The organism is Cupriavidus sp. NPDC089707 (assembly GCF_044748965.1).
GTDB lineage: Bacteria > Pseudomonadota > Gammaproteobacteria > Burkholderiales > Burkholderiaceae > Cupriavidus.
Window position 1 is genome coordinate 147,628 of the sequence record NZ_JBIVHB010000011.1, and the last position, 56,204, is coordinate 203,831.

General features: G+C 65.6%; 51 protein-coding genes and 2 pseudogenes (2 of these 53 only partly in view). 26 read left to right on the forward strand and 27 right to left on the reverse strand.

Translation table 11 applies throughout. From position 1 onward, the window contains the following. Positions 1-519: the start of an adenosine deaminase gene (gene add, locus ACIP1U_RS19175; protein WP_400317889.1), read on the reverse strand. The gene continues 546 nt to the left of window position 1, outside the view; only the first 519 of its 1,065 coding nucleotides appear in the window; its start codon is at positions 517-519; its stop codon lies beyond the left edge, outside the window. Between the two features lie 113 nt (positions 520-632). On the opposite strand from add, the gene ACIP1U_RS19180 reads away from it, so the two are divergent. After that, complete coding sequence (locus tag ACIP1U_RS19180) at positions 633-1,556, forward strand: LysR family transcriptional regulator (protein ID WP_400317892.1); 924 nt, start codon at positions 633-635, stop codon at positions 1,554-1,556. Between the two features lie 129 nt (positions 1,557-1,685). After that, positions 1,686-2,462 carry an enoyl-CoA hydratase gene (locus ACIP1U_RS19185; RefSeq protein ID WP_400317895.1) on the forward strand — a complete coding sequence of 259 codons (777 nt, stop codon included), beginning with the start codon at positions 1,686-1,688 and terminating at the stop codon, positions 2,460-2,462. A 33-nt stretch (positions 2,463-2,495) separates the two neighbouring features. Here ACIP1U_RS19185 and ACIP1U_RS19190 read toward each other — a convergent pair whose 3' ends face one another. The 4 genes and pseudogenes from ACIP1U_RS19190 to ACIP1U_RS19205 all read right to left on the reverse strand — a co-directional run. Further along, positions 2,496-2,930, reverse strand: coding sequence for a MarR family winged helix-turn-helix transcriptional regulator (locus ACIP1U_RS19190; RefSeq protein ID WP_400317897.1), 435 nt, complete (start codon positions 2,928-2,930; stop codon positions 2,496-2,498). An 83-nt stretch (positions 2,931-3,013) separates the two neighbouring features. Beyond that, positions 3,014-4,384, reverse strand: a complete 1,371-nt coding sequence (locus tag ACIP1U_RS19195; protein WP_400317900.1) for an FAD-containing oxidoreductase — start codon at positions 4,382-4,384, stop codon at positions 3,014-3,016. A 162-nt stretch (positions 4,385-4,546) separates the two neighbouring features. Beyond that, complete coding sequence (locus ACIP1U_RS19200; protein WP_400317903.1) at positions 4,547-4,741, reverse strand: DUF1097 family protein; 195 nt, start codon at positions 4,739-4,741, stop codon at positions 4,547-4,549. A gap of 118 nt (positions 4,742-4,859) precedes the next feature. Then, positions 4,860-5,165, reverse strand: a pseudogene (locus ACIP1U_RS19205) (Ohr family peroxiredoxin); the annotation flags it as partial. Between the two features lie 134 nt (positions 5,166-5,299). On the opposite strand from ACIP1U_RS19205, the gene ACIP1U_RS19210 reads away from it, so the two are divergent. The 3 genes from ACIP1U_RS19210 (at position 5,300) to ACIP1U_RS19220 (ending at position 7,638) form a co-directional block, all read left to right on the forward strand. After that, positions 5,300-5,593, forward strand: a complete 294-nt coding sequence (locus ACIP1U_RS19210; protein ID WP_400317906.1) for a hypothetical protein — start codon at positions 5,300-5,302, stop codon at positions 5,591-5,593. A 176-nt stretch (positions 5,594-5,769) separates the two neighbouring features. Further along, positions 5,770-6,678, forward strand: a complete 909-nt coding sequence (locus tag ACIP1U_RS19215) for a 2-hydroxy-3-oxopropionate reductase (protein WP_400317909.1) — start codon at positions 5,770-5,772, stop codon at positions 6,676-6,678. Between the two features lie 75 nt (positions 6,679-6,753). Then, a complete protein-coding gene (locus ACIP1U_RS19220; protein WP_400317911.1) occupies positions 6,754-7,638 on the forward strand; it encodes a DMT family transporter in 885 nt (294 codons plus the stop codon). Here the strand turns inward: ACIP1U_RS19220 and ACIP1U_RS19225 are convergent. Both ACIP1U_RS19225 and ACIP1U_RS19230 read right to left on the reverse strand, forming a co-directional pair. Continuing rightward, the gene (locus ACIP1U_RS19225; RefSeq protein ID WP_400317913.1) at positions 7,635-7,889 is read right to left on the reverse strand and encodes a flavin reductase; all 255 of its coding nucleotides are present in this window, start codon (positions 7,887-7,889) and stop codon (positions 7,635-7,637) included. The genes ACIP1U_RS19220 and ACIP1U_RS19225 overlap by 4 nt on opposite strands. A gap of 131 nt (positions 7,890-8,020) precedes the next feature. After that, positions 8,021-8,164: an entericidin A/B family lipoprotein gene (locus tag ACIP1U_RS19230; protein ID WP_010809655.1), complete on the reverse strand. Its 144-nt coding sequence runs from the start codon at positions 8,162-8,164 to the stop codon at positions 8,021-8,023. Positions 8,165-8,426: 262 nt separating this feature from the next. Here ACIP1U_RS19230 and ACIP1U_RS19235 point away from each other — a divergent pair, with 262 nt between their 5' ends. The 4 genes from ACIP1U_RS19235 to ACIP1U_RS19250 all read left to right on the forward strand — a co-directional run bounded on the left by ACIP1U_RS19235 (position 8,427) and on the right by ACIP1U_RS19250 (position 12,132). Further along, positions 8,427-8,708 carry a DUF2188 domain-containing protein gene (locus tag ACIP1U_RS19235; RefSeq protein WP_400317915.1) on the forward strand — a complete coding sequence of 94 codons (282 nt, stop codon included), beginning with the start codon at positions 8,427-8,429 and terminating at the stop codon, positions 8,706-8,708. 166 nt (positions 8,709-8,874) lie between these two features. Next, entirely contained in the window at positions 8,875-9,072 is a 198-nt protein-coding gene (locus ACIP1U_RS19240; RefSeq protein WP_400317918.1) for a hypothetical protein, read from the forward strand. A 144-nt stretch (positions 9,073-9,216) separates the two neighbouring features. Next, the gene (locus tag ACIP1U_RS19245) at positions 9,217-9,540 is read left to right on the forward strand and encodes a hypothetical protein (RefSeq protein WP_400317919.1); all 324 of its coding nucleotides are present in this window, start codon (positions 9,217-9,219) and stop codon (positions 9,538-9,540) included. Positions 9,541-9,789: 249 nt separating this feature from the next. After that, positions 9,790-12,132: a VTT domain-containing protein gene (locus ACIP1U_RS19250; RefSeq protein ID WP_400317922.1), complete on the forward strand. Its 2,343-nt coding sequence runs from the start codon at positions 9,790-9,792 to the stop codon at positions 12,130-12,132. Between the two features lie 21 nt (positions 12,133-12,153). On the opposite strand, the gene ACIP1U_RS19255 is transcribed toward ACIP1U_RS19250, so the two are convergent. Together ACIP1U_RS19255 and ACIP1U_RS19260 are read right to left on the reverse strand one after the other, a co-directional pair. Continuing rightward, positions 12,154-12,636: a DUF1579 domain-containing protein gene (locus ACIP1U_RS19255; RefSeq protein ID WP_400317925.1), complete on the reverse strand. Its 483-nt coding sequence runs from the start codon at positions 12,634-12,636 to the stop codon at positions 12,154-12,156. Positions 12,637-12,782: 146 nt separating this feature from the next. Further along, positions 12,783-13,148 carry a DUF2880 domain-containing protein gene (locus ACIP1U_RS19260; protein WP_400317928.1) on the reverse strand — a complete coding sequence of 122 codons (366 nt, stop codon included), beginning with the start codon at positions 13,146-13,148 and terminating at the stop codon, positions 12,783-12,785. 160 nt (positions 13,149-13,308) lie between these two features. On the opposite strand from ACIP1U_RS19260, the gene ACIP1U_RS19265 reads away from it, so the two are divergent. From ACIP1U_RS19265 to ACIP1U_RS19275, 3 genes are all read left to right on the forward strand, one after another. Then, entirely contained in the window at positions 13,309-13,800 is a 492-nt protein-coding gene (locus ACIP1U_RS19265; RefSeq protein WP_400317931.1) for a flavodoxin family protein, read from the forward strand. 82 nt (positions 13,801-13,882) lie between these two features. After that, the gene (locus ACIP1U_RS19270) at positions 13,883-14,155 is read left to right on the forward strand and encodes a hypothetical protein (RefSeq protein WP_400317934.1); all 273 of its coding nucleotides are present in this window, start codon (positions 13,883-13,885) and stop codon (positions 14,153-14,155) included. Between the two features lie 97 nt (positions 14,156-14,252). Further along, positions 14,253-15,122 carry an SDR family NAD(P)-dependent oxidoreductase gene (locus ACIP1U_RS19275; protein WP_400318032.1) on the forward strand — a complete coding sequence of 290 codons (870 nt, stop codon included), beginning with the start codon at positions 14,253-14,255 and terminating at the stop codon, positions 15,120-15,122. A 75-nt stretch (positions 15,123-15,197) separates the two neighbouring features. On the opposite strand, the gene ACIP1U_RS19280 is transcribed toward ACIP1U_RS19275, so the two are convergent. After that, complete coding sequence (locus ACIP1U_RS19280) at positions 15,198-16,235, reverse strand: BON domain-containing protein (RefSeq protein ID WP_400317937.1); 1,038 nt, start codon at positions 16,233-16,235, stop codon at positions 15,198-15,200. Between the two features lie 286 nt (positions 16,236-16,521). Continuing rightward, positions 16,522-16,734, reverse strand: coding sequence for a hypothetical protein (locus ACIP1U_RS19285; RefSeq protein ID WP_400317940.1), 213 nt, complete (start codon positions 16,732-16,734; stop codon positions 16,522-16,524). Positions 16,735-16,938: 204 nt separating this feature from the next. On the opposite strand from ACIP1U_RS19285, the gene flhC reads away from it, so the two are divergent. The 3 genes from flhC (at position 16,939) to ACIP1U_RS19300 (ending at position 19,290) form a co-directional block, all read left to right on the forward strand. Then, positions 16,939-17,496: a flagellar transcriptional regulator FlhC gene (gene flhC, locus ACIP1U_RS19290; protein ID WP_400317943.1), complete on the forward strand. Its 558-nt coding sequence runs from the start codon at positions 16,939-16,941 to the stop codon at positions 17,494-17,496. A 134-nt stretch (positions 17,497-17,630) separates the two neighbouring features. Then, positions 17,631-18,023 carry a hypothetical protein gene (locus ACIP1U_RS19295; RefSeq protein WP_400317946.1) on the forward strand — a complete coding sequence of 131 codons (393 nt, stop codon included), beginning with the start codon at positions 17,631-17,633 and terminating at the stop codon, positions 18,021-18,023. Between the two features lie 388 nt (positions 18,024-18,411). Further along, the gene (locus ACIP1U_RS19300) at positions 18,412-19,290 is read left to right on the forward strand and encodes a lipid A biosynthesis lauroyl acyltransferase (protein WP_400317949.1); all 879 of its coding nucleotides are present in this window, start codon (positions 18,412-18,414) and stop codon (positions 19,288-19,290) included. Positions 19,291-19,297: 7 nt separating this feature from the next. On the opposite strand, the gene ACIP1U_RS19305 is transcribed toward ACIP1U_RS19300, so the two are convergent. Continuing rightward, complete coding sequence (locus tag ACIP1U_RS19305) at positions 19,298-20,146, reverse strand: IclR family transcriptional regulator (protein ID WP_400317951.1); 849 nt, start codon at positions 20,144-20,146, stop codon at positions 19,298-19,300. Between the two features lie 113 nt (positions 20,147-20,259). Between ACIP1U_RS19305 and ACIP1U_RS19310 the strand changes: the two genes are divergently transcribed. The 4 genes from ACIP1U_RS19310 to ACIP1U_RS19325 all read left to right on the forward strand — a co-directional run bounded on the left by ACIP1U_RS19310 (position 20,260) and on the right by ACIP1U_RS19325 (position 24,503). Further along, entirely contained in the window at positions 20,260-21,030 is a 771-nt protein-coding gene (locus tag ACIP1U_RS19310) for an enoyl-CoA hydratase/isomerase family protein (protein ID WP_400317954.1), read from the forward strand. Between the two features lie 10 nt (positions 21,031-21,040). Continuing rightward, entirely contained in the window at positions 21,041-22,255 is a 1,215-nt protein-coding gene (locus tag ACIP1U_RS19315; RefSeq protein WP_400317957.1) for a CaiB/BaiF CoA transferase family protein, read from the forward strand. 16 nt (positions 22,256-22,271) lie between these two features. Further along, positions 22,272-23,447 carry an acyl-CoA dehydrogenase family protein gene (locus ACIP1U_RS19320; protein ID WP_400317960.1) on the forward strand — a complete coding sequence of 392 codons (1,176 nt, stop codon included), beginning with the start codon at positions 22,272-22,274 and terminating at the stop codon, positions 23,445-23,447. 63 nt (positions 23,448-23,510) lie between these two features. Next, on the forward strand, positions 23,511-24,503 hold the full coding sequence (locus tag ACIP1U_RS19325) for a Bug family tripartite tricarboxylate transporter substrate binding protein (RefSeq protein WP_400317962.1): 993 nt from the start codon (positions 23,511-23,513) through the stop codon (positions 24,501-24,503). Between the two features lie 11 nt (positions 24,504-24,514). Here the strand turns inward: ACIP1U_RS19325 and ACIP1U_RS19330 are convergent, their stop codons facing one another. Then, positions 24,515-25,399, reverse strand: a complete 885-nt coding sequence (locus ACIP1U_RS19330) for a LysR family transcriptional regulator (protein ID WP_400317965.1) — start codon at positions 25,397-25,399, stop codon at positions 24,515-24,517. A gap of 119 nt (positions 25,400-25,518) precedes the next feature. Here ACIP1U_RS19330 and ACIP1U_RS19335 point away from each other — a divergent pair, with 119 nt between their 5' ends. The 5 genes from ACIP1U_RS19335 to ACIP1U_RS19355 all read left to right on the forward strand — a co-directional run bounded on the left by ACIP1U_RS19335 (position 25,519) and on the right by ACIP1U_RS19355 (position 31,746). Beyond that, the gene (locus ACIP1U_RS19335) at positions 25,519-27,072 is read left to right on the forward strand and encodes an AMP-binding protein (protein ID WP_400317967.1); all 1,554 of its coding nucleotides are present in this window, start codon (positions 25,519-25,521) and stop codon (positions 27,070-27,072) included. Positions 27,073-27,090: 18 nt separating this feature from the next. Then, positions 27,091-28,272: an acyl-CoA dehydrogenase family protein gene (locus ACIP1U_RS19340; protein ID WP_400317969.1), complete on the forward strand. Its 1,182-nt coding sequence runs from the start codon at positions 27,091-27,093 to the stop codon at positions 28,270-28,272. Between the two features lie 63 nt (positions 28,273-28,335). After that, a complete protein-coding gene (locus ACIP1U_RS19345) occupies positions 28,336-29,325 on the forward strand; it encodes a tripartite tricarboxylate transporter substrate binding protein (protein ID WP_400317972.1) in 990 nt (329 codons plus the stop codon). 28 nt (positions 29,326-29,353) lie between these two features. Next, a complete protein-coding gene (locus ACIP1U_RS19350) occupies positions 29,354-30,475 on the forward strand; it encodes a CaiB/BaiF CoA transferase family protein (RefSeq protein ID WP_400317974.1) in 1,122 nt (373 codons plus the stop codon). Between the two features lie 107 nt (positions 30,476-30,582). Beyond that, on the forward strand, positions 30,583-31,746 hold the full coding sequence (locus ACIP1U_RS19355; RefSeq protein WP_400317977.1) for an AAA family ATPase: 1,164 nt from the start codon (positions 30,583-30,585) through the stop codon (positions 31,744-31,746). 8 nt (positions 31,747-31,754) lie between these two features. Here ACIP1U_RS19355 and ACIP1U_RS19360 read toward each other — a convergent pair. The 3 genes and pseudogenes from ACIP1U_RS19360 to ACIP1U_RS19370 all read right to left on the reverse strand — a co-directional run. Beyond that, a pseudogene (locus ACIP1U_RS19360) lies at positions 31,755-31,939 on the reverse strand (IS3 family transposase); the annotation flags it as partial. Positions 31,940-32,040: 101 nt separating this feature from the next. Further along, the gene (locus ACIP1U_RS19365; protein ID WP_400317980.1) at positions 32,041-32,331 is read right to left on the reverse strand and encodes a hypothetical protein; all 291 of its coding nucleotides are present in this window, start codon (positions 32,329-32,331) and stop codon (positions 32,041-32,043) included. Then, on the reverse strand, positions 32,328-34,457 hold the full coding sequence (locus tag ACIP1U_RS19370) for a DUF637 domain-containing protein (protein ID WP_400317982.1): 2,130 nt from the start codon (positions 34,455-34,457) through the stop codon (positions 32,328-32,330). Before ACIP1U_RS19370 ends, ACIP1U_RS19365 begins: the two co-directional genes overlap by 4 nt. 395 nt (positions 34,458-34,852) lie before the next feature. Here ACIP1U_RS19370 and ACIP1U_RS19375 point away from each other — a divergent pair, with 395 nt between their 5' ends. Then, positions 34,853-35,401, forward strand: coding sequence for an RNA 2'-phosphotransferase (locus ACIP1U_RS19375; RefSeq protein ID WP_400317985.1), 549 nt, complete (start codon positions 34,853-34,855; stop codon positions 35,399-35,401). Here the strand turns inward: ACIP1U_RS19375 and ACIP1U_RS19380 are convergent. Next, positions 35,388-35,804: a hypothetical protein gene (locus ACIP1U_RS19380; protein ID WP_400317988.1), complete on the reverse strand. Its 417-nt coding sequence runs from the start codon at positions 35,802-35,804 to the stop codon at positions 35,388-35,390. The genes ACIP1U_RS19375 and ACIP1U_RS19380 overlap by 14 nt on opposite strands. Then, the gene (locus tag ACIP1U_RS19385; protein WP_400317991.1) at positions 35,801-39,565 is read right to left on the reverse strand and encodes a DUF637 domain-containing protein; all 3,765 of its coding nucleotides are present in this window, start codon (positions 39,563-39,565) and stop codon (positions 35,801-35,803) included. Before ACIP1U_RS19385 ends, ACIP1U_RS19380 begins: the two co-directional genes overlap by 4 nt. Before the next feature lie 472 nt (positions 39,566-40,037). Here ACIP1U_RS19385 and ACIP1U_RS19390 point away from each other — a divergent pair, with 472 nt between their 5' ends. Continuing rightward, on the forward strand, positions 40,038-40,223 hold the full coding sequence (locus ACIP1U_RS19390; RefSeq protein WP_400317993.1) for a hypothetical protein: 186 nt from the start codon (positions 40,038-40,040) through the stop codon (positions 40,221-40,223). A 164-nt stretch (positions 40,224-40,387) separates the two neighbouring features. Here the strand turns inward: ACIP1U_RS19390 and ACIP1U_RS19395 are convergent, their stop codons facing one another. The 9 genes from ACIP1U_RS19395 to ACIP1U_RS19435 all read right to left on the reverse strand — a co-directional run. Further along, the gene (locus ACIP1U_RS19395; protein ID WP_400317996.1) at positions 40,388-40,669 is read right to left on the reverse strand and encodes a hypothetical protein; all 282 of its coding nucleotides are present in this window, start codon (positions 40,667-40,669) and stop codon (positions 40,388-40,390) included. Positions 40,670-40,790: 121 nt separating this feature from the next. Then, the gene (locus ACIP1U_RS19400; protein WP_400317998.1) at positions 40,791-41,327 is read right to left on the reverse strand and encodes a hypothetical protein; all 537 of its coding nucleotides are present in this window, start codon (positions 41,325-41,327) and stop codon (positions 40,791-40,793) included. Positions 41,328-41,598: 271 nt separating this feature from the next. Next, positions 41,599-41,841, reverse strand: a complete 243-nt coding sequence (locus tag ACIP1U_RS19405; protein WP_400318001.1) for a hypothetical protein — start codon at positions 41,839-41,841, stop codon at positions 41,599-41,601. Next, positions 41,831-43,924 carry a DUF637 domain-containing protein gene (locus tag ACIP1U_RS19410; protein WP_400318004.1) on the reverse strand — a complete coding sequence of 698 codons (2,094 nt, stop codon included), beginning with the start codon at positions 43,922-43,924 and terminating at the stop codon, positions 41,831-41,833. The genes ACIP1U_RS19405 and ACIP1U_RS19410 overlap by 11 nt, the downstream gene beginning before the upstream one ends. A 368-nt stretch (positions 43,925-44,292) precedes the next feature. After that, positions 44,293-44,658 (reverse strand): type II toxin-antitoxin system RelE/ParE family toxin, encoded by a 366-nt coding sequence (locus tag ACIP1U_RS19415; RefSeq protein WP_400318007.1) that lies wholly within the window; start codon positions 44,656-44,658, stop codon positions 44,293-44,295. Between the two features lie 511 nt (positions 44,659-45,169). Next, positions 45,170-52,819 carry a filamentous hemagglutinin N-terminal domain-containing protein gene (locus tag ACIP1U_RS19420; protein ID WP_400318010.1) on the reverse strand — a complete coding sequence of 2,550 codons (7,650 nt, stop codon included), beginning with the start codon at positions 52,817-52,819 and terminating at the stop codon, positions 45,170-45,172. A gap of 82 nt (positions 52,820-52,901) precedes the next feature. Then, positions 52,902-53,717 carry a peptidylprolyl isomerase gene (locus ACIP1U_RS19425; protein WP_400318013.1) on the reverse strand — a complete coding sequence of 272 codons (816 nt, stop codon included), beginning with the start codon at positions 53,715-53,717 and terminating at the stop codon, positions 52,902-52,904. Between the two features lie 10 nt (positions 53,718-53,727). Next, entirely contained in the window at positions 53,728-55,503 is a 1,776-nt protein-coding gene (locus tag ACIP1U_RS19430; protein ID WP_400318015.1) for a ShlB/FhaC/HecB family hemolysin secretion/activation protein, read from the reverse strand. After that, positions 55,500-56,204 carry the 3' end of a filamentous hemagglutinin N-terminal domain-containing protein gene (locus ACIP1U_RS19435; protein ID WP_400318018.1) on the reverse strand. It continues 1,854 nt past the right edge of the window, so 705 of the gene's 2,559 nt are visible here — the last part of the coding sequence; its start codon lies beyond the right edge, outside the window — the gene reads right to left on this strand; its stop codon occupies positions 55,500-55,502. The genes ACIP1U_RS19430 and ACIP1U_RS19435 overlap by 4 nt, the downstream gene beginning before the upstream one ends.

Consider the following 56,204-nt stretch of genomic DNA (forward strand, 5'->3'; position numbering starts at 1 on the left):
GTAGTCGATGCCGATACCGATCACCGCGTCGTTGCGGTCGGCGATGACCCAGTCCACCATCTCGACTGCCTCGGCGGGTTCGGCTTCGCGGTCAATTGACGGCACCAGGCGGCCCACGATGCCGCAGTCGGTCTCGGCATCGTGGATCGCGCGCACGATGGCTTGCATGGCGGCGCGGTAGGGAATGCCGGACTGCCGCATGGTGCCGGTGGGGTTCCAGAAGAACTCGCTGTAGCGGATGCCTTCGGCTGCCGCGTCCTGCAGGTACTCAAAGGCCAGCCGGTACAGATCGTCCGGCTGCCGGATAAGGTGGCTGTTCAGCGCACGCAGCACCCGAAGCACGCCGACCGGCTTCTCGCCCCGGGTGTAGAACACATCGATCTCCGCCGCCGAGAACGGCATGCCTTGCCGGCGCACCAGCTCGGAAAATGTCTCGCGGCGCACACAACCGAACAGGTGGCAATGCAACTCCACTTTGGGCAGCGCTTTGAGGAAGGAATCCAGTGCGGTATCGGTCATGGCGGGCTCGGGCAGCCGCGTTGTGCGCGGCCGGATAGGCGAATGCCCGCATTCTAGGCAAGGGCAGAAAACAAATAAAATTGGTTAATTTTAGAGTTTTATAAATTGCCCTTATGACCGATCCGAGCCGGAAAGCTGAACTCCTGGCCCGCCAGCTGAGCGTGCGCCAGCTTCGGGTATTCCATGTCGTGGCGCGCCTGAACAGCTTCAGCCGCGCGGCAGAGGAACTGTCGCTGACCCAGCCGGCGCTCTCGGCCAGCATCCGCGACCTGGAGCAAATGCTGGCCGTTCGCCTTTTTGACCGGACCACGCACCGGGTCACGCTGACCGAGGCCGGCGCCGCCGTATTGCCGGTGGTCACCTGGCTGCTAAACAGCTACAGCCACGGCATGGAAGACCTGCATCGCATCCTGACGCAGCAGTCTCAGCCGTTGCGGCTTGGCGCCGTGCCGTCCGCAATGCACCTCCTGGCGCCGGCACTGGCGCGCTGGCGCAAGGAGCATGGTGAAGTCAGGGTAATCATGTCCGACATGTTGGGCGAGGCGCTTTTCCAGGCCGTCTACGATGGCGAGATCGACATCGGCCTGGGCTGGGTCACGCGGCCCGCGCCCGAGATCACCGCCATTGAAGTCGGCACGGACCAACTGGTCGCCCTGCTCCCGCGGGACCACCCCCTGGCAAGCAAGCCCGCGCTGCGCTGGCAGCAACTGAAGAACGAACGGCTGGCAGTCTTCAGCCACGGCACCACGCATGAGTCGGCGCTGGCGCTGCTGCAGCAGCAAGGCTTCCACGCCAATGCGGTGGATCGCCTGCAGTACAGCGAATCCCTCTACAGCCTCGTTCGCGCGGGGCTCGCCGTCGGCCTGCTGTCGCGCCTGTACGCTCAGGGCATCAACGATACGGCGCTGCGCGCCATACCTTTGGGCAGTCCCGGCTTTAAGCGCCGCGTGGCGCTGATGATGCGAAAGGAACCGGCGCCCCGGATGCCGTCGGCCGCCGATTGCTTCCGTTTCCTGTCCGACACGGTGCGCTGCTGAGCATTACCCCTGCATCGGGGGACGATGATCCACCGGCGGTTTACTTCGCATGCGAATTATATATACTTCGCATGCGAACCTGTCGCGATGCCTGCACGGCATCATGCAAACCACCTAGGAGACCGACCCATGACCCCCGAAATCCGCATTGACCTCAGCGGCGGCGTACTGACCATGACGCTTGCCCGGCCGGACAAAAAGAATGCTTTGACGAACGAAATGTATGGCGCACTCGCCGACACGATCGAGCAGGCGCAGCAGGACCCGGATATCCGGGTCCTGCTAATTCAGGGAGATGGGGACATGTTTACGGCCGGCAACGACATCGGCGAGTTCGCCGAGATCGCGGCAGGAAAGCGCCCCGGCGAACGTCACGTGCATCGCTTTCTGCATGCTTTGGCAAATTCGACCGTACCGACGGTCGCCGCCGTCAACGGCAAGGCCGTCGGCGTCGGGACCACCATGCTGCTGCATTGCGACTACGTCGTGCTCGGCCAGGATGCGCAACTGATCACGCCTTTCGTCAACCTGGCCCTGGTTCCGGAAGCCGCTTCAAGCTATCTGCTCCCGCTGCGGATCGGCCACGTCAGAGCTTTCGAGATGTTCGCGCTGGGCGAGCCGCTGGATGCGCAAACCGCGGTGGCGTGGGGCATAGCGAACAAGGTTTGCAGCAATGACCAGTTGCGGGCGGAGGCCCGCCGCATGGCCGAGAAGCTTGCCACCAGGCCGGCGGGCTCGCTCAGTGCAATGAAAAAACTGATGCGTGATGCGGAAAAACTGCTATCGCAAATGGACAGCGAAAGCACCCGGTTCGAGGAACGGCTGGCCAGTGCTGAAGCCAGGGAAGCCTTCCTGGCCTTCGCCGAGAAGCGAAAACCGGACTTCACCAGGGTCAACGGACAGTAAGCCGACTGCCTGGCTTCCACGCCGCTGCCTGGGTTACACCTCACCCTCGTCGGCGGCCGGAAACTTCGTCTGCAGGCTGCCCAGCCAGCGCGCGACCACGTCGATCTCTTCCGGGGTGAAGCCCTCGGTCAGTTTGGCATTCAGTACCTTCATGCCCGCCCTGGAACGCTGGCGCGCGGATCGCCCTGCGTCTGTCAGCCAGAGACGCGATGCGCGCCGGTCGGACTCGTCCGGCCGGCGCTCGATCAGGCCGGCCCGTTCGGTCCGGTCGGCGAGGCCACTCATCCCGGGCGCGCCCAGATCCAGCGCCGTGGCGGCCTCGTTCATCAGCGCGCCATCGTTCCTGCCCAGGAAGAACAGCAGCCCAGCCTGGGCGGATGTCACGCCACCCGTGGCAGCGCGCGCTTGTGACCACCGTTGCAGGCGCCGCTGGCCCACATTCAACAGATAGACGAGGCGATGTTCCATGTGTACGAGGGCATTGGAGATACGATTTCGTTCGCATGCGAATATATCATGCCCCCTCCCCTGCACCGCTGGCCGGCCACGAGTCAGGCCAGTTCCTGAAGCAGCGTCGGCACCAGTTCCGACACCGTCGGATGAATGTGCATGGCGCGGCTGACCGTGGTGTAGGGCGCCCTCGCATACATCACGTCGAGCAGGGAGTGAATCACCTCGTCGCCACTCAGGCCGAGAATTGCGGCGCCCAGGATCAGCCGGGTGTCCGCGTCGACCACCACCTTCATGAAGCCCTGGCTCTCGCCCTTCTCCACCGCTCGCCCGACGCGGCTCATGGGGCGCTTGCCAACCAGCACCTTGCGCCCGGACTGCCGGGCTTCCGTCTCCGTCATGCCGGCTCGGCCGAGCGGGGGATCGGTGAACAAGGCATAGGCTGTAATGCGATCCGAAAGCTTGCGCGGATCGTTGTCGAGCAGGTTGGCCGCAACGATCTCATGGTCGTGATACGACGTATGCGTGAAAGCCCCGCGGCCATTGCAGTCGCCCAGTGCCCAGACGCCGGGGACGTTGGTCTGCAACCGTTCATCCACCTTGATATAGCCGCGGTCGTCGGTCTCGATGCCGGCCTTGTCGAGTTGCAGGTCATCCGTGTTGGGCACGCGCCCGACCGCCAGCAGCAGGTGCGACCCCTGAACGTTGCGCGCTCCATCCGCGCAATCCAGCCCGACGGCGATGCGGTCGCCTTCCCGGCGCGCGCTCAGGCAGTTGGCATTGAGCCGGATTTCGACGCCCTCGCCGGCCAAGATTTCGTGCACCGCCTGTGACACGTCCTCGTCTTCGCGCTGGATCAAGCGCGGACCCTTTTCGACAACGGTCACCGTCGCGCCAAAACGCCGGTACATCTGGGCAAACTCCAGACCGATGTAGCTGCCGCCAACAATGACCAGGTGCTCTGGGAGGTAATCGACATCCATCATCCCCGAATTGGTCAGGTACGCAACCTGGTCAAGCCCGGGCATGGGCGGAACCAGGGCCCGGCCGCCGACGTTGATGAAGATCCGGTCGGCTTCCAGCAATTCACCGTTGACCCGCACACCGTGCGCGTTCTCGAACACCGCGTGACCGTGGTAGACCGAGCCGTTCGCCAGGCCGCGCATCCACGCTTCCACGCCGTTGGCGGACCGGCCGGAAATTTCATCCTTGCGTTGCTTTACCTGCTTCATGTCGACGGCCACCGGACCGCCGATGGTCACGCCATACTCGGCCGCGCGCCGCGCCAAGTGGGCCGCATACGCGCTTGCGATCAAAGTCTTGGTCGGGATGCAGCCAGTGTTGACGCAGGTGCCGCCAAAACGCGAGCGCTCGATGACCGCCACGTTCATGCCGGCGCCTGAGAGCCTTGCTGCGAGCGCGGGACCGGCTTGTCCGGTGCCGATGATGATCGCGTCGAATCTTCGGGCCATCGCGACTCTCCTTGGCTTGTGCCGCGCCAACGGCAGTGGACAGCAGGCACCGCGGTGGCCCGCAGCATCCCGTGCCAGGACCACGCTCGCCTGGCCACAAACAACTTTAGGTGAAATCAGTCAAAGATGGGCCGCGAGGGGCCCGGGATGCAGCGGCGTGGGCTAGCGCGCCAGGCGGCCTTGCAGCACGTTGCTGATGCCGCCGCCAATCGCGCCAAGCACCCCCGCCGCGACCAGCGCCCCCAGCAACGATGGCGACGGTGGCTGGCTCGCGGCAAAGAAGCTGATCAGCCCAAGAAAGTAGGCAAGCGGGTTGTTGATGCCAGGCACGGCCCGCAAGCTGAGCACGAGCACCACATCGGCCCATGGAACGTGCCCGGCGAAATGGCCATGGCAGTTGGAATACTGGTGTTCGACATGGACTTCTCCTTCAATTGTGGGACCGCCTGGCGAACTCAGGCAGGTCCCCGGGTCTTCAGATCAGTTTGGTTTCGACATGGATGTTGCCGCGCAAGGCTTTCGAGTATGGGCACGTCTGGTGCGCGGTATCGACCAGTGCCTGGGCCACTTCGCGCTCGATGCCGGGGATCCGGACATTGAGGCGGGCCTGCAGCAGATAGGCTTCGCCGGCCGTGCCCAGATCGACTTCCGCGTCGACGGACAGGTCGGACGGCAGCTTGATTTTCATCTTGCCGGCGGCCAGTCCGATCGCGCCGATAAGGCATGCCGACCATCCCGTCGCCAGCAATTGCTCCGGATTCGTGCCAGATCCTTTGGAACCCGCCCGGGGCGCGGCGGAGCACTACCCGTCGCAAACATCGCAAAACCACTTGAGCACAAAAGACTCTTCTTGCATCCGCCAGAATACTGTATATATTTACAGTACCTGTATGGATGAACAGTAGAAACCCAGCCATGGAACACCTGATCCGCGTGCAAAACGACTACGACCGCCAGGTGCTGGGCTGGCTGCGCGGACGCATCGGCGATGCCGCGCTGCAGACCGTGGCGCTGCGCCTGGGCCGCGAGCGCAAGCCGTACCTGTCGACGATCTGCCGCAGCCTCGGCATCCGCCCGCCTGGCCGGCGCCAGTTCGCCGCCGAGGCAGCGCGCATGCATCGGACCGTGGGCGATCAGTACCTGGCCCGCATCCGCGAGATCCTGGGCCAGCGTCCGGGCGATTCGGCCAGGGATGCCGCGTGCCGCTGACCCCGTCAGCGCGGCGCACCAACGTGCGATAAGCCCCGTTGCCATTATTGGCGCGGGGCTTTTTCTTCGGTCCGGCCAGCGCACCTATCCGCAACCTTGCCGGCGTGCGACTGACTATGATCAGAGTTATGCGTCCGCCCATGCGCGGCGCTTCCACGCAACCACCGGACACTGTCATGAGCAAGATCGGCTTTATCGGGCTCGGCGTGATGGGCAAGCCCATGGCGCAGCACATCGTCGACGGCGGGCATACCGTGTTCGCCCATACCCGCAGCGGCGTGCCGCAGGCCCTGCTGGACGCGGGCGTGCAGGCCTGCAGCAGCGCCGAGGAATTGGCGCGGCAGTCGGAAACCATCATCCTGATGCTGCCCGACACGCCCGACGTGGAGCAGGTCCTGTTCGGCAAGGAAGGCGTCGCCGACGGTCTTGCCGAGACGGCGGGCGGAGTCACGGTGATCGACATGAGCTCGATCTCGCCGATCGCCACGCGCGAGTTCGCCCGCTGCATCGAGGCGCTGGGCGTGGACTATGTCGATGCGCCGGTGTCCGGCGGCGAGGTTGGCGCCAAGGCCGGCACACTGTCGATCATGGCCGGCGGCAAGCAGGAAGTGTTCGATCGCGTGCTGCCGCTGCTGCAACTGATGGGCAAGAGCATCGTGCGCGTAGGCGAAGTTGGCGCGGGCCAGGTGGCCAAGGTGGCCAACCAGGTGATCGTGGCCCTGACCATCGAGGCCGTCGGCGAGGCGCTGGTGCTGGCCGCGCGCGCCGGCGCCGATCCCGCGCGCGTGCGCGAGGCACTGATGGGCGGCTTTGCCAGCTCGCGCATCCTTGAGGTCCATGGCGAACGCATGATCAAGCGTACTTTCGAGCCGGGCTTCCGCATCGCCTTGCACCAGAAGGACCTGGAACTGGCGCTGTCCACCGCACGCCAGCTGGGCGTGGGCCTGCCGAACACTGCGTCGTGCCAGCAGCTGTTCAATGTCTGCGACGGCCTGGGCGGAAGCGGCTGGGACCATTCGGCGCTGGTGCGGGCGATCGAGCACCTGTCGTCGTTCGCCATCGGCGACACGCCGCCGGCGGCTTGAGCCGGCCCACTTGCCAGCCCACTTGCCAGCTCACTTGCCAGCTCACTTCGCCGAGACTGCACAGGCCCGGGCCGCATGCCGAACGCGAACACCGTCCTGCTGACCGCACTGGCCATGCTGGCCTTCGCCGGCAATTCCTTGCTATGCCGGCTGGCGCTGGAAAGCACCACCATAGACGCGGCCAGCTTCACGCTGGCGCGCGTCGCCGCGGCGGCCGCGGTGCTGTGGATCATCGTGGTGCTGCAGCACCGTCTGCTGCGGACGGACACGGCGGCATGGTTCCCGCCGCCGGGCGGCAACTGGATCTCCGCGCTGGCGCTGTTCTGTTATGCCGCGGCGTTTTCGTTCGCCTACCTGCGCCTGGGCGCAGGCACCGGCGCACTGCTGCTGTTCGCTGCCGTGCAGGCCACCATGACGGGCTACGGGCTGGCAGCCGGCGAGCCGCTGCGCATGCAGCAATGGATCGGCCTGGCGCTCGCGCTTGCCGGGCTGGTGTGGCTGCTGCTGCCGGGACTGGCGACGCCGCCGCTGTTGTCGTCGCTGCTGATGATCCTGGCTGGCGTCGCCTGGGGCATCTATTCGCTGCATGGCCGGCGCAATGCCAATCCGGTAACGACCACGGCTGGCAATTTCCTGCGCGCGGTGCCACTGGCGGCGGCGCTGGCCGCGGTGATGCAGACGCAGCGTTCGCTGGACCATGCGGGCCTGGTGTACGCGCTGCTGTCCGGCGCGGTTACGTCAGGGCTTGGCTACGTGGTCTGGTATGCGGTGGTGCCGCGCCTGCGCGCGGCCACCGCCGCGACCGTACAGTTGAGCGTGCCGATCCTCGCCGCGGCGGGCGGCATCGTGTTGCTGGATGAAACGCTGACGCTGCGGCTCGCCGTCAGCGCGGTGGCAGTGCTCGGCGGCATTGCGCTGGTGATTGCCGGCAAGGCCCGCGGAGCACGCGTGCTGCGCTAGCCCACCGGGTCGATGCTCGCCATCCCTTCGCCAAAACCGCCGGCATGGAACACCAACGGCGCCCCCGGCGCTGTGCCATACGCCACTACCTCGACCACGAACACCACGTGGTCGCCGAGTGAGCGCACTGAGCGGTGCCGGCAGATAAACGTCGCCAGCGCGCCGGCGAGCAGCAACGTGCCGCACGGCCCGGGGCGGCAGTCGACGCCGGCAAAGCGGTCGATATCACGGTCCGCAAAGCGCCGGCACAAGCCAACTGCCCGCTGCCGAGCACGTTACTAAACCCTGCACTAAGCCCGCTCTCCAGAGATTCCGTGCGAACGAAAACGGCCCGTGCCTGGGGCACGGGCCGTCAGCCTCTGCGCCTGCGATCGGCAGGCGCTTACATTTTCTGCTTGGTGCTTTCCGCCGCGCCTTGCACCTTCTCGCCGCCGCGTTCGATATCCTTGCCTGCACCGGCCATGGTGTTGCAACCCGTGACCAGCATCACGCCAGCGAGGGCAAACAGTGCGAATAGCTTTCTCATGACGATCTCCTTGCTTCGTGTGGAAGCGGCATGCGCCGCCAGGATGGAATAGCTCGGGATGGCTTGACCGGGCAGCTTCATGCCCAACCGGCAATTGGATCGTAGCAACCGCCAACCGAGCGAAAAGTCGGCTTTCGTCCTACCCCGATGTCAGCCGACGGCGCGACATGTCCACGCGGTGTAGGACAGCGACCGATACCCGCGCGCCGCGGCTTCGCTTAGAAATGTAGGTCCACACCTGTCCACTTCCCCGGAGACCGCCATGACGTCACGCAGCATCCACGTGCTTCCTGCCGCCACCGACAACGACAATGCCGCCCGCGACGGCGAATGGGCCCTGACCATCGAGGGCATGGATGGCACGGGCGATGGCGACGAAGCCACGGCGCTGCACTTTCCCTCCCAGGAAGCGGCCATCGCCGCGGGCTGGGTGCGGGCACGCCAGGACGGCGTGCCGCTGTGCATCCATGGGCGCGACGGCCTGGTGCGCGAGCGCAAGATCTATTGCCGCGACGCCAGGACCACGTCCCGCCTGGGGCATTAACGTCCGGCGAGCTGGGAACGCCGGTCTGCGCCCGGCGTTCCCGCTATAGCAGGCAATAGTTCATTGCGCAGTCAACATTGAGCCAGATCAACGGCGTAGAAATCGCTGCATGCAATCGACGGGTTCAGTGCCGATACTAAGACCAGGCACTTACAGAGACCCCGTCATGTCCCGCATCCTGAAGTTCCGTCCGCTCGACATTTACCCCGATCCGCTCGAGGCCAGGATCGCCGAACTGCACGAAATGGCCACCGACGTCCACGCCAGGCTGGCTCGCAGATGGCGCCGCCAGAGCGTCGCAGAGGGGGTGACCGGCGGCCCGGAACACCGGTTTCCGTGCGGCAATCCGCAAACCCGGCACTGAAGGCCTTCCCCACGACGCGCCGCAAAATGTGAACAAGTGTCATATCCGGTTGGCAAAGATATGACCCCTGCGAAAGAATGGATTCCCGCATCCGGCATGACCCGAAAGGGCCAGGCCGATGCCCCAATCCTCTGACGCAGCGACATGGATCGAACCACCCGGGAATGCGTGCTGGCTCTGATGAACTGCCTGCGGGCCAAGGGGCCCATGCCCCGGCACCGGCTTGCCGCCGCCAGCCGCCTGAGTGCCGCGGAACTGACCCGCGCCCTGAAATCTGCCCGCCAGATGGGCGTCGTCGCCTATGACGGCGAACCAGACGTAACCGCGCAGGCCGACACCTTGCTGGTATTGACCGGCAGGCCGCTGCCGCCGCCGCGCAAGGTCGCTCCGGCCGCACGCGAGAACACGCCGCACTTCCAGCCGCTGCTTGACGCCTGGGGCATCGCGCGCCGCCGTCAGGCATCGTAAGAACTGCCAGCGCCACTTGCGCCGGCGGTGCGGTTCTTACAAAGGGCAGGTAAAGCGAACAATCGGCAAACAAGCAAGGAACAGGCAGCGCACCACAGTCGGCCCACGCAAGTCGCACAGGCAGCGCTTGCCTCACCGTCGTTCCGGTAGCTGCGGGCGCCGCTTCCCATGGCGGCAACGCTCCCCCCGGCACGCCCTCCGGTATGGAACTTGCGCGACGCTTAAGGCTTATCCCCCGGAGCGTGCGACATGAGTCCACCGAATCCGCCCGGCACCCCCACGCAGTCAACGCCGGACACTCCGCATGCATTGCAGGAACCGCCCCCCTTCACGCTGAAGCCGGGGCGCAACTGCTGGCGTGTAGAACCTTGCCACCGTTTTGCCATGCTCGTCGACGGCGACGCCTATTTCCGCGCGCTGCGAGAAGCGCTGCCACGCGCCGAGCACACCATCTTTATCCTCGGCTGGGACATCGACAGCCGCATGGAACTCGTGCCCGACGGCGCGCAGGACGGCCTGCCCGACGGGCTGCGCGACTTCCTCTGCGCACTAGCCGACCGCCGTCCAGACCTGCGCATCTACATCCTGAGCTGGGACTACGCCATGGTGATGGCGATGGAGCGCGAATGGCTGCCTTCGGCCAGCGCGCACTGGCAGGCGCATCGGCACCTGTCGTTTCGCCTCGACGGCAACCATCCCCCTGGCGCCTCGCACCACCAGAAGGTAGTGGTGATCGACAGCAAGGTCGCTTTCGTCGGCGGGCTGGACCTGACGCTGCGCCGCTGGGACGACAACCGCCACGCACCAGGCGCGCCGCTGCGCGTTGCCGAAGGCAAGTCCTACCCGCCCTTCCATGACGTCCAGTGCGCGCTCGATGGCCAGGCCGCCGTCGCGCTCGCCAGCCTGTGCGATGCGCGCTGGCTGCGCGCGACCGGGCGCAGGCCACGTCCGCCAGCGGCAACATCCTCGGATCCCTGGCCGCCCAGCCTGGCGCCGGAGCTGACCGACGTGCGCATCGGCATCGCCCGCACCATGCCCGTGTGCGACGACGAGCCAGGCGTGAGCGAGATCCGCATGCTGATGCGCGATGCCATAGCGTCGGCCCGGCACAGCATCTACATGGAGAACCAGTACTTCAGCTCGGGCGAGATCGCCAAGGCGCTGGCCGGACGGCTGGGTCGGGAAAACGCACCAGACGTCGTGCTGGTGTCCCGGCGCAATGAAAGCGGCTGGCTGGAGGCGCACAGCATGGGCGTGCTGCGCGCGCGGCTGTACCGGCGCCTGCACGCGGCGGACAGCGGCGACCGCTTCCACCTGTATTGCCCGACGATCCCCGGGCTGCTGCCGGAATGCGTCAACATCCACAGCAAGGTCACTGTGATCGATGACGATGTCCTGACCATCGGCTCGTCCAATCTCAGCAACCGTTCGCTGGGGCTGGACACCGAGTGCAATGTAGTGGTGACCTCGGGCGGCGACCCGCGCGTGCGCGAAGCCATCGCGGCCATGCGGGCCCGGCTCCTGGGGGAGCACCTGGACGTCACGCCCGACGCATTCCAGGCCAAGGTGGCCGAAACGCGCAGCCTGCTGGCGGCCATCCGCGCGCTGCAGCAAGCCGATGGCCGCACGCTGGAAGACTACGCGCCGCCGCTGCCGGACGACCTCGATGCCGCCTCGCCGGCTGACCACCTGCTCGACCCGATCGAGCCCATCGATACCGACCAGGTGCTGGCCGAGTTCGTCAGCCACGAAGCGCGCCCGCGAGTGATGGGCCGGGTCGGCGTGATGGTGGCGCTGGCGCTGGCGCTGGCGGGGCTGGCCTTCGCCTGGCGCTACACGCCGCTGCGCGAATGGGCGGATTTCCGCGCGCTGCTGGGCGTGGTCGAGCGCCTGGACGACATGCCCATGGCGCCGCTGGCGATGATGGGGGTGTACCTGGCCGGGGCCGTGACCATGCTGCCGGTGACGCTGCTGATCCTCGTGACCGTGGTGGTGTTCGGGCCGCTCTATGGCGCCGCGCTGGCACTGGGCGGCACCATGCTGAGCACCGGCGCGGGCTACCTGGCGGGCCGGCTGCTCGGCCGCAATACCGTTCGGCGCTTCGGCGGCCGGCGGCTGAACCGGGTCAGCCACCAGTTGGGCAGGCACGGCGTTTTGGCGATGGTGGTGCTGCGGCTGGTGCCGATCGCACCGTTCTCGCTGGTCAACCTGGTGGTCGGCGCCTCGCGCATCAGCCTGCGCGACTGCCTGGTGGGCACGGCGCTGGGGATGCTGCCGGGCATCGCCATCTCGGCCTTCCTGGTCGACCGCGTTGCCGCCGCGGCGCGCAACCCGGGGCTGGCGACTTTTGCCTTGCTGGCACTGGTGCTGTTGCTGCCGGCATCGCTGCTGCTGTTGCTGCGGCGCCGGCGGCGGCGCAATGCCGAACGCCGCAAGGCGGAACGGCACCGGCCAGTGAATCAGCAGGACAACCAACCGGATGGCCAGCAGGACGGCAAACAGGACAGCCAGCATGACGATCAGCATCGCGGCCCGGGCGGTTCCGGGCGCCGGATGGCGCGCGTCGCCCACGCCGCGGGCGAGCGCACCTGAGCGTCAGGAACGGGCGCCGCGCTAGCGCTTGCGGCGGTAAGTGGCCTTCATGATCTCGGTCCACTCGCCGTTCTCGCCCTGCATGAACGACGTCAGCGTCCGTTCGTTGTCATCCTTGAAGGCAATCACATCGCGATACTGAACCGTGCGGCCATTGCCCGAACAGTCCGGTCCCTCGGCGCGCAGTGTCAGCTGCTGGCCGCCGGCATCGAGGTCGCCCTCGTAGACCCACAAGTGGGTCATCATCGAGCCGATGAAGGTACCGACGAAATGCTTGCGGACCGGGTCGTAGCCCAGCGTCATCACGGTGGTGGCGGGGCCGCATCCCGGCATGTCGCCCTGCGCCGTGCCCTGTACCCAAAGGTCGCCAATACCGGTCACGCGCTCGGGGATCTGCCACTTCTGCGCGGGCTGGTCCGGCCCCATCACGGCCTCGCCTTCGGCCATCCATTCGCCCACCAGCCGTTGCAGCCAGCGGTGCTCCTTCTGTGCTTCGGTCTTCATGCAGGGTCTCCTTGCGTTTGCGGGCACCACGCCTGGAAGGCATTTGTGGATGCCGTACACATAGAGTAGCAAAGGAAATGTACAGCGTCCACATTTCTTTGCAGCCCGCCGCGCATGGCGGCAGTGCCGGGGCTATCCGGCTGGATTTACTGCGGCAACCGTACCTTGGGTACCACGAACTGGTTGCCAGGTGCGCGCATGACATCGCACTGGACTTTGGCCTTGCGCACCGCGCCGTCCTGAGCGAGGTACTCGACATCGCCTACCACGCTGTAAGCGTCTTCCGCGACCTTGCGGGTCTTGGCACTGACCCACTTAAAGCTGCCGGGGTTGGGCAGCGCGGCCTTGACCGCCTTCATGCAGGCGATCGGGGCTTCGGGGGCTTCGTCGCGTCCACGCGGCTTTGGCGCTTCGTCCGCGGCCTGCACGGCCGCTGCGCAGCCAAGCGACAGCACCAGCACCAGCGTGGTGGACAGGGAACGCTGAGACAGCGAGGGGCGCGGCGAAAACATCTGGAAAACTCCTGAAACCGGGGGCGTAAACTTGCACTGGCGCCACATTTTAACGCTGGTGCCATGCCGATCAGTCCGCCGACGCGTTGTAAAAGTTCCAAGGTCGCCACTGGCGCCCCGCATGCTACAGTGACCCGCGCATCCTGACCTGCCTGCAAGCATGAAAACGCTGTTGATCGTCTACCACACCATGACCGGCGGCACCCGCCAGATGGCCGAGGCCGCCGCGGCAGCCGCGCGCACGCAGGAAGGCGTCGCCGTCGTGCTCAAGCGTGCGGCTGAAGCCGGCCCGGACGATGTGCTGGCTGCCGACGGTTACCTGTTTGCCACGCCGGAAAACCTCGCGGCCATCGCGGGGATGATGAAGGACTTCTTCGACCGCTGTTATTACCCCGCGCTGGACCGGATCAACGGCCGCCCCTACGCCACCATGATCTGCGCCGGCAGCGATGGCCAGAACGCATTGCGCCAGGTTGAGCGCATCGCCACCGGCTGGCGCCTCAACGCCGTTGCGCCCGGGCTGATCGTCTGCACGCACGCGCAGACGCCGGAGCGCATCCTCGCACCCAAGCAGATCGAAGCGGACGACCTGGCGCGCTGCGCGGCGCTGGGCGAAGGCCTGGCGGCAGGGCTGGCGCTGGGCGTCTTCTGAGCCGCCTGGAGCCGTGCCAGCGTGTTTCGGCCCGGGAACGGGATTTGCACAGCGATAGCATCCGCCTCCTGAGCGCAGCGCCATGGAAGACCCCGAAGTCACTGCCGCGGAAGCCCGCCGCGATCCCCTGGACAGTACCGCCCGCGGCTCCATGCGCGTGGTCGAGGCGCTGACGCAGACCGCGCTGGTACTGATGGCGGCCACGCTTGCCTGGGTACTGTGGCGGCGCACCGACGCCTTTGGCTGGATCGGCTCGCTCGCCCCCGCGGCATGCGCGGCGCTGGCGCTGCTGGCGACGATCGTTGCACTGCTGGGCGTCTGGTTCGGCATACATGCCTGGCGGCGCGTGGGCTGAGGCAACTCCTGCCCGGCGGTGGGTGTCGCTAAACCTTACAACGCAGCGGTAAGAATGCCCTCCGCTACCCCCGTCCCCGGAGGCCATCGTGGCTGACATTCCCTCTTCTTCTCCGTCCCCGGCCCGCACCGGCCTGCTTGCGGTGGTCACCGGTGCCTCGTCAGGCATCGGCTACGAACTGGCGCGCTGCTGTGTGCAGCGCGGCTACGACCTCGTCATCGCTGCCGATGAGCCGCAGATCAATGTTGCCGCCGCGCAACTGCGCGACGAGGGTGCCCAGGTGGAGGCGCTGGTGGCGGACCTCTCCACGCCGGCCGGCGTCGAGCAGTTGTGTGCGGCCTTCGACAACCGCCGGGTCGACGTGCTCTGCGCCAATGCCGGCCGCGGCCTCGGCCACGCATTCCTGGACCAGGACTTTACCGACATCCAGCGCGTGCTGGAAACCAACGTGACGGGCACCGTCCACCTGTTGCATCGGGTGGGCCAGCGCATGCGCGAGCAGCGCAGCGGACGCATCCTGATCACAGGTTCGATCGCTGGCTTCATGCCCGGCACCTACCAGGCGGTGTACAACGCCACCAAGGCGTTCCTGGATTCGTTTTCATACGCACTGCGGCACGAATTGCAGGGCAGCGGCGTAACCGTGACCTGCCTGATGCCCGGCGCGACGGAGACCGAGTTCTTCGAGCGGGCAGACTTGCTCGACACCAGGATCGGCCAGCAGAGGAAAGCCGACCCGGCCGAGGTCGCACGGACCGGCTTCGATGCGATGATGCGCGGCGAAGGCGAAGTCATCACCGGGTGGCAGAACAAGCTGCGAGCGGCGATTGCCATGGTCACACCAGCCGACGTGCTGGCCGAGCAGCATCGCCGCATGGCGCAGCCGCGCAGCGAGGCCGACGACTGGCTGCCGCCGGAGGAGCCGCCTGACGCACCATCGCCCGGCAATCCGCGCCGCGACGTTTGAACGGAACGGCGAGCGGGGCCGCACCAGTGGCGCAGCCCCGTGCCATAGCGCGGGAAGCGCTGAAAATCAATGCGCTCAGATGCGCGTGGTGCCCCCGGTGCTGTCGCGGCCGGCACCCGGGCCGCCGCTGCCCGCTTCCATGCCGGCGCCATAGCTGCTGGCGGTCGACCCGGTCGCGCTGCCGGCACTGCTGAGGCCGCTGACATGGCCTTGCCCGCCTGCGGCGGACCCGGTGCGGCGCGTATCCCCGCCCCCCTCGGAAATGCCAGAGACGCCAAACGGCCCGGCGGCACCCAACCGGATCCCGTTGTGGACCTCACGCACGCCGAACACGTCGTCGGCAATGTCTTCGATGCAGTATTTCTGGCGGCGATCGCGCACGTTGCCGCTCAGCCGCACCACCCCGCTCTCCACATCGACCTCAACGTCCTGCACGTCGACATGGGGCGCATGGGCCAGGCGCTCGCAGATTTCTTCCCGGATGCGTTCGTCGCTGCGCTGGTAGCCCTTCGGGCCGACGCGGTCGCGCCCGCGCAACTGCTGGCCCAGCCTCCCTTCGCCCGGGCCCTGCCGGCCGAAATCGCCAGCGCCGCGCCCGGCCGAACCCGGCCGCTCCGACATGCCGGTACGGCCGGCGTCGTCCTCATCCCAGCCGCTCTCCCATCCATAGGAAGAGGTGGACGACGACCCGCTGCGCGCACGGCGCGTCTGCGCGCCAGGCGAGGAGTAATCGGAAATGCCGTAGCCCTGGTCATATTCGCTTCGGCGCGAACTCATGCCGCCGCGGCGGCTTTCGCCCCACTCGTCGCGCACGTTGCCGCCCTGGTCCGAGCCGCTGCCGCGCCACGCTTCATCGTCGTCCCACGGCGCGCGCTGGCCGGAATGCTGCCAGTCTTCACCGCCTTGACGGCTGCCGTAATAGCCCTGCCCCCGGACATCGTCGCCGTGGCGCTGGCGGCCTTCGTAGCGCCCTTCGCCATAGTCGCGGGCGGGCCCGCCCGACTGCCCGTAGCGTCCTTCGCCATCACCGCGCGGGTCATCCGCGCGGTCGCGGCGCGGTGCCTCTTCATCGCGCCACCATGAGCTGCTGCCTTGATTCCGGAATGGATGCATGGTTGATCTCCTGCCGATCGGAACTGCGGGATCGGAACTGCGGCGCCAGGCATGCAGCCGCGCCGCACCGCTTGCCAGAGGGCGCAAGTTCCATACCACTGCGGCAGCCATCCCGCACCGCCGCGCGCCGCTTGCAGTTCACGCCAACGCAAGCCAATGCAGCCAAACGCAACGGCGGGCGCCCGGTAAAAAGCGCCCGCCGTTGTAAGGCATCCTTGCGATGCCTGGGAAACCCCGGATGTTCGTCAAAGGGATTCCTGGCGTGGATCCCCGATGATGCGTCGCCTCAGGCGGCCAGTGACTCCGTAAAACCCAGCGCGGATTCGCTGCCGTCCTGGTCTTCCTGCAAGATCAGCCCGACCCCACGCCGCTTTGCCGCGGCCTTGCCGATATTGACGGCAACGTCCCGGTCCTCGCAATGAACCAGGCCCTTGCGTGCACTTTCGACCGTCAGTTCCCAGCCTTGGGGCGTCTGCCTGATAAGGAAGTTCGCAGCCATGGGTAGCTCCCCGAGTCGGTTTATGTGTTCTTGAAGCGTAGCGCATGGGTGTCAAGGCAAAATCGGCGTCCGTCCGATACCGGGTGGGCGCTCCTCCTACAGCCCCGGCCGAAAAGCGACTCTTGATGCATATCAGAGTTATAACAAAACGGCGATTCATAAAATCCATCGCAATTTAGCGAAACAACTTGGGAAACAATGGATTTGCGCACCCCACCCCCGCCATCCGCCGGCAAGAGCGTGCTGCATGAAATGGAGCAAACCCAGCTGGCAATCGAACTGATCGGGCTGGGTGCACGTCTGCAGGTGCTGGAATCGGCGCTGTCGTTGCCGCGCGTGCGGCTGGTCCGGCTGTACAAGGAACTGCGCGGGGCATCGCCGCCCAAGGGCATGCTGCCCTTTTCGACCGACTGGTTCGTGACGTGGCGGCCCAATGCGCATGCGTCGATGCTGCTCAATGCCTATCGCTTCATGCGCGACGCCGGCGGGCTGGCGGGTATCCGCGCGGTCCTGTCGGGCTACCGCGTCTACCGGGAGCAGTTGTCCGTGACCGGGGAAGCCGCGGAACTCAGCTTCACCCGCGCCTGGACACTGGTGCGCTTCCACGAGAACGGCATGCTGCAACTGGCGCGCTGCCGGCGCTGCGCAGGGGACTACGTGGTCCACGCCTATGGCCCGCGCCGGCACTACGTTTGCGGCCTGTGCAGGCCGCCAGCGCGCGCCGGCAAGGGCCGCAAGCCGGCCGCGCGCACGGTGGCCTGAGCGCGCAGGTGGCAGGCATTGTCTCCTGCCGCACTGTCAGCGCTGCCGCGCCCGTCCAAGATGGGGCAGTCAGCCAGACCGCCCAGCCGCGCGCATGCACGCGGTCTTCACGATCATCTTCGGGGAGCGCTGCGATGTTCAGGATCAACCTGCTGTCCCGCATACTCGGCGCCGGGGCGCCCGCCCAGGCCGCCAACGACGCAGGCCACCTGGCGCCAGCGCATGCCGTGCCCCCCGCGCCTGCCGTCACCCCCGTGGCGCCGGCCAGCCCGGACCCGCTGGCCGCCAACCTCAAGACTCAGGGCGATGCCATGGTCCAGTACGGCGCGCGCCTGCTGGTGATACGGGAGCTGCTTGGCGCCCTGGCCGCCGGGCTGCCGCCGGCGGCCCAGGCCGGGGTGGAGCGGCGTTTCCGCGTGCGCGTCGACCAGTTGCTGGCGCTGACCGACGACCGCGGCCTGCCGGCAGAATTCCACGACACTCTGCTGGCGGAAATCAACTACTACCTGGGCGAACTGAAGCACTGAGGGTAGCGCGCTTCAGCCAGGCACCGGCGCAGCCGTTATCAGCCTTATCAGCCATTAGGCCTATGCGTCACCCGTTCGCGCGTTGCGTGGCGGGCACTTGTCGTCGTTGTAACACCTCGGTACAAGCCAGCCTGCCGCAACGTGCTACAGTGCGCGCTCCGCACCAGGTCAGCGCGGTTGCGCGCGATCGCCCCATTGCCGACATTTCTGACGCGCACACCGTGCGCGCCAGGCGTTGCCCATCGACGTGCCGGGCCGCCAGCCATCGCTCTTGCCGACAGCGCGCGCCCCGCACGCTCACGCCCGCCACCAGTCGTGGCGCCGAATCATCGCTGTGCAGCCGCGCGCCGGGACGCCGCGCTGCCGCCACCGCCCTAACAGGATTCCCATGACCCATCGGCTCCGGGCCGCGCTCACCGTCGCTGTCTTCAAGCTGTTTGCCGCCCTGCCTTATGGCGTGACGGCACGCCTGGGAGAGGCGATCGGCAAGCTGCTGTACCAGATCCCCAGCCGCCGGCGCCGCATTGTGCTGACCAACCTGGCGCTGTGCTTCCCCGACATGGACGAAGCCAGCCGCCAGCAGCTGGCACGACGCCATTTCGGCCATGTCTTGCGCAGCTACCTCGAGCGCGGCGTGCAATGGTTCGGCGATGCCGGGCGGCTGGACCAACTGATCGAGCTGGACAGCCGCATCGACCTGTCCACCTGCACCGAGCAGCCCACCATCTTCCTGGGTTTTCACTTCGTCGGAATTGAAGCCGGGTGCATGTTCTATTCGATCCGCCACCCGGTCGCATCGCTGTACACCAAGATGTCGAGCCCGCTGCTGGAAGAGATCGCGCGGACGCAGCGCGGGCGCTTTGGCGCCGAGATGATTCCGCGCAGCGGCAGCGGCAAGCAGGTGGTGCGCACGCTGCGTGCCGGCTGCCCGGTCATGCTGGCGACGGACATGGACTTCGGCCTGCCCGATTCGGTGTTCGTGCCGTTTTTCGGCGTGCCGGCGTGCACGCTGACGTCGGCCTCGCGGCTGGCCAGCATGACTGGCGCGCGCGTGGTGCCGTTCACCACCGAAGTGTTGCCCGACTACCGGGGCTATCGCCTGCGTATTTTCGACCCGCTTGAAGGCTTTCCGTCCGGCTCTTTGGAGGAGGATTCGCGCCGCATGAATGCCTTCCTGGAAACGCAGATCGCGACCATGCCGGAGCAGTATTACTGGGTCCACCGCCGCTTCAAGAACCGGCCCGCCGGCATGGCGCCGGTGTACTGAACGGGTGCTAGCCGCCGCCGGCGCGCTGCCACGCCGACTGGATATCGTCCATCAGCCGCACCAGCTTCGCTGCATAGCGGGCGTTGTCGCGCCTGCGCTCGCTGGCTGAATACGGAAAGCTGATGTTCAGGCCATAGAGCTGCTGGTCGGGGCCACGGAATGCCGCGCCCACCGCCAGCAAATGCCCGAGCTGATAAGCGGCGGTGCAGAAGCCGCGCTGTTGCGACTGCTCGATCGCCCGCAGCACGCTTGCGCACATCTCCGGCCAGGCCTCTGCCTGCCGCGCCGCGATGCCTGCCAGCAGGTCTTCCCGCACACCGTCCGGCTGTGCCCCCAGCCATGCCAGCCCGATCGATGTCAGTTCCATCGGCACGCGCGTGCCCGGCACCACGCGCCGCGTGCGCGAAACGCTGTCGCGGCTGTGCCGGATCGAGGCCAGGTACACCATGTCGAGCTTGTCGCCCACCGCCAATCCCACGTTGACTTTGTCGGCCTCGGCTACCTTGCGCATCAGCGGCAGCGCGATATCCGCGGCGCGGTTGGCGTGGCGGAAGGCATCGGCCAGGCTCAGCACCACCGGCGCAAGCCGGTAGGCGCGTTCGTTGACGTCGTAGCGCAGGAAGCTGGCGTCCACCAGCGAGCGCGTCAGCCGGCTGACGGTCGGCCGCGGCAGGCCGGTGCGCGCGGCCAGTTCGGCATTGGTCAGGCTGGTGGTGCCGACGCGGAAAGCGCGCAGCAGCACCAGCCCCCGTTCCAGCGACTGGCTGCCGGCGGTGTCGCGGGTAAAGCGGCCGGTCTGGTGAGTCACGCGGCGCGTCGAAACCGGTTCGGGTGCTTCGGGTGCTGGATGGGCCATCTCCGAATAATTTCAGTAAGTGAAATCTGAGTATAGCGGCGAGGCGCCGCTGCGCGAATACTGTGTGCTCCGCCGGCCCTTGCGCCAGCCCACATCACAGAGGAGCGCCCCGCATGTCATCCGACGCCGATATCCAGCTCAGCCGTGACGGCCACGTCGCCCGCATCGTGTTATCCCGTCCGCCGCACAACTTTGTTGATGCCGACGTGATGCGCCGGCTCGCGGACACCTTGCTGGCGCTGGACGACGACCCTGGCTGCCGTGCCGTCGTGCTGGCCTCCGGGGTCAGCGCCTTCTGCGCGGGCGCCGACTTCAGCGGCGCCGGCCAGGGCGAGGTCGCCAACGACCCGGCCGCTTTCTACGTGCATGCGATGAAGCTCTACCGCAACCGCAAGCCCATCGTCGCCGCAGTGGAAGGCGCCGCCGTCGGCGCCGGGCTGGGCCTGGCACTGGTAGCCGACTTCCGCGTAACCTGCGCCGAGGCGCGCTACAGCGCCAACTTCAACCGGCTCGGCTTCCACCCCGGCTTCGGGCTCAGCGTGACGCTGCCGCGGCTGGTGGGCGAACAGCATGCCGCGCGGCTGTTCTACACCGGCCACCGCGTCTCCGGCACCGACGCCGTCGCCATCGGCCTGGCCGATGAACTGGTGGCCAAGGCTGAAGTCAACGGCCGTGCCATGGCATTGGCGCAGGAGATCGCCAACTCCGCGCCGCTGGCGGTGGAAACCACGCGCGCCACGCTGCGCGAGGGGCTGGCCGACCGCATTGCCGAGGTCAACCAGCGCGAGCTGGCGATCCAGCGCGGGCAGTTCCTCAGCGACGATTTCCGCGAAGGCGTGGCCGCGATGGCCGAGCGCCGCATGCCAGTGTTTCACCGCCGCTAAGGAATCCCCCATGCCTGAACTACACACCCGTAGCGCGCCCGCCGGCCCGCTCGACGGCATCCGCGTGCTGGATCTCACCTCGGTCGTGCTCGGCCCGCTGGCCACGCAAGTGCTGGCGGACTTCGGCGCCGACGTGATCAAGATCGAAGGCCCGGAAGGCGATCTGATGCGCGCCAACGGCGTATCGCAGCACCCGGGCATGAGCTCGATCTACCTGGCGTTGAACCGCAACAAGCGCTCGGTCGTGCTCGACCTGAAGACCCCCGAGGGCGCCGAAGCGCTGCGCGCGCTGATCGCGGGCGCCGACGTGCTGGTGCACAACATGCGCGTGGCGGCAATCGAGCGGCTGGGCTTTGGCTACGAGGCGGTCGCTCGCATCAATCCACGCATCGTGTACTGCGTGGCGACCGGCTTCGGCCAGGACGGTCCACACCGCGACAAGCCCGCCTTCGACGACATCATCCAGGCCGGCTGCGGACTGGTGGCGCTGGGTACCGGCAATGGCGAGCGGCCGGAATACGTGCCCAGCCTGATCGCCGACAAGACCACCGGGCTGGCGCTGGCCAACGCGGTGCTGGCCGCGCTGCTGCACCGCGAGCGCCATGGCGTGGGCCAGTCGGTCGAAGTGCCGATGCTGGAGACCATGGCCGCCTTCGTGATGACCGAGCACCTGGGCGGCCTGACCTTCGAGCCCGCTCCCGCCGGCGCGGGCTATGCGCGACTGCTGCAGGGCGGCCGCCGCCCCGCGCCGACACGCGACGGCTGGATCTGCGCGCTGCCCTATACGGAGCGCCACTGGCAGGCCTTCTTCCGCGCGGTTGGCCGCGACGACCTTGCCGACCGCTACGAAGTCGGCGACCGCGCGCAGCGCAACGCCAATATCCGCGCGCTGTACGGCCATCTCGCCGAGCTGACGCCGGAGTGCAGCACCAACGAATGGATGGCGCTGTTCGAATCGCTCGACATCCCCGCCACGCCGATCTACGGGCTCGATGCGCTGGTCGATCATCCACATCTGCAAGCCGTGGGCCTGTTCCAGGCCACGCAGCACCCCACCGAAGGCTCGCTGCGCGAAGTGCGCCCCGCCGCGCGCTTCTCGGCAACGCCGCTGTCCTTGCGCCGGCATGCGCCAGCACTGGGCGAGCACACCGCCGAAGTCTTGCAGGAAGTCGGCATCAACCTGCCCGCCGCGCATGCGGCCACACGTCCCGGCGCTCAGGAATAGTAACAAGGAGACAAGCATGAATTTCCAGCTCGATGAAGAACACCGCATGCTCAAGGACCTGGTCGCGCGCTTCGTGCGCGAACAGCTGATCCCGCTGGAGCCGGCGGTGCTGGCCCGCGAGGCCGAGGGCGGACAGCACGCACTGCTGCCGGAAGAACACGCGCGACTCGATGACCTGTCGCGCGAGCTTGGCCTGTGGGGACTGGATGCACCGACCGAGATGGGCGGCGCCGACCTGCCGGTGGTGGCGATGGTCGGCGTCAACGAAGAACTCGGCAAGACCATCACGCCTTACGAACTGCCGCCGGATTCGCCCAACCTGCGCATGCTGATGCTGACCGCGAACGACGCCCAGCGCGAGCGCTACCTGGACCCGTATGCGCGCGGCGAAACGGCATCGGCCATCGCCATTTCCGAGCCCGGCGCCGGCGGCGACCCCGCCATGATGACCACGCGCGCGGAGCGCGACAGCGGCGACGGCGACCACTGGGTGCTGAACGGCCGCAAGATCTGGATCAGCCGCGCGGCGCGCGCCGACTGGACCATCGTGATGGCCGTGACCGACAAGGCCAGGGGGGCGCGCGGCGGCATCTCGGCCTTTATCGTCGAGCGCGGCACGCCCGGCCTGCGCGTTGAGCGTCGCATCCCGATGATCGGCGGCCATTCCACCTATGAAGTCGTGCTGGAAGACTGCCGCGTTCCCGCCACGCAGTTGCTTGGCACCGAAGGCCAGGGCTTCGCGCCGATGCAGGCGCGCCTGTCCACACGCCGCGTGCAGATGGCCGCATGGTGCATCGGCCGGGCGCAGCGCGCGCTCGACATGATCTGCGAATACGCGCCGCAACGGCAGACCTTCGGCGCCCCGCTGGCACAGCGCCAGGCGATCCAGTGGTGGGTGGCGGACGCCGCCACGCGCATCCACGCCTGCCGCCTGATGACCTACGAAGCCGCCAGCCGGATCGATGCCGGTGAAGAGGCGCGCACGCAGGTCTCGATGATCAAGGTCTTCGCCACCGAAATGGCGTGGGAAGTGATCGACCAGGCGATGCAGACCTTTGGCGCGATGGGCATGACCAAGGAATTGCCGCTGCAGCAGATGGCCAACGAGACCCGTTTGATGCGCATCTACGAAGGACCCAGCGAAGTGCACCGCTGGGTGATCGCGCGCGACCTGCTCGGCCTGCGCCGCTGAGTCCGACCGACCTCTTGCACCGGCGGAGAACACGCCGGGCTTTTCCGACCGAAAGGAGACACCATGCAACAGCCTTACCGTTCGCGCCGCCGCTTCCTCGGGCTCGCCGCCGCGGCACTGGCAGCCGGCATCGCACCGCTGCCGGCGCTTGCCGCCGAAGACGCCTTCCCCTCGCGCCCGATGCGCTTTATCGTGCCATTCCCGGCCGGCAGCGGCACCGACACCACCGCACGCATGTTCGCCAAGAAGATCGGTGAGCTGACCGGCCAGGGCGTGGTGGTCGAGAACAAGCCTGGCGGCAATGGCTTTATTGGTGTGCAGACCGCGCTGAACGCGCCGGCGGACGGCTACACGGTGTTCATCGGCAGCAATTCCACCCTGTCGACCAACGCCGCCACCTTCCGCAAGCTGCCCTACGACCCACTGACGGACTTCGCGCCGATCACGCTGCTGTCGCGCGGACCGTGCGTGATCATCGTGCCGACGAGTTCGCCCTACCGCACGCTGACGGAATTGCTGGAAGACGCCCGCAAGCGGCCCGGCGCGCTCAACTACGGCACGGGTTCGATCTCGTACACGCTGTACAGCGAATGGCTCAACGAACTGGCAAAGATCAAGACCACGCCGGTGCCGTACAAGGGCGCTGGCGATGCGATCAATGGCGTGATGGCCGCCAACGTGGACTTTGCCGTGGTCGATGCCACCGGCGCGATCGAACTGGTGCGCGGCGGCAAGGTCCGGGCGCTGGCCTTTACCGCGCCGCAGCGCTCGCCGCTGTTGCCGGACGTGCCGTCGATCGTCGAGGCCGGCATGCCCGACTTCCTGGCCTACAACTGGGTAGCCGCGGCGATATCCGCCAAGACCCCGCCCGCGGTGGTGAAGCGCCTGCAGGACCTGTTCATGCAAGCCGGCAACGCGCCCGACGTACGCGACTACTACACGCGCCAGTCGACCAAGCTGATCCTGTCTTCGCCGGCGGAAATGCTGCAGTACCAGAAAGACGAGATCGTGCGCTGGAAGCGGCTGGCGGCTGTGGCCAAGATCCCCCTGCAATAACCTTCAGTTGCTCAGCGGCTGTGCTCGCGCAGCAGCGCCGTCAGGCGCTGCGCCAGCGGCGACAGGTACGCGCCGGCGCGGGTCAGCACGCCGATGCGCCGGCGCAGGTCCAGCTCTTCGACTTCCAGCGGCAACGCGCGCAGGCCGTGCTGCATGGCATCGCCGCCGGCATTGGCGATGCTCAGCATCTGCGTGCCCTGCATCAGCGCGAACAGCGAGGGGCTGCCGAAATCGATCTCGACACGCGGCTGCGGCACCGGCAGGCCGCGCTGGCGGAAGGCGGCATCGACCTGCTGCCGCAGCGTGATATGCGCTTCCGGCAGCAGCCATTCCTGTTCTGCCAGGTCCGCCAGCCGCAGCTTGCGCCGGCGCAATAGCGCGTTGCCCTGGTCGGCTACCACCACCAGCCGGTCGTCGAACAGCGGCTCCACCGCAAAATCCGTCGAAGCCGGCACCGGCGCCACCGCGAGGTCGAGTTCGCCAGCGGCGAGCAGGTCCAGCACGTCGCGCGCCAGCCGGCGCCGCAAGCGCAGCCGCGCCACCGGGCGCTCGCGCATCAGTTGCTGGCACGCGCCCAGGATCACGTCCCCGGGTATTGACGGCGAATAGCCCACGCGCAGCACGCCCTGCTCGCCAGTGCGGATGCCGATCATCTCCTTGATGCCGTCGTCGTACTCCAGCCGGATGCGCCGTGCCCGCTCCAGGAAGCGGGTGCCGGCGTAAGTGGCGGTCATGCCGTTGGCGGTACGTTCGAACAGCGGCAGGCCAGTCTGCGCCTCTACCCGCTGCACCGCCTTGGTCAGTGCCGGCTGGCTGATGCCCAGCGCCTCCGCCGCCCTGCCGATGCCCCCGTGCGTTGCCACGGCGAGGATGTACTCCAGGTCCCGCGTCTCCATTTCCTCACATTCCCGATAGTTATGGATTTATAGCCAACACCGCATTGTGGTGATGCCTTCCATCTTACAGACTTAGCCCCAACGCCGTAGCACAACATCGTTCGCATCACGGAGACAGCATGAGTTTCGCGTATTTCCTGCGCCGCGCCGCGCGCTACTGGGGTGACCAGCCCGCCATCCTCTACCAGGACCAGGTGGTGACCTACCGCCAGCTGGAAGAGCGCTCCACCCGCCTGGCCAACGCGCTGCTGGCGCTGGGGCTGCAGCGCGGCGACCGCGTGGCGGTGCAGGCCCGCAACCGCCCAGAACTGGTCGAGCTGGAGTGCGCGCTGTACAAGGCTGGCCTGGTCAAGGCGGCGCTGAATCCGCGCTTTACCGCCACGGAAGCCAGCGACGTGGTCGAGAACTGCACCCCGCGCGTGCTCATCGCCGGGCCGGGCTACACCGCATACTCGCGCGCCACGCCGGGCTTCCGCAGCATCGAGACCTTTATCGCCATCGGGGATGCGCCGGCGGGCTATGTCGGTTACGAATCGCTGCTGGCCAATGCCGGCACCACGACCCCGGACATCACGCCTGCCGCCAGTGACCTGGCCGTGCTGCACTTTTCTTCCGGCTCCACCGGCAAGATCAAGGCGGCCATGCAGACCTACGGCAACCGCATGGCGGCGCTGCGCAAGATGGTGGCCGGCATGGATCGCCCCGCACGGCCCGGCGACCGGCTGGCGCTGATCGGCCCGGTCACCCACGCGTCCGGCATGCTGATGCAGCCCTACCTGTACCTGGGCGCGACACTGGTGCTGTTCGACAAGTTCGAGCCCGCGCACTTCCTGGCCGAGGTGGCGCGGCTGCGCATCACGCACGTGTTCATGGTGCCGGCGATGATCAATATGCTGATGGCCGAGCCCACGCTGGCGCAGGCCGACCTGTCCAGCCTGAAGACGCTGGCCTATGGCGCCGCGCCCATGGCGCCGGCGCGTATCCGCGAGGCGTGGCAGCGCATCGGCCCGATCCTGTCGCAAGGCTATGGCGCCAGCGAATCCACCTCCGGCGTCACGCGCCTGTCGACCGCCGACCACGCCGACGCGATCGCCAGCCACCCGGAGCGCCTGGCCTCTTGCGGCCGCGCGCTGGGCGAGACCGAAGTGCGCGTGGTCGATGAGCAAGGCCGCGAGGTGGCAGTGGGCGGGATCGGTGAACTGGTGATCCGCGGCGAAGACGTGTTCCAGGGCTACTGGGGCGAGCCCGCGCTGACCGCCGAGACCATCGTCGACGGCTGGCTGCATACCGGCGACATGGCGCGCGTGGACGACGCCGGCTACCTGTACCTGGTCGACCGCAAGAAGGACATGATCATCTCCGGCGGCTTCAACGTGTACCCGACCGAGGTGGAAGCCACGCTGTACCAGCACCCCGACGTGCTCGAAGCCTGCGTCATCAGCGTGCCCGACGACACCTGGGGCGAAAGCGTCAAGGCCGTGGTGACGCTGCGCCCGGGCCGCGAAGCCAGCGCGCAGCAGCTGATCGCGCACTGCCGCGAGCGCATCGCCGACTACAAGTCGCCGCGTTCGGTCGACTTTGTCGCCGAGCTGCCCAAGAACGCCAGCGGCAAGCTGGCCCGCAAGATCGTGCGCGAACGCTACTGGCAAGGCGTGGCGCGCCGCGTCAACTGACTAGCCGAGGATCCCGCCATGTTCGATCACCTGACCAACCCCGTGCTGGTGGAAACCCGCGCCGGCATCCGCCGCTTTATCGACGAAGAGCTGCGCCCGCTGGAGCACGAACTCGGCCTCGGCTCCGAAGACCCGTGGCCGCGCGATGTGCTGCGCAAGGTCTGGCGCCGCTCGTACGAACTGGGCTTCTATGCGGCCTGCCTGCCGGAGTCGCTCGGCGGCAAGGGCCTGAACATCCAGGAGCAATGCGCGCTCAAGGCCGACCTGGCCGCCAGCGGCTCGACGCTGGCCGCGCATGTGCTGGGCGACCTGGGCGGCCCGCCGCGCGTGGGCAACATGCTCAAGTACGCCACGCCGGTGCAACTGAAGCAGTATTTCGAACCCGTCATCCGCGGCGAGAAGTCGACCTGCTTCGCACTGACCGAAACGCACTCCGGGTCGGACGCGCAAAGCATCAAGACCACCGCGGTCGCCGACGGCGACGAGCTGGTGATCAATGGTGGCAAGCACTACATCAGCGGCGCGCCGTTCGCGGACTTCGCCATCGTCATGTGCGTAACGGATGCCACGGCCACGCCGCCGGCGATCAGCGCGGTGCTGGTCGACCTGAACCTGCCGGGCGTGACCGTGACCAACGAGTACGTGCCGATGTCGGGCCAGCATATCGACGGCGATATCCGCTTCGACAACGTGCGCGTGCCGCGCGCCAATATCTTTGGCGGCGAGGGCAACGGCTTCAAGCTTGGCATGTCGCGCATCAACGTGAACCGCTTGCTGCACTGCCCCTCGATGCTGGGGCTGGCCATGCGCGCCTACGAGTCGTCAGTGGAATACGCCGGCAAGCGGCGCCAGTTCGGCGGCCCGATTGCGCGTTTTCAGGCGATCCAGCACATGCTGGCCGACATGGCCGCCGCGCTGTGGGCCTGCGAAAGCATGATCGCGCACACTGCGGCGCTGGCTGACAGCGGCGCCGACCTGCGCATGAAGGCCGCGGCATGCAAGCTCTTTGTCTCGGAACGCTGCTTCGAAGTGGCCGACAAGGCGGTGCAGATCCACGGCAACGTGGGCGTCACGCGCGGGCATCCGGTCGAGCAGACCTTCCGCAAGCTGCGCATGTTCCGCATCTTCACCGGCACCAGCGAGATCCAGCGCAACACCATCGCCCGCGCGATACTGGAGCCGCTGCAGCAAAACGCATGACCGTGCCGGCGGCACGGTCGCCGCCGGCATCAGGACAATACAACGAGACCACGGAGACCACGCATGAACCGCCGAGAATGGCTCGCCACCGCTGGCGCCGCCGCCCTGGGAAGCGTCTTGCTGCCCGCCCGCGCCGCGGCGCCTGCCAACTACCCCAACCGGCCGATCCGGCTGATCGTCCCGTTCATCGCCGGCAGCACGCCGGACAGTACCGCCCGCACGCTGTCGGCGGAGTTGGGCCAGAAGCTCGGCCAGCCCGTGGTGGTCGAGAACATGCCCGGCGCCGGCGGCATCATCGGCGCCACCGCGCTGCGGCGCGCGGCCCCCGACGGCTACACGCTGGGCATCCTCGCCAATACGCACGTGATCAACGTGCATATGTACCGCAAGATGCCGTACGACCCGACGCGCGATTTCACGCCGATTACGGCGCTGTCCGGCGGGCCGACTGCGCTGGTCGTGCCCGCATCGTCGCCGTACAAGACCGCGGCCGAGCTGGTCGCTGCGATGAAGAAGGCGCCGGGCAAGTTCAACTACGGCTCTGGCGGCAAGGGCAGCATCGCCCACCTGGCGGTGGAGACCATGTTGCACCAGACCGGCTGCGACGCTGTGCATATCCCTTACAAGGGTGCGCCGGAAATCATCACCGCCATGCTGACGGGGCAGACCCAGTTCGGGATGCCGGTGCTTGGCACGGCGACCCAGTATGTGCGCAACCATCAGGTGCGCGTGCTGGCCGTGACCGCCGCCGCGCGCTCGCCGTTCTTTCCGAACGTGCCGACCATGGCCGAAGCGCTGCCGCCCGGCTTTGTCATCGACAACTGGAGCGGCCTGTTCGCGCCCGCAAACTTCCCGGCCGAGCTGACCCAGAAGCTGCATGCCGCGGTCGCCGCGCTGCAGAATGCCGGCGTATTCGACGCGCAGCTGAAGGCCAACGCAGGCGAGCTTCGGCGCAGCGCGACCCCGGCCCAGTTTGGCACGGTCGTGGCTTCGGACAACTCTCGCTATGGCGAGCTGATGAAGTCGATCGGCATGGTCGGCGACCTGGGCTGAGCGCCCTCTTTTGGAAACACGAGCCCATATGAAACCGGAATGGTCGTGCCTGAAAGACGTCACCATTATCGACGCCAGCCAGTTGCTTCCCGGGCCGCACGCCTGCAGCTTGCTGCGGCAACTGGGGGCCGATGTGATCAAGGTGGAGCAGCCCGGCAGCGGCGACTCCATCCGCCAGCTCAGTCCATCGGCGTATGCGCAGTTCAATCGCGGCAAACGCTCCGTGGCGCTCGACCTCAAGACCGACGCCGGCCGCGAGGCCTTCCTTGAACTGGCCCGGAATGCCGACGCCGTGGTGGAAGGCTTCCGCCCGGGGGTCATGAAACGGCTGGGACTCGACTATGCGGCATTGGCCGCCGTCAATCCGGCGATCGTGCTGTGCTCGGTCTCGGGCTTCGGCCAGACCGGACCTTATGCCAGCCATGCCGGACATGACCTCAACTACCTGGCGCTGGCGGGCTACTGGGCGACGCCGGTGCAGGTGCATGACAAGGTCTCGCGCCCGCGTGTGCGGGTGTCGGACTACGCTGCCTCGGGCTATGCCGCGTTGTCGCTCGCCGTGGCCATCATGAGTGCGCGGCAGCACGGATGCGGGCAGCATCTGGACGTGTCAATCCACGACGCCATCCTGTCATGGACCGCCCACGGCGCCTGGGCCGCGCGCGTGCACGAAGCCGCGCCGCAGGAATCGCCGACGGTGATGCCGGAAAACGACCTGTTCGAGACGCGCGACGGGCGGCATCTGGCGATGGGGATTCTGGAGAACAAGTTCTGGATCAACCTGGGCGAGGCGCTGGGGGACGAATCCCCTGCGCTGCGCGATCCGCGATTTGCCACGCGCGCCGGGCGCTACGGGCATAAGCTGGCAGTCAATGACCTGCTTGCGGCAGTGTTCCGGACCCGTGACCTGGCCGAGTGGGAGGCATTCTTCCGGCCGCTGGATATACCGTTTTCGCCCGTGCTTGGGGCGGGGGAATTGTTTGAGGATGCGCATGTGCGGGCGCGGGGGGTGGTGCGGCACCCAGCCGGAGAAGATGGGATTGCGGTGAACTTCCCGGTCAGGTTCTCTTTAGGATTGCCAGAGGGGCAGGACTTTGTGGCCGGCCTTGGAAAGGGAGAGGGTGCTAACGGCCTTAAATGGCATAAGTAACTCTTTTTTCACTTTCATGTGAGCAAAGAGCCACCTAACCCAACGGTTAGAAGAAATTATTCTCAGGCTATAATTATTGGAATCCGATAATTTCCAATAAGTGCGCCATGTCTAACATCTATCGTCGCCCGGACCTTGCGAGCCAAATGTCGCAGCAGTTGCTCCACCCCGGCGTACTGGACGAAGGGCTGCGGTCAGGTTTGTTCCTATCGGGGTTGCGGCGCACAGGAAAAACGACGTTTCTTATCAACGACCTCGTCCCTGCCCTGGAGGCCGAGGGGGCGATCGTCATCTACGTCGATCTCTGGAGCGATACGCAACGCAGCCCTGCGTCCCTCATCCTCGCAGCGGTAAAGAAGACGCTTGCCGAACTGGAGCAGCCGGGCTCCGCCGCCCTCAGGCAGCTCAAGCGAGTGTCGGGTGCCGACATTGGCGCCTTTGGCCTCAAGTTCGGGTTCAAGCTTGAAAGCGTTGGCGAGCCCGGCGGCGCAACGCTGGCCCACGCCCTTGCCGAAGTCGTCGACAAGGCCAGGACCAACGTGGTCCTGATCGTGGACGAGGTCCAGCATGCCATCACCTCCGACGAGGGCAATCGTATGCTGCTGGCGCTCAAGGCCGCCCGCGATGCCGTCAATCCACGCCCCAATACGCCTGGCTACTTCATCTTTGTAGGCACAGGCTCGCACCGGGCGCTGGTTGGCGAACTGACTGCGCGCCGCAACCAGGCCTTTGCAGGCGCCACCTCGATCTCCTATCCCGTACTTGGAGAAGACTACGTCGCCCATCTGCTGGAACGCTTGTCGGCAGAAGGATTCAGCGCGCGTCCATCGCTGGACGTTGCTGTCCAGTCCTTCCGCGCGCTGGGCAACCGGCCGGAAGAGATGATCAAAGCCTTGCGGCAACTGCATTTTCACTTGCCTTCCGGAAGCAACCCGGACGAGCACTTGCCAGTCATTGCCAACACGCTCCGCTCAACTGCTGCCGATCTTGAACTGATGAAGCTCGAACAGCTGGGCGGATTGGCTACCGCAATTTTCGATCGCATTGCGAGCGCCGAGGGTGACGCCCGCGGCCTGTTTTCAGGCGAGTCCGCTGCTGCCTACTCGGCTGCCCTGGGACGAGAAGTCCGTATCGAGGAAGCACAGCCTGTGGTCAACGAGATGATGGCGACGAACCTGATCATGCGCAAAGGGCACGGGGTTTATGGCGTGACGGACCCGTTCGTGCAGGAGATCTGGCTGGAGCGCAAGTCGCTTGAAGGCAAGCTGTAGCGGGAAATTACCTCGCGCTCCAACGCCTTCAGGCGTTCACGCCCCAACGTGGTCACGCCATCGCGCTCGCCGCTCTCGACTTGCTCTTGTTTGACCCACCCAACAGCGTCTAGCTCGTGCAACCGATCATCGGTGCGATGGATTCGACTGCCGCCCACAACGACGGATGCTCGCTGCGCTGCTCTTGAACCAGGCGTACGGCCCGCTCTCGGACCTCGGGGAAAACTTGGTTTGCTTGCCCATGGGCTCCATTCTCTCAAAAATTGGAGCCTCCACTAAACCCGGGGCGGTTCATTACAGGTGGATCCTTATCTCGTATTCGGGTCCCAACTCCGTCCTCAACTGGCCGGCAAGACGAAGGCCTTCCTGCTTGAACTCAGCCTCCGCCTCGGCACTTTCGAATCCCGAGTCCGGCGGATAGTCCATGTTTAAGGTTTCGTCGTACTGGCCTGCCCAACTAGCCAGCCTCGCCTTTAGCTCCTGCGAGATTGGCAATTCGTCAGGATCAATATTGCCGACCTCACCGGGCGAAGCCTCCCACAGCGGGAAGCATTGGTAGTCGGCCATCAGCTTGATCACTCTCATTTCACACGTCCAGCAGGGTTGGCGCCAACGATATAGCCATTACTCCCAACCGTAACTGCAATTCTTTGAGGCTGACCGTTGACAATAGTTTCGTAGATAGGACGACCTGTGCCAGCACCTTGGTACCCCACAATGTTCCCTTCCTGAACAGCTTTCATAATCACGCTCGGTATCTCAGCTTCCGCGACCCCGATGTTTGCGAAATCGCTCGCATGCTCTCCTACAATGTGCTGTAGACCGGCCTTTGCGTTGCCCGTCTCTAGGAAGACGATCTGGCCATTCGGAGTACGGGCGGTAGCAATGACATTCTCTGGCGTAAACTTGACGCCATTTGCGGCCAGCGCGCTCAAGGCTGCGGGGTCAACTGCGGTTGCGCCCTTGGCCGCTGCAAGCTCGCTGATCTTGCCATATGCCGCCGCCCCGACCGGGATAGCGCCCAAGATCGCCGACAGCCACCGATCTGCCGCACCCAGCGACTGACCGCTCAGAGTCTGACCCGTCACCGCCTGGTAGAGCATCGCCGCCGAACCATAGTACGGCAACAGGTTCGACAACGTGTCCGCCAGCTTCAGCGCTTGCTCCGGCGTCAGATTGTTCATCCGCGCCAGCGTCGCCGCCGCCTCAACCTGTCGTACCTGGGTATCGATGCGGTTGAAGTCCTCCTGCGTGCACGACGTGCCGCACTGCGCCATCAGCCGCGCATTTTCGCGTTTAGCAATGCCCCGCGCCGGCCCCTGCGATACCGCGTTGTTCAGCGCTTCGTTTTGCGCCGCCAGCGCGGCCGCCGTGGCATCCTGGCTCAGCGCAATCCCGGCCGCTCCACGGACCAGGGTCGCCAGCCCCACGGTAATGGCCTGACGCACCCTGTCTTCGCTGTAGTTCAGCACCGGGCTGTCCGCGTAGATCGCATCCCGGATCAACGGCGCTGCCAGCGCACTGGCCGCGCCCCCAATCGCCCCGCCCGCGCAATCTCCACCTGTCAGGCTCTGCGCGGCACACCCAAGCAGCGCATGGCTGGCGGCATTGGCCAGGATCGTGCCCGGCGTCGCGTCCAACGACCCAAAGCCCGGCAGCGTCGCGCCGATCGCATTCGCACCAACAGCGGCCACGTCGCGTACGATCCCGTTCGCAAAGGCCTGCCCGAAGCTGCCGCCGTAGGCCGCAGTGGTGATACCAGCGCTGATCACCGAGCGCACCACACTCGCCGCCAGGGCATTGGGCAAACTCGCCTGGACCGCCGCCCAGTTGCCCAAACTGATGTTCGTGCCAATGCTTGTTACGCCTGCATTGGCCAGCCCCATCGCACCCAGGGCACCTTGCGTCAACCCGGCAGTGGCCGCGGAAACCAAACCGGACTTGAGTGCCGCACCGAGGTCGAGCGACCCGGTCGTGATGATCTGGCTCACCATGCTCGACAGCGTGCCGGCAATCAGACCGGACACTGCCATCGACACTGCGGTACCAACCGCCGAGGCCGCAAAGGCCGAGCCCGCCACCGCGCCAACGACAGCAAGACCAGCCCCTGCGGTCACGATGGAAATCGCCACCGCCGCCGCAATGGCGATGATCTGGCCAAAGCCCTTCTTCTCCTTGATGAACTGCGTATGGATGTCGTCGCTGACGCTACCCTCGGTGTAATCCACCCCAAGACTGGCCTTCAGCTGCGCAATCAGCGCATAAGTCGCCTCAACATCCACCGTGCCATCAGCATGCGTGATGCGCAGCGCGTCGTTGACCGCGTGAATGGCATCGGCCTCGATGCTCATGTGCATCGCGCTCATGAACCCGCCCGGCTGCACCACTTTGCCGGTGATCACGTTCCAGCCGCCCTGCACCCGGTACGCCGAGGTGCCAATGTCCGCCACGTTCGGCGCCGCATCGATGCTGCCGGCTTTCACGTTCAACGTGTCGGCCGCCGAGATTACCCCGCTGTTGCGCAGCTGCCCCGCGATGTCCAGGCCGATGTTCTCGCCCGTGATGGTGCCGCCCGTCGGCTTGGTCAGCGCCTGCGCGTAACCCTCGGGCAAGTACACCTGCGGCACCAGCGCGTTGACGGTACCGCATGCCGTGCTGGCCACCGTGTTGCAGCTCGGGTCGGGCACCGCCTGCTGGACGTACCAGAGCATCTAGCGCATCTGACGTGCGCCGTCGCATCGCAGGCCCGCCAGCCCAGGCGCGGCGCGGCTTCGCGGGCGATTGCGCCCAGACGCCCCCCTGCCTGGGCCGCTTGGGCGCCCAGACGCGGTTTTTGGCCGTAAATCCGGTCTTGCTTAAAGAGCGCTGCACACGCGCGTCGCGCGCGGATGGCCCGATTCTAAGCGGCCATGTGACACATCAATTGCAAGATATTGTTAGGGCGCGCGCAGGGCTTGCCTGGAGGAGAGACGGCTGAGCCGGCCATGGCCCGCCGGCTTGAGAGCAGGGATGCCGAGCAGAGAGAGGCTTAGATCAATCGCGAACTCTTCCGCTACCATTACTATGGAAAATTGAAATCTGCATTAGCGAAGGATAGGAGGCGGCATTGAATAGGGAGCAACGAACCCGGGCGAGCAAGTTCCTGGCCTACGTCCTACGTCATGAACCACTATCGATTGGCTTACAGCTTGACACTGAAGGATGGGCCGAAATTGACCGACTGATTGCAGGTGCGGTTAACACAGGGCAATCTCTTGATCGATCTGATCTTCGCGGCATCGTCACGGAGAGCGCGAAGATGCGCTTCGAGATTTCTGATGACGGCAATCGGATTCGAGCAATTCAGGGGCATTCCACATCCCAGGTCAATCGGACCCATATCGAGAAGACACCGCCCGATACGCTTTACCATGGCACGGCGAAGCGTTGCCTCGACGCCATTCTCAAAGATGGACTATTCGCCGGATCGCGCCACCATGTGCATTTGGCAGGGGATGTGCAGAGCGCATTGGCAAACGGCCGCCGATACGGCGAAGCCGTCGTGCTAAGAATCGAATCATTGCGCATGCATCACGATAGGCTCCGATTCTTCCAGGCCGAGAATGGGGTGTGGCTTGTTGACTGTGTGCCGGCGCGATACCTCAAGCTGAACTGATCTCCGCTCTCAATACCACACTGCCTGCAAGTACCTCCAGGATTAGATTCTCTGAGAGGAAAACGATCCTGTAGTGATTAACCTTGCGACTGCCCCCATAGTGTTTTCGCCAGACAAGGGCTGCCTCCGAGTCCGGGTACTCCACCAAGGCTCCCAAGTGGGGGGGAGTTACTTTGCAATCGTGAACCACATCTAACATGTATGGCCCGGGCAACGAGGCCCTGTAGAAAAAACAAGTACCTTCAAACAGCAATTCCTTGTGCTGAACCGCGCCGTCGCTTCCGTCGTATTCAATGGTGACGACGAGATCGAGCCCGCTGTTGGTGAGTGAAACAGCGCTCTCCCCATAGGATGGCAGCCAATCATACGGGTTGAGAACATGGATCCAGCGACCTGCTTTCATCGCATTTTTCCCTTCGGGATATCGGTGCTTCCTGTCGGAGGCAGCTTATTGTTTTGCAATTGCTGCCTTGCCAAGTCGTCAAAAGTGCTTCCTTCCATCCCCGGCACCTTGACACCAGTCTGATTGTTACCGTACCAGCTTGACTTAGGAACGCCAGCTCGGTCAAGTGCGACTGAGGTCCGCGTGTTCAAGATCAGCTTTGTGCCGTTCATATCAACGAAGTCAAGAGGAATCTGACTCGGCGAAATACTCCCATTCCGAATTGCCGAAGCCAAGTCATCAACTGTCGCGATAGGGCGACCAGCGAGTTCCGTGTACCTGGCGGCGCCCTCCGCACTAAACATCTCGTTTGCACGAATAGCCGATTGCGCAAAATTTGCATCGGCTACCGCGCCAAGCGTTCCGGTAGACGACACTTCCATCGCTGCAGCACCAGCACGGACGGCGCGTGCAAGCAAGCCCACTCCGCCAGCAACCGTCATCGCGGCGTCTGCGGCTATCCCCAACATGGCGCGATTCAGATCCCGGCTCGACGAGTTGTCAACCATCGCGATCTGGCGGTCGTACTCAACCAAGCTCGCCTGAGCACTGTCCCGACAAACACCCTGGCAACCTGGGTTGTCCAGCAAGGCTTGCACCTCCGCGCGTTCGCTCTGGAGATTCAGCCCAAGGATGATGCGCTGGTTCGGATCCGAAACCTTCCGCACAAAGTCGCTCGACTGCGCGTTGCTCTTCAGGCGGTACTCCGCCGCAATTGCGGCCTCACACATCGGATTGCCACCGCACTCGGCCAGCCTCTTGCTCTTTTCCGAGATCAGCTTTGCCGACAGCGCATTGTTGAGCGATTCATTCTGCGCTGCGTATGCCGCGGAAGTCGCGTTCGTGCCCAGCAACGCACCGGCCGTCCCACCGATCAGCGTCGCCAGCGCTACCGTGGTGGCGTTGTAGCCGGTGTTCTCGTACTTAGTGGTCTGCGTACCGTCCGGGTTGTTCACCACCGTCTGGCTGCCATCGTAGAGGCCATCGCGGATCAGCGGCGCCGCCAGCGCGCTGGCCGCCCCACCAATCGCACCACCGGCACAATCCCCACCGGTCAGGCTCTGCGCCGCGCAGCCCAGTAGCGCATGCGCCGTAGCGTTGGCCACAATGGTTCCGGTATCCGCCCCGTAACTGCCGATGCCGGGCAGCCTCACGCCAATCGCATTGGCACCGAGCGCCGCCGCATCCCGCACCAGCCCGCCGGCAAAGGCCTTGCCGAAGCTGCCGCCATAGGCGACCGTGTTCACGCTGGCGCTGATCGCCGAGCGCACCACGCTCGCCTCAATAAACGGCCCAAGCTGGAGTTGCGCCCAGTTACCCTTGGCGATGTTGTCGCCAATGCTGCTGATACCGACCTTGTCCAGGCCCATTGCGCCAAGCGCACCTTGCGTCAAACCTGCTGTTACCCCGGACACGACGCCCGCCTTGAGCGCGGCGCCCATGTTCAGTGAGCCGGTCGTGATCAGCTGGCCCGCCATGCTCGACAGCGTGCCGGCGATTAGGCCAGACACCGCCATCGACATCGCCGCACCAATGCCTGCAGAGGCAAATGCTGCCCCGGCTGTAGCTGCAACGCCCATTGCCGCACTGTAGGCCGCACCAACAATCGCCGCCCCCGCTCCTGCCGTCACGATGGAGATCGCAATTGCGGCCACGATCGCCACGACCTGTCCCAGTGGCCCGAAGCCCTTCTTCTCCTTGATGAACTGCGTGTGGATGTCGTCGGCCACGGTCCCCGCGGTGTACTGCACCCCGAGGTTGTCCTTGAGCTGATTCACGAAGGCGAGCGTCGCCGCCTCGTCCACCATGCCGTCCGCGTTGCGGATCAGGAACGCATCGTTGACCGCATGGATGGCATCGGCCTCGATGTTCATGTGCATCGCGCTCATGAACCCGCCCGGCTGCACCACCGTGCCGGTGATCACGTTCCAGCCGCCCTGCACGCGGTACGCCGAGGTGCCAATGTCCACCACGTTCGGCGCCGCATCGATGCTGCCCGCCTTCACGTTGAGCGTATCGGCCGCCGAGACCACGCCGCTGTTGCGCAACTGCCCCGCGATGTCCAGGCTGATGTTCTCGCCCGTGATGGTGCCGCCCGTCGGCTTGGTCAGCGCCTGCGCGTAACCCTCGGGCAAGTACACCTGCGGCACCAGCGCGTTGACGCTCGGGCAAGCCGTGCTCGCCACCGTGTTGCAACTCGGGTCTGGTACCGCCTGCTGGACGTACCACAGCATCGGCGCGTCCAGCGCCTTCACCTGCTCCGGCGTCAGCGCCGTGCCCAGCGCAAGGTTGTTTTCCTTCGCGTAATCCGCCGCATTCCGGTACAGGATCAGCTTTTCCTGATCCGTGACCGAAAGCTGGTATTGGCTGTCGTAGGCCAGGCCATTGATAAAGCTGGCTTGCCCCGTCTGCTGGAGCGCGGCCTGCTGCAGCTTCTGCGATTCGGTGTACGGGTCGTAGTAGAACGTCACGCTGCCCGGGCGCAGGTCCGCCGGCAACTGCGACAGCAAGTCGTCCGGCGTCACGCCGGCCAGCACCGAGGTGGCCGTCGAACCCGTCAGGTATCGGGTGCGATCGTCGTTGGCGCTCGGGCCTGTCACGGGGGTGCCGCCCAGGTTGGCCGTGAAGTGCCAATCGACGCTCTGCCCGCCGCCTGCCGTTGGGGCGGACGGCGTCGCCACGATCACCGGACTGAACTGCCACGGCTGGGTCAGGTCGACGGCCGGCGTGGCGGGCGGCAGTGTGCCGCCCGGTGCCTGGGACGGGCCCAGCGGTATCACTTGCCGGGGTTCGGTTGCCGGCGGCGTGGGCTGATTCGGCCTGGTATAGCCGTTCACCAGCGCCGCGCCGGCGAGGTCCACCTGGCCGCCCATCAGGTTGCCGGTGTTGATGATCTGGCCGCCCGAGGTCACCGACAGCACATTGCCGACCTGGACGCCCGACTCCAGGCTGCCCAACACCGCCGTACCGGACGTGGTGTGCCGCTTGTCGGAACTGAACGACCCCGTCTTCTCCACCCACAGACCGGACCAGTCCGCGTTCAGCGCAAGACTGCTGTTGTCGACCGCCCCGGCCATGGCGACCGTCACGTTGCGCCCACCGGTGATCAGGGCGCCGTGATTGGTCAGCGTGGTCCCGGACAGGTTGACGTCGCGCGCCGCCAAAATCACGCCGGCTGGCCCCGCTGCCGTGGTCTCGTCCGCTGCGCACTGGCTTTCCTTGTAACTACCGCCCGGATTGCAGCCGCCGGCATAGCTCGGGTTCAGGCTGCCGTAGCTCTTGTGCAGCGTGACCGGGTCCATGGTCTTGTTGACCAGGGTCGGCGCGCCGATCGACACGTCGCCGTTCAGCGACTGGATGACCCCGGACTCGTTGGTGACACGGCTGGTCGCCGTCAGGCTCACATCGCCTTGCGCGGCGAGCGTGCCATTCAGGTTCTGGATGGTGGACGCCTGAACCGTCAGCGACTGGCCCGCCGCTACCGTGTTTGGCGTCTGTTGCCAGGAGAGTGAGTCCACGCGTGCGGTACCGCGCTCGTAACAGCTCTGGGAGCCCTCCACACAGCCCGCCGTGCTGGTGACCCCGGCGTCGTAGAACCCCTGGTTGGTGAAGGTGCCCGGCGTGGCGATGTGGATATGGCCGGCCGCCGCCAGATCCGATATCCCCCAGCTCGGCAAGACCGGCCAGATCACGGCCGACGGCAACCTGAAACTGACCGGCACTGGGGGGATTTCGGCGCCCTTCGTTGGGCAATTTCTGAGGTGCTGGCATGCGCGACTCCTGCACGCCTGCCGCGCTAAGACTGGCAGTACTTCTATCTTGCATCGCCTCCACTTTCAAGACTCAGCGATTTCCTAGGGAACCGCGTTCCTGCAAGCTTCGCTTTCCCAACAGGAGGAATGCGACAACTCTTATCGCCTTGATGGCTCATCCAGGAAATACTGGCTTCGTCATCGGATTACCGGTGACCGGGCTTGGAAACCCCGAGCAACAAAGGTGAACAGACGTTGTCCGTCCAACGGGCAACGTCTGTGTACTCGCACGAACCTGTTGGTTCCATGGCGGGTCGAGCGCGGCAGCCGCAAGGCTGGGCCGGTTTCTCACCTCTGACCGGCGTTTCCAACCTCGCTGTCTGACCCGCCGCCCTCACCTTGTAGACGAGTGGCGAGCATTCACTTAGTGAGGAGTGATTACATGTCGATCGAACCTACCCAAACCAATATCTGCCTGCATCAGATCCGCGCTGGCATTGAAGGTGTGCTCGCGCTATTGGAGCAACTGAGCGTACGTTCAGAGGAGTGCTTCAGCGCGCTGTGCCTGCTTGGCATGGTGCAGGCGAAGCTGGCCGAGTTGATGGACGCGGACCCGCTAGCAGCGTAGCGGCGCGTGCGTTGGCGGCGCTTCGGCATCCGCCAACGCCTAACCTCACGCTTGATGTCAACAACATGAACACGACGAGTGCAATCCCCGAAAGCCAGGCAAATACTGCAACAGATTCAACGGGGTATCGGCCAGCTTCAGCGCCTGCTCCGGTGCCAGATTGTTCATCCGCGCCAGCGTCGCCGCCGCCTCCCCTGTCGCACCTGGGTATCGATGCGGTTGAAGTCCTCCTGCGTGCACGACGTGCCGCACTGCGCCATCAGCCCCGCATTTTCGCGATTAGCAATACCCCGCGCCGGCCCCTGCGATACCGCGTTGTTCAATGCCTCGTCCTGCGCAGCCGCCGTAGCATCCTGGCCTAGCGCAATGCCAGCTGTACCGCCGACCAGCGTCGCCAGCCCCACCGTGATGGCCTGACACACCCTGTCGTCGCTGTAGTTCAGCACCGGCTGTCCGCGTAGATCGCCTCCCGGACCAGCGGCGCCGCCAGCGCACTGGCCGCTTCACCAATCGCACCGCCCGCGCAATTTCCACCTGTCAGGCTCTGCGACGCGCGGCCCAGTAGCGTTACCTGTCTGCTGCTGTGCGCGGCTTTACGTAGTTTGACGAACCTGCATAACGATCGTTAGGGGCGCACCACGGTCCCCCAGCGTCGTAAAACGGCATCTTCTTCTCCCGCTTCTCGAACGGATGCACAATTGGCTTCCCAGTGGTGATATCGAACACTGCAACGGAACAGCCATTCTCTTGGCCCATACTGACAAGGTACTGGCCATTCGGGATTGTCTTAAACGTGACCACAGAGCCACAGGTCTCGAGGTACTGACCATTGAGACGCGTGTAGGAATATCCAACGCTCTGGTATGCCTTCTGCGGGATGTGAAAAGTCTCGTGCTGAAAACCCGCGCGAGCTGGTACCAAGTCCGCCCAACCGAAGCAATCGAAATCGTCCTCGAACCGGAATGCGTTGAACTTCGTTGTGGGCGTTCGATTTTCAATGGACACCTTAGCAACTGCGGTATCTGCCGTCTTCAAATCTGGCTTGGTTGCGCATGCCGGAAGCATGATAGTCGCAACAGCAAGCGGTAAATAGAGTAGTTTCATATCGCGGGAACTAAGTAATCAAACCGTTGAGCAAGTTTTGCGTGGGCAACAAGACTCGTCGTTAGCTTCGGCGGCTTCAGGCCGCCGCGGCAATCGGTTAGTTGAGGGAAAGCCTGCTTCGTGGAAGTCTCTGAGGTTGATAACTACCTGAGCGAAGACCTTCTCGGCGTTAGACGCCACAAGGCTCACAGGTCATCAACGCTCCGACGCGGGCATGGCAAGCGGCTTTTTGCCCAAGAAGCGGCTTTCTGGTCGGCAACAATGTGGCTGATCAGGCTAACCCTAGGGTTTCTGACAGATCTCGAACAAACGCCTCTCTACCCCCGTAATCGCTCGCTATTTCGCCGAACCAGGTACTCAGAGCACGCCGTTCGTCCTCCGACATCGACTGGAGTTCGGCAGCAAGCTGCTCCATAGCTTGCATCGAAGCATCGGGATCCAGTACGTCCTCGTCAGCGAACTCGAGGAAAACGGCGAAATCGGCTATTGCCTTTGCAATGTGCCTATTGAACATTTGGCACCACCTTGACCTTGATATTGGTAATCCCTAAATCGGTGAACATCTTCTGCGCACGCGCTGCTTGCTGCTCTGTCGGGACTTCCCAGCGCCCTGTCATGCCGTTCTGAGCCAACACTTCGGATTGGCGCAAAGCCTGATCCTTCGCCTTGTCCGTCGTGACTACAGAGATTTTCCTATCCACCATCACATCACCGTCGACACCATCGAATTTCACCAGTCGAGTCGATCCATCTGGCATGGTCCGTTCGAGCGCAGGTGCTTGACCTGTTTGGGTTGAGGGATTTGAGCGCGCCCCGGTCGCAGAATCATTGTAATCGCGTGCCTTTTGACTCATGCCAGCATTCTCGTCCACCCAGTGAACCTTGTTTGCGGCAACGTTGCCTATGGAACCATCGCCGTTTGTCGGAGCGCGTGGTCCCCGCGAACTACCGCCCCCATCCGAATCGATCCCTGTCGCGCCCCTGATCGCCCCGAACAACGCAATGTTACCGACGATTGCCTTCGCCACGAATGCATCGACGGGGTTCGCAAGATCGCTCACGCCTTGCTGATACCGCTGCAGAGCACCATCGAGCTGGGTCGCCGTGTAGCCGTTGCCTTGGGACTGGCTGAGCCGTCCCAAGTAGTCCCGGGCCGCTACATTGGCATCCTGGTGTGCGATCGCCTGACCGTAGGCCTGCTGGTAAAGACCACGCTCCTGCTGCCGCGCCGACACGCAATCCGCGTTACCGCCGCACATCCCGGCAATCTTGTCATCGCTTAGCGCGCCGATTTGGCCTTCCAGGAATGCAGCATTGGAACGGCATGACACGGGATCAACACATTCTCCCAGTGCCTTCACGTTCGCCTGGAAGCGTGGATCCTTGACGTTCTGCCACCTGCCCGTTGTGTTGTTCAGCGCCTCGTTCTGCGCTGCCAGCGCCGCCGAGGTCGCGTCGTGGCCCAGCGCAATCCCGGCCGCTCCACCGACCAGTGTCGCCAGCCCCACGGTAATGGCCTGACGCACCCTGTCTTCGCTGTAGTTCAGCACCGGGCTGTCCGCGTAAATCGCATCCCGGATCAACGGCGCTGCCAGCGCACTGGCCGCGCCCCCAATCGCCCCGCCCGCGCAATCTCCACCTGTCAGGCTCTGCGCGGCACACCCAAGCAGCGCATGGCTGGCGGCATTGGCCAGAATCGTGCCCGGCGTCGCGTCCAACGACCCAAAGCCCGGCAGCGTCGCGCCGATCGCATTCGCGCCAACGGCGGCCACGTCTCGCACGATTCCGTTCGCAAAGGCCCGTCCGAAGCTGCCGCCGTAGGCGGCAGTGGTGATCCCGGCGCTGATCACCGAGCGCACCACGCTCGCCGCCAGGGCATTGGGCAAACTCGCCTGGACCGCCGCCCAGTTGCCCACACTGATGTTCGTGCCGATGCTCGATACGCCGGCATTGGCCAGGCCCATCGCACCCAGGGCACCCTGCGTCAAGCCGGCAGTGGCCGCCGAGACCAGCCCGGACTTGAGTGCCGCGCCGAGGTCGAGCGACCCGGTCGTGATGATCTGGCCCACCATGCTCGACAGCGTGCCGGCGATCAGTCCGGACACCGCCATCGACACCGCGGTACCAACCGCCGAGGCCGCAAAGGCCGAGCCCGCCACCGCGCCTACGACAGTGAGACCGGCTCCCGCGGTGACGATGGAAATCGCCACCGCCGCCGCAATGGCGATGATCTGGCCGATCGGGCCAAAGCCCTTCTTCTCCTTGATGAACTGCGTATGGATGTCGTCGCTGAGCGTGCCCTCGGTGTAGCTCTCCCCGAGACTGGCCTTCAGCTGCGCGATCAGCGCATTGGTCGCCTCAACATCCACCGTGCCATCGGCACGCGTGATGCGCAGCGCGTCGTTGACCGCGTGAACGGCATCGGCCTCGATGTTCATGTGCATTGCGCTCATGAACCCGCCTGGCTGCACCACCGTGCCGGTCACCTCGTTCCAGCCGCCGGACACGCGGTACGCCGACTTGCCGATGTCCACCACGTTCGGCGCCGCGTCGATGCTGTCCGCCTTCACGTTCAGCGTGTCGGCCGCTGAGATCACCCCGCTGTTGCGCAGCTGGCCCGCAATATCCAGGCTGATGTTCTCGCCCGTGATGGTGCCGCCCGTCCGGCAAGTAGACCTGCGGCACCAGCGCGCTCACGCTCGGGCAAGCCGTGCTCACTACCGTGTTGCAGCTCGGGTCGGGCACCGCCTGCTCGACGTACCAGAGCATCTAGCGCACCTGACGTGCGCCGTCGCATCGCAGGCCCGCCAGCCCAGGCGCGGCGCGGCTTCGCGGGCGATAGCGCCCAGACGCACCCCTGCCTGGGCCGCTTGGGCGCCCAGACGCGGCTTTTGGCTGTAAATCTGTAAATCCAGTTTTGCTTAAAGAGCGCTGCGCGCGCGACTCGCGCGCGGATGGCCTGACTCTAAGCGGCCATGTGACCCATCAATTGCAAGATATTGTCAGGGCTTTCCTGGAGGGACGGCTGAGAGGGAGAAGAGAGGGGGAAGGAAGGAGTGGCAGCGCCCACGGGGGCGCTTAGCGGTAGACCTCGCACCGGTTGCCCCTGGTGCAGCACCGTGACCGTGATGCGGGCATCTTCGATCTGGAAGATCAGGCGCCAGTCGCCCACGCGGTATTTCCAGAAGTCCTCCAGTCCACTGCCCTCGTGGGCTTCGCCGACGGCGCGCGGGTCCTCCAGCACCGCGATGTGCTCGCGCAGGAAGGCCACGATGCGCCGAGCCACCGCGCGATCCCGCTTGGCAAGCTGCTTTTGGCTTGAGCGACACATTGCTCTCTTGTGCGGCGCTGCTTTGCTTGTCCCACCGGAAAAGTTGTTATGAAGCGTAGACTGCGCCGGCGCCAAGGAAGGCTGCAGCGAAGCGCTGAACCCTTGGTTCCGAGTCGCATCAGATGAGCTATGCGCCTGGCGACGACCATGAACAGCCGCCAAAGCGCGCAAGGCGTTCGGCCGACGGCACCCCTGCGCGATTTCCTCCGCTATAAAATTTTCTCCACTTTCCCTCGACCAACTAGCCTATCAAGCTCAAGAACATCAAATGAATCACCTACATTTATCTTATTAGAAAAGTAATCCCAACTCGGAAATCCTATTCTTACTTCAACCGCCTCCCCCGGATAATGCAGGCCGCTATCGGAATAAGAATGAACACCGCTTACGAGGTAGTCAACCGACGCAAATTTGTGGTGAGGTGCGTATCCACTACGCACACCCATCACCTTGGGATTATCCACGTCATCCGCGAGGAAGAATGTTGCGAGTATATGATGCATAGCCTAGCTTAATATGCGTGATCAACACTTTTTACTACAGAATTAAATAAATCCAACCCTTTCTTACCGTTTACCGTAAGAACGCCACTCTTGAATATAAATGGATCAATATTCTTCGATACACTGAAATTATAAAGCGCATTGTTCGGGATCGTTGCCTTAACAATGGCAGCATAATCCGCAGAAAAATTCGCGTAAGTCAGCACCTCGTTCAAGTTGAAGCCAAATTGCTTCATTTCACTACCCGCCGGACCAAAGGTAAATTGTCCGGACTTCATGATCGAATGGTACTCCTCCGGACTCACAGCCCGATATAGTGTCGTAAGCGGCCCTTCGAGCCCCTTAACAGCATCGTTGCCCACCGCCCTCGTCATACCCAAGAGACCAGCGCCCTTCAGCGTACCTGTCACGAGCCCCTTAACCAGCCCAGTACCAATCAAGTCATCCGGCGAGAACATCGGCAACTCAAGACCCTGGGCCTTCGCCTGCGCAATCTGCCAACTCTTGTCCAGCACCTGGCAGTCTGCGGAGCCTCCGGCTGACCCACAACCCATGGAGGTCTTCTGATCCTGAATCCAGTTAGCCAGCGACTGACAACCGCTTCCCTCACACTTGGTCAGGCCATCGGCCAGGTTGTCGTTGGTCTTCTGATCCGTTGCGGCATAGATATTGGCGGCTGCACACGCCGACCAGACGCCGTTCGCGCATTCCCGCTTGGCTTTCTCGTATGCCAGCCGGTCCTTGGGGCTCAGGTAGTTATTAGCCGCCTCATTCTGCGCCGCGCCAGCCGCAGCAATGCCGTTCTGCCCCAGCGCATTGGCCAGGCCACCACCGGCCAGCATCGCCATGCCAACCACCACCGCCTGGTTGATCGGGTTGGCACGGTCGGCGTTGATCTCGATGCCCAACGCTCCACCCACCATTGGCGACACCACCGCTGCAGTGGCCCCACCAATCGCCCCCGACTGGCAGTCGGCGCCACTGGCCGCTCCTGCCGCACAGCCCAGTGCCGCGTGGCTGGCAATGTTCTCCCATGTGAGCGACTCGGTCTTCGCCCCGATCTCGTTGGCTCCCAGCGCCGCCGCTTGCGCCACTAAGCTGCCAACAAGCGCCTTCCCAAAGCTGCCGCCATAGGCCACCGTGCCCACCGTGGCATTGATCAGGCCCGTGCCCACCATACCAATCGCTTGTTGCGCGATCGTGCTGGTGGCGCCGTCCTTGGTGGCCTGCAGCACGCCTCCAAGCGTGTTGGTGCCAGCCAGGTTCGCCAGGCTGTTGGTGCCTTTCAATACGGTGTCGAAGCCGTTCACCCCGAAGCTGGTGCCATCGAAGGTGATGCCGTTGGTCAAGCCCGCCGTTGCGGCGCCAACCAGCCCAGCCACGGCGATCTTGCCGAAGTCCACTTGGCCGTTCACTAGCTGGCTGGCGAGGCTGCCCGCCATGCTGGAGAGGGCCGCCACCACCATCGCCTGCCCCAGCGTGAGCGAGGACATGGTCGCCAGCGTTGCGCCAAATGCGGCCGCGGCAGCACCCGCTGTCACGATGGAGGCCACGACCGCGGCCACCATGGCCACAATCTGTCCCAGCGGCCCGAAGCCCTTCTGCTCCTTGATGAAGTGCGTATGGATGTCATCGCTGAGCGTGCCCTCGGTGTAATCCACCCCAAGGTTCGCCTTCAGCTGCGCAATCAGCGCATTGGTCGCCTCAACATCCACCGTGCCATCCGCACGCGTGATGCGCAGCGCGTCGTTGACCGCGTGAATGGCATCGGCCTCGATGTTCATGTGCATTGCGCTCATGAACCCGCCCGGCTGCACCACCGTGCCGGTCATCTCGTTCCACCCCCCGGACACGCGGTAGGCCGACTTGCCGATGTCGACCACGTTCGGGCTGAGGTCGAGGCTGCCCGCCTTGACGCTCAATGTGTCACTGGCCGACACCACGCCGCTGTTGCGCAGCAGCCCGGCAATATCGAGGTTGACGTTGTCACCAGAGATCGTGCCGCCCGTCGGCGTGGTCAGCGCCTGCGCATAGCCCTCCGGCAGATAGACCTGCGGCACCAGCGCGTTGACGGTACCGCACGCCGTGCTGGCCACCGTGTTGCAACTCGGGTCCGGTACCGCCTGCTGCACGTACCACAGCATCGGCGCATCCAGCGCCTTCACCTGCTCCGGCGTCAGCGCCGTGCCCAGCGCAAGGTTGTTTTCCTTCGCGTAATCCGCCGCATTCCGGTACAGGATCAGCTTTTCCTGATCCGTGACCGAGAGCTGGTATTGGCTGTCGTAGGCCAGGCCATTGATAAAGCTGGCTTGGCCTGTCTGCTGCAGCGCGGCCTGCTGCAGCTTCTGCGATTCGGTGTAGGGGTCGTAGTAGAACGTCACGCTGCCCGGGCGCAGGTCCGCCGGCAGCTGCGACAGCAAGTCGTCCGGCGTCACGCCGGCCAGCACCGAGGTGGCCGTCGAACCCGTCAGGTATCGGGTGCGATCGTCGTTGGCGCTCGGGCCTGTCACGGGGGTGCCGCCCAGGTTGGCCGTGAAGTGCCAATCGACGCTCTGCCCACCGCCCGCCGTTGGGGCGGACGGCGTCGCCACGATCACCGGACTGAACTGCCACGGCTGGGTCGGGTCGACGGCCGGCGTGGCGGGCGGCAGTGTGCCGCCCGGTGCCTGGGACGGGCCCAGCGGAATCACTTGCCGGGGTTCGGTCGCCGGCGGCGTGGGCTGATTCGGGCTGGTATAGCCGTTCACCAGCGCCGCGCCGGCGAGGTCCACCTGGCCGCCCATCAGGTTGCCGGTGTTGAGGATCTGGCCCCCCGAGGTCACCGACAGCACATTGCCGGCCTGGATGCCCGACTCCAGGCTGCCCAACACCGCCGTACCGGACGTGGTGTGCCGCTTGTCGGAACTGAACGACCCCGTCTTTTCCACCCACAGACCGGACCAGTCCGCGTTCAGCGCAAGACTGCTGTTGTCAACCGCCCCGGCCATGGCGACTGTCACGTTGCGCCCACCGGTGATCAGGGCGCCGTGATTGGTCAGCGTGGTCCCGGACAGGTTGACGTCGCGCGCCGCCAAAATCACGCCGGCTGGCCCCGCTGCCGTGGTCTCGTCCGCTGCGCACTGGCTCTCCTTGTAACTACCGCCCGGATTGCAGCCGCCGGCATAGCTCGGGTTCAGGCTGCCGTAGCTCTTGTGCAGCGTGACCGGGTCCATGGTCTTGTTGACCAGGGTCGGCGCGCCGATCGACACGTCGCCGTTCAGCGACTGGATGACCCCGGACTCGTTGGTGACACGGCTGGTCGCCGTCAGGCTCACATCGCCTTGCGCGGCGAGCGTGCCATTCAGGTTCTGGATGTTGGCGGCAGTGATCGTCAGCGACTGGCCCGCCGCTACCGTATTCGGCGTCTGTTGCCAGGCGAGCGATTCCACACGTGCGGTACCGCGCTCGCAACAGCTCTGGGAGCCCTCCACGCAGCCCGCCGTGCTGGTGACCCCGGCGTCATAGAACCCCTGGTTGGTGAAGGTGCCCGGCGTGGCGATGTGGATATGGCCGGCCGCCGCCAGATCCCCCGCATTGGTCAGGTCACCGGTGCCGGTCAGATTCAGGTTGCCGCCGGCCGTGATCTGGCCGGCCTGGCCCAGGCGCTCGGTCACGCTCGATTGGCTCGGCGCGGTTGCAGCGCTGCCACTGGCCGTCTGTTTCGGTGTGAACGCCAGCCAGCCTGGCGGAGCGCCGCAGCTGTCGCCATAGCAAGTCTCCGGCGGCGTGCCCCACACGAGCGGTCCAGTGGTATTGGCCAGCGCCGCCAGTTGCGCCATAAAGGCGTCCAGGCTGGACTGGTTGACGGTATCCGTCACCCCATCGAGCAGCGACGCGGAGCGGCCATTGTCCAGCGACGCGACGTTAAGCGTCGCATCTCCGCCGGCCGAAATGACGCCGCCCTTGTTAGACAGCGACGCGGTACTGATGTCGAGGTTGCCGCCAGCGATGATCTGGCCGGCGGTGCCGTCGGCCTGCTTGACGATGGTGCGGCTGACGGTTGGCACCCCGCCGATCGCCAACATCTCGCGCTCGACGAGCACGCCGGGACCCATCTCATAGCGGCTGGTCGTCGCTGCGCCAAGATGCCACATCGGTACATCGACCGCGGATCCCTCTACGCCGGTATAGGTGCGCTCATTGGCACGCACCGCGAACACACTGCCATCGGGATTGCGTGTCAAGTCGCCGAATGTCACGTCGACGGGCGGGCCATCGTAGGTTGTGTTGCATCCCGCGTCGCCGGCGCAGATGGTAGCTGTCGTCGCATGGCTGCCGATCACCGTCGAGTTGAGCAGCGCATCGTTGGTGACCAGCGTGGTTGTGCTTCCGGCGTCGACCGGAGCCGTACGGTCGTTGATGATCGAGGCGGCAGCGATGTGCACGTCGTCGTTCGCGCCGATCACGCTGCCAATGTTATTGAGCGTGCCAGCAAGATCGATATTCAGGTTGCCGCCCGCCTGGGTGGTGCCTCCACGGTTGTCGTAGTCGCCCCCGGCAATGCTCACGTTACCCAGGGCCTCCACCATGCCCGGGTTCACGGTGTTCCCCGACAGGGCGAGGTCGCCGTTGGCATGCACCGTGCCGCTGTTCGTGAGCGTGCCGGCCGACAGGCTCAGGTTGCTGCCCCCGACGATCTGGCCACTGTTATCCAGCGTGCCGGCGGTAGCAAGCGTCAGATCCCCCGCCTTCTGGATCGTGCCCGTGTTGCTGATGCCCTGCGTGGCGTTCAGCACCACGTTGGCACCCGGGACGTCCCACGTCCCCGTGTTGCGGATCGCCAGCACCGAGAGCGTCAGCGTGCGGTTGGCGTTGAGGGTTCCGGTCGCGGAGCCGGACGGATCGAAGGTCTGGTTCGGCGCGTTGAGGGTCAGGTTGTTGCCTGCCAGCAGCTGGCCCGCCGCGTTGTTGAAGCTGCCCTCGCCGCCGGTGATGGTGAACGTCAGGTCGCCCGTGGCCGGGTTCAGGCGGCTCAGGTCGCCGGCGAAGATGGTGCCGCCTGCATTGCTGGTCAACGCGCCGGTGTTCACGCTCAGGCTTTGTGCGCCGACAAGCAGGCCCTGGGCATTGTCGAGCGTACTGGTGGCGCTCACGGCCACGGCTTGCCCGCCCAGCGTGCCCCGGTTGACCAGATCCGTCGCGTTGACGTTGACCTGGTCGCCCACCATTGCGCCGGTGTTCCTGACAGCGCCGCCCGAGACATCGAGCTGCCCGGTTGTCACGGTGACACCGCGGTTGGCAACCGTCTGGCCGGAGAGCACGGCCTGGGTCGCCTTGGTATCGCCGGCGAGGGTCAGCGTGCCCGCCGCGGCCGCATCGAGCTTGCCGTTGATGGCATTGGACTGCCCGGCTGCCGATCCGATCGTCACGTCGTGGCCGCCCAGCGTCGCATCGCCGCCGACCCAGGGCAGATCCGCCACCGTCAGGGTCTGGCCCGCGGCGGCAGTCAGATTGCCCCGGGTCATCACGCTGCCCGCGAGATCGACGTTCTGGCCGGCACTCACGCTCGCGTTGCCCATGCTCGCCAGCGCGCCGCTCACGGTTGCCGAGCCGCCCGATGCCTGGATCGCCGCATTGCCGCCACTGCTGACATTGCCCGCTACCGTGACGCCCTGCCCAGCGGTAATCGCCGTATCGCCATCGCTGGTCAGCGTGCCGTTGACGCTGGCGCTACCCCCCGTTGCCGTGATCGAGGTCCTGCCGGCGCTCTGGGCCTGGCCACCAATGGCGACGTCCTGCGCGGCGGCGAGCGTCAGGTCCGCGTTGCTGCCGATCTGGCCGGTGGAGCTGATGCTGCCGCCCTGCGCGGTCACCGATACCGCGCCGGTGGCCAGGACCTCGCCGCCCAGGTTCGCATCCGTGCCAGCCGTGACGGTCAGCGTGCCCGGCGAGACCACGCTGCCCGCCGTGGTGACGCTGCCGCTCACACCGGTGAGCGACACGTTGCCGCCCGTGCTGCCTGCCGCACCGTTGATGGCGAGATTGCGCTGCGTGGCCAGGTTCAGGTCGCTGGCCGAGACCACGCTGCCGTCCACGGTGGTGTCGCGCGCGGCGCTGAGCTGGATGGTCCCGGGCGACATGACATCGCCGCCAAGGCGAATGTCGCCCTGGCCGTCATTGCCGGCGGCGGAGACGGTGATCCGGGAACCGGACACTGCCCCATCGACGTCCACGCTGCCGCCGGCAGCCAGATTCACCGCGTCCTGCGCCTGGACGCCTCCGGCGCCGCGAATCGACCCACCGGCAACGACGCCAACGGCTTGATTCGCGTTGAGCGTGCCACCGAGCGTCGCATCCTGGCCCGCGCGCACGGTATAGCTGCCTTCGGCCTGGCCGTTGCCCGCGGCATGGACGCTGCCCGCAGCGGTCAGGCCGATATCGCCCTTGCCATACGTGTTGGCGACCTTGAGGTTGCCGGCAGAATCCAACGTCAGATTGCCAGCCGAGGCGGCCAGGTTCCCGTCGGTGCGCACCCCGACGCCCGCCGCAGTCGAAAGGATGGTGATCTGGCCGGCGGTCATGGCCCCAAAGGCGGTCGCGTCGATTGCCAGGCCGTTGGTTGCCGTGGTGTTGGTGGCGGCGTTGTTGGGACCGGTGGCAGTGGTGCTGAAGCCATTGCCGGCCGGTGTGACCAGTTGGCGGCCGGCCACCACATTGATTTGGTCGCCGGCGTAAAGCGCGGCATCGATCCCAATCGATTCCGCGATCAGGTTGATGTTGCCAACGGTGCCCTCGATACCGGCCCCATTGGGGTTGCCGGGCGCCGCGTTGCCAATCTGGATGCGTCCGCCCTCCACCAGGTAGCCCGCAGCCGCTGCGGCATCAAAGCTGGTCGACGCGTCCGTGGCAGACAGGAACTGTGGCACGCCGGTCGTGAGCGTCACCTGTGTGGTGTTCGTAAAGCCAGCGCCGCTGGTGTAGACGCCGCCGGGCGCCGCGATCACCAGTCCGGCCGGCGCGCCGAAGATCTCGACCGTGCCGTTGATCTGCGCGGGCGCGGAGCTTGTGACCTGGTTGATCACCAGGTTTGCCGGGCCGGACGTGGCGAGATTTGGGTTCGCCCCCACTTGCCCGCCGAGGAAGGTGCCGCCGCCCGTCGTGCTGTTGTTGAGAATCAGGCCGATGGGATCCACCACCAGCGACCGGTACTGGTTCAGCGAAATGCCCGCGGCATTGGGTGTCGTGATCCCCACGACGGGAACGCCGCCTTCCGGCGCTCCGGGTCCTGTCGTCGTTGTGATCGTCGGCTGGAAGCGCACGGGCGCTGTCGGGTCCACGATGGGCGCAGCGCTCGCTTCAGGCAGGCCGAAGCTGACCACCACCGGCAGAAGATCGAACGCCCAGCGCAGCAGGCCCTGGCGCACGGCGCCTGCATGCATCGCCGGGGCCTCGACAGCCACCGCCCCCGCGCCCAGCACGCCGGCAGCTTGTTTGGCCTGTTGCAACGACACCTGAAACGGAGCCAGCCACGTTGTCACAGCCACTGCGGCAGCCAGCGCGCGCGCGGCGAGACTGCGGCGGCCCCTGTCGGCCAACGACAGGTCCGGCATCTCGCCCTGTGGCGCCACGAGGCTGGCTTGCGTGACGGTGACCGTGTTGGCTGGCTGCTTGCGAGACATGGAAATCCTGACGATGTTTTGGCTGCTTGTTCTTGCGTCGAGGGAGGTGGCGTCGCGCTCTGGTTCGCGCGCCTGCGCGTGCTTACTGGCTGACCTTTGCCTTGCTCAGCAACTGCGTGACCAGAGCCGTAGTGGCGCGCTCCAGGGCCTGCGCCTGCAGCGCCTGCTGGATGCCGGCCTTCACCGCGTTGAACTCCGGAACCTGGGTCGGGCGAACCTCGTCGACCTTGATCAGGTAGAAGCGGTTGTCCACGGCGATCGGCGCGGCGCTGACCGCGCCAGCCGGAAGTGCCGCGATGGCCTGTGCGAGCGGCAGCGGCAGCGATTGCGTCTTGCCCTCCTGCACCGGCACCTTGAAGCTCACCCAGTCCATCGCGCCGCCGGCAACCTTGGACGGCGCCAGGCTCACCTGCTGGGCGACCCTGGCAAAGTCCTCGCCTCCCTTGATGCGGGCCAGCGCCGCGTTCGCACCGGCCTCGTCCGCCACCTGAATCACGCGCGCCTTGTATTCCTTGTCGCCGAGCGTGGCCACAATGGCGTCGTAGCGCGCCCTGACCTGCGCGTCGGTCACTGGCGCCGGCTTGATGCGGTCCTTGAGCCAGGCCTGGGTGAGGATCTGGTTCCTCGCTTCGCGCAGCGCTTGCTGCACGTCGGCCCGGCCTTCCAGCGACTTGTCCTTGGCGGCTTCCTGCCGGAACAATTCCCGCGCGATCAGCTGCTGGGTGATCACGCTGCGCGCCTGGGGGCTGTCGGGCAGGCCCGATTGCTGCAGCGCCGCTGTCACCTGCGCATCCGGGATCTGTACCCCGTTGACCGAGGCGGCGTGGGCCGGCGGCACGGTGGCCTGCAGGCCACCGGCAATCGTGGAAATGGCAATGAGACGCGCGATGGTATGCATGGTGGTTTCCTCAGTAGACCCAGTTGAGCGTGGCCAGCAGCAACGCCCGCTTCGGACCGAGATAGTTGGGTTGGGCAAGCGGCAGGCCGACCAGCAACTCGCTCGTGAAGGTCTGGCGCGCCCACTGCGCCGACAGGCGCACGCCAGCGCCGGTGCCGGCCACGGACTGCCAGCGCCGGGTGGCCACGTACTGCGTGTGGCCACCGTCGAGAAACAGGTACGGCTCCATGCGCACGCCGGCGAGCGCCGGCGCATTGGCCCAGGCGAGCTCGTTGCGCCAATAAGCGCCGCGGTCGCCGGCAATCACCCCCTCGCGAAATCCGCGCACCGTGCTCATGCCGCCGGCATAGATCTGCTCGGAGCCAAAGAGCGCGACATGGGTCCACTGTCCCACCAGCTGGCTGCGCCACGCGAACAGCGCCGTGTCGAAGGCCTTCGGCAGCGACAGCTGCCAGGTGACGTTGCCGTCCAGCTTGGTGAACTGCGCGTGCGCCTCGTCCGAGCGAATGTCGGATGGATCGCGGGTCGCGTTAACGGCGGACAAGCCCCGCGAGACGCCGATCTCGGCCGTGCCGTAGCCCGGCTGGCCGTTGGCCGTGAACCGGCGCAGCCCGCTCCAGGCCGCGCGCAGTACGGTCAGACGCTGCGGGTCGAGCGCGAAGTTGTTGATTTCCCGTTCGGTCTTGCGATGGGTAAGTGTCAGGTCGAAGGCCTGCCGGCCGCTCTGGCTGCGCGTCAGCACGCGGTTCCAGCCCACGGTGTGGCCGAAGGTGCGTCCAACCAGCAAGGCCGTGTCGCCGATGACGTTCTGGTACTCGGAGGCCGACCCCGTGTAGCTGAAGGTGTTGTAGCCCCAAGGCACTGCCGCCGACACGACGGCCGCATTGGTATCCAGCGTGCCGGTGTAGCCGGCTGAGAGCGATTCCTGGAATCCCAGCGCGTTGTCGACATCCATTCCCAGCCGCGTGCGCGAGATTCCCGTTGCCTTGCTGCCGTAGTTGTCCACCCCGGCACTGAAGCGGAAGCGGTCACCAGGCTGGTTGGTCAGCGCCACGATGGAGCTGCCTGGTGTCTGGCCCGGCTGGATCTGCAGCTCGGCCCGGTTGCGGCGCAGCCGGTTGAGCTGGTCCACGCCCTGTTCCAGATCCGGCAAGCGCAGCGTGTCGCCGGGTGCCGGAAACTGGGCCGCCGTACCAGCGTCGGTCAGCCAACCGCCGCCCACGGTATCGAACCATCCTCCCAAATTGGGGCGGATCGAGCGGCCGTTGAGCTGGATCGATTCCACTCGGCCCGGCACAACGGTGATCACCAGCACCCCGCTTGCCAGGTTCTGCTCCCCCAGGTATGCGCGCGTGGTAATGTACCCGCGGGCGACAAAGGCTTCAGTAAAGCGCCGCAGCAACAGGTTGATCCGGTTCGTACCCAGGGCATGCCCAACGAAGGGTGCGGTGATCGCCTGCGCCTCGCTGTCGGACAGGACGGTGTTGCCCTGCACGTCGATGCGCCGGATCTCAAACGTAGCCGAGGTCTCCGGCACCGACTCGACTGGCGCATCGGCGGGCGGTATGGTGGGCACCTCGATCCTGGCCGGAGGCTGGGTGGCCTCGCGCTCCAGTTCGCGCTGGCGCTGCTCCCGCAGCATGCGCTGGGCTGGGTCCTCGGGCGCGACCGGCGCGGGCAGCGGGCCGGATACTTGCGCCCATGCCGGGCCGCAGGCCAGGATGGCGGCCAGTGCGATACGACGCACGGAACGAACGTAGCGGGCAGAACGCACGGATCGCCTCATCGCCAGAACCAGGAAGTGAGACCGAGGTGGTTCTCGATGGTGACGGGATCGCGCTGGCGCGGGCGCGTCACGGTGGCGTTGCCTGCAATGGTCACGGCGCCGTCAAAGCTGCCACCATCCGCCACGGTGTCGCCATCGATCTGCGTGTGGCCCCGTGCCATCCAGCTGCCGCCGACATCCATGGCATACAGCCGCGCCCACGTATCGCCAAAGAACGCCTTGAAGCCCCGGCCCCGGGCAATGGCCGTATAACCCGTGATACCAGTCGCATAGGTCACGGGAGCGGTCACGGTCAGGTCGCCCATGGCCATGACCTGGCCTCCCGCATTGATGGCGGCTTTGCCGGCCTGGATCTCGATATCGCCGCCCGCGGACAGCAGCCCGCCGGTGACGGCCGTGGTGGAAGACGCCGAAGCGCGGCAGAAGATCAGGCAGGAGCGCTTGAAGTGCGCGGTGCCCGTGGCGACGCCCTCGGTACGGAATGTGTTCGTGGCGGAAATCCGGATCGGACCGTCGTTGGCATAGATTTCCCCACCGTAGTTGGTCACGTTGCGTCCGGAAATGGTGGTGCCCTTGTCCGAGAGCAGGTAGGCGATCTGATCGGGCCGGTCCGTGGAGCCGTAGTCCACGTCGAAACCGGCACCGCGTTTGGAGAGCACCAGCCAGCGACGCCCGCTGGCGCTGTAGAACGTCGGCTGCCC

What these genes read in the sequence shown, in the direction of transcription:
- ACIP1U_RS19180 (WP_400317892.1), top strand. Translation starts at nt 633, where the DNA reads ATGACCGATCCGAGCCGGAAAGCTGAACTCCTGGCCCGCCAGCTGAGC.
- ACIP1U_RS19185 (WP_400317895.1), top strand. Translation starts at nt 1,686, where the DNA reads ATGACCCCCGAAATCCGCATTGACCTCAGCGGCGGCGTACTGACCATG.
- ACIP1U_RS19190 (WP_400317897.1), bottom strand. Translation starts at nt 2,930, where the DNA reads ATGGAACATCGCCTCGTCTATCTGTTGAATGTGGGCCAGCGGCGCCTG.
- ACIP1U_RS19195 (WP_400317900.1), bottom strand. Translation starts at nt 4,384, where the DNA reads ATGGCCCGAAGATTCGACGCGATCATCATCGGCACCGGACAAGCCGGT.
- ACIP1U_RS19210 (WP_400317906.1), top strand. Translation starts at nt 5,300, where the DNA reads ATGGAACACCTGATCCGCGTGCAAAACGACTACGACCGCCAGGTGCTG.
- ACIP1U_RS19215 (WP_400317909.1), top strand. Translation starts at nt 5,770, where the DNA reads ATGAGCAAGATCGGCTTTATCGGGCTCGGCGTGATGGGCAAGCCCATG.
- ACIP1U_RS19220 (WP_400317911.1), top strand. Translation starts at nt 6,754, where the DNA reads ATGCCGAACGCGAACACCGTCCTGCTGACCGCACTGGCCATGCTGGCC.
- ACIP1U_RS19230 (WP_010809655.1), bottom strand. Translation starts at nt 8,164, where the DNA reads ATGAGAAAGCTATTCGCACTGTTTGCCCTCGCTGGCGTGATGCTGGTC.
- ACIP1U_RS19235 (WP_400317915.1), top strand. Translation starts at nt 8,427, where the DNA reads ATGACGTCACGCAGCATCCACGTGCTTCCTGCCGCCACCGACAACGAC.
- ACIP1U_RS19240 (WP_400317918.1), top strand. Translation starts at nt 8,875, where the DNA reads ATGTCCCGCATCCTGAAGTTCCGTCCGCTCGACATTTACCCCGATCCG.
- ACIP1U_RS19245 (WP_400317919.1), top strand. Translation starts at nt 9,217, where the DNA reads ATGGATCGAACCACCCGGGAATGCGTGCTGGCTCTGATGAACTGCCTG.
- ACIP1U_RS19250 (WP_400317922.1), top strand. Translation starts at nt 9,790, where the DNA reads ATGAGTCCACCGAATCCGCCCGGCACCCCCACGCAGTCAACGCCGGAC.
- ACIP1U_RS19255 (WP_400317925.1), bottom strand. Translation starts at nt 12,636, where the DNA reads ATGAAGACCGAAGCACAGAAGGAGCACCGCTGGCTGCAACGGCTGGTG.
- ACIP1U_RS19260 (WP_400317928.1), bottom strand. Translation starts at nt 13,148, where the DNA reads ATGTTTTCGCCGCGCCCCTCGCTGTCTCAGCGTTCCCTGTCCACCACG.
- ACIP1U_RS19265 (WP_400317931.1), top strand. Translation starts at nt 13,309, where the DNA reads ATGAAAACGCTGTTGATCGTCTACCACACCATGACCGGCGGCACCCGC.
- ACIP1U_RS19270 (WP_400317934.1), top strand. Translation starts at nt 13,883, where the DNA reads ATGGAAGACCCCGAAGTCACTGCCGCGGAAGCCCGCCGCGATCCCCTG.
- ACIP1U_RS19280 (WP_400317937.1), bottom strand. Translation starts at nt 16,235, where the DNA reads ATGCATCCATTCCGGAATCAAGGCAGCAGCTCATGGTGGCGCGATGAA.
- ACIP1U_RS19285 (WP_400317940.1), bottom strand. Translation starts at nt 16,734, where the DNA reads ATGGCTGCGAACTTCCTTATCAGGCAGACGCCCCAAGGCTGGGAACTG.
- ACIP1U_RS19295 (WP_400317946.1), top strand. Translation starts at nt 17,631, where the DNA reads ATGTTCAGGATCAACCTGCTGTCCCGCATACTCGGCGCCGGGGCGCCC.
- ACIP1U_RS19300 (WP_400317949.1), top strand. Translation starts at nt 18,412, where the DNA reads ATGACCCATCGGCTCCGGGCCGCGCTCACCGTCGCTGTCTTCAAGCTG.
- ACIP1U_RS19305 (WP_400317951.1), bottom strand. Translation starts at nt 20,146, where the DNA reads ATGGCCCATCCAGCACCCGAAGCACCCGAACCGGTTTCGACGCGCCGC.
- ACIP1U_RS19310 (WP_400317954.1), top strand. Translation starts at nt 20,260, where the DNA reads ATGTCATCCGACGCCGATATCCAGCTCAGCCGTGACGGCCACGTCGCC.
- ACIP1U_RS19315 (WP_400317957.1), top strand. Translation starts at nt 21,041, where the DNA reads ATGCCTGAACTACACACCCGTAGCGCGCCCGCCGGCCCGCTCGACGGC.
- ACIP1U_RS19320 (WP_400317960.1), top strand. Translation starts at nt 22,272, where the DNA reads ATGAATTTCCAGCTCGATGAAGAACACCGCATGCTCAAGGACCTGGTC.
- ACIP1U_RS19325 (WP_400317962.1), top strand. Translation starts at nt 23,511, where the DNA reads ATGCAACAGCCTTACCGTTCGCGCCGCCGCTTCCTCGGGCTCGCCGCC.
- ACIP1U_RS19330 (WP_400317965.1), bottom strand. Translation starts at nt 25,399, where the DNA reads ATGGAGACGCGGGACCTGGAGTACATCCTCGCCGTGGCAACGCACGGG.
- ACIP1U_RS19335 (WP_400317967.1), top strand. Translation starts at nt 25,519, where the DNA reads ATGAGTTTCGCGTATTTCCTGCGCCGCGCCGCGCGCTACTGGGGTGAC.
- ACIP1U_RS19340 (WP_400317969.1), top strand. Translation starts at nt 27,091, where the DNA reads ATGTTCGATCACCTGACCAACCCCGTGCTGGTGGAAACCCGCGCCGGC.
- ACIP1U_RS19345 (WP_400317972.1), top strand. Translation starts at nt 28,336, where the DNA reads ATGAACCGCCGAGAATGGCTCGCCACCGCTGGCGCCGCCGCCCTGGGA.
- ACIP1U_RS19350 (WP_400317974.1), top strand. Translation starts at nt 29,354, where the DNA reads ATGAAACCGGAATGGTCGTGCCTGAAAGACGTCACCATTATCGACGCC.
- ACIP1U_RS19355 (WP_400317977.1), top strand. Translation starts at nt 30,583, where the DNA reads ATGTCTAACATCTATCGTCGCCCGGACCTTGCGAGCCAAATGTCGCAG.
- ACIP1U_RS19365 (WP_400317980.1), bottom strand. Translation starts at nt 32,331, where the DNA reads ATGAGAGTGATCAAGCTGATGGCCGACTACCAATGCTTCCCGCTGTGG.
- ACIP1U_RS19370 (WP_400317982.1), bottom strand. Translation starts at nt 34,457, where the DNA reads ATGCTCTGGTACGTCCAGCAGGCGGTGCCCGACCCGAGCTGCAACACG.
- ACIP1U_RS19380 (WP_400317988.1), bottom strand. Translation starts at nt 35,804, where the DNA reads ATGAAAGCAGGTCGCTGGATCCATGTTCTCAACCCGTATGATTGGCTG.
- ACIP1U_RS19390 (WP_400317993.1), top strand. Translation starts at nt 40,038, where the DNA reads ATGTCGATCGAACCTACCCAAACCAATATCTGCCTGCATCAGATCCGC.
- ACIP1U_RS19400 (WP_400317998.1), bottom strand. Translation starts at nt 41,327, where the DNA reads ATGAAACTACTCTATTTACCGCTTGCTGTTGCGACTATCATGCTTCCG.
- ACIP1U_RS19405 (WP_400318001.1), bottom strand. Translation starts at nt 41,841, where the DNA reads ATGTTCAATAGGCACATTGCAAAGGCAATAGCCGATTTCGCCGTTTTC.
- ACIP1U_RS19415 (WP_400318007.1), bottom strand. Translation starts at nt 44,658, where the DNA reads ATGTGTCGCTCAAGCCAAAAGCAGCTTGCCAAGCGGGATCGCGCGGTG.
- ACIP1U_RS19420 (WP_400318010.1), bottom strand. Translation starts at nt 52,819, where the DNA reads ATGTCTCGCAAGCAGCCAGCCAACACGGTCACCGTCACGCAAGCCAGC.
- ACIP1U_RS19425 (WP_400318013.1), bottom strand. Translation starts at nt 53,717, where the DNA reads ATGCATACCATCGCGCGTCTCATTGCCATTTCCACGATTGCCGGTGGC.
- ACIP1U_RS19430 (WP_400318015.1), bottom strand. Translation starts at nt 55,503, where the DNA reads ATGAGGCGATCCGTGCGTTCTGCCCGCTACGTTCGTTCCGTGCGTCGT.